Here is a 42,699-nt window from a genome sequence, read left to right as displayed (position 1 = left end):
AATATTTGTCTAACTTTAAGGGGTCACTTCAATCGACGTCTGGTTTTATTTTTGCCTTTTACTTTACACCACACTTTTTCAAAGCCAAGGCATTTCTCCATCAATTACTTTCTCATTCATAGTCCGTCGTTATTTCACCACAAACTTTACTCGTGTTCCATCCGGATATGTACTTAGCTGGTTTCCCACCCATGAGCCTGCACCACGATTATCTTTGGGACTAATATATTGGATATCCGCACCCGCTCCGCCTTCCGCACACATCGCCATTGGCCATTCATCCCGATCTTTCCCCTTTTTGACCGGAACACCTTTGAGGGACAAATCCCGATTACCTTCAGCTCCACTGCGATCAATGGTGCATACATCCGAATGTCCTGCCTTGATGGCCTTCTTGATATGATTGGCCGTTTCGGGATAGCGCTCGGCCGGGAATGTGATGGTATGATCTACGCTCCCCTTGCTTCCCCCAAATTGGGACGGTATGTCCAGAGACCATTCTCCCCCAACCCATGCATAGAGAGCTACCATTAACATGGCCACCAGCGTCAATATCTGCTTTTTAAATCGTTGCTTGCCCTTGCTCCTTTTACTTCTGCGTCTTTTACTCATGCTGTTTCTCCCCCATTCAACACTTGCATTATACCAGAACGCCAGTTCGCTAAACAATATAAAAAAACATAAAAAAACAGCCGACACTTCCCGGCTGTTCGTTCTGCATAGACTACCCCACGTTAGGAATCGCCTGTTGTCGAAGTAAAGGCAAGGTTACCTCAAACTTCGTACCTTTCCCCTCGGTACTCTCCACCGAAATTTGACCATCCATCAATTCGAGCAACTCTTTGCAGATGGTGAGTCCAAGTCCGCTGCCGCCAAATTTGCGTGCATGAGAGATGTCTGTCTGCGTGAATGCTTCAAACAATTGATTGATTTTATTATCTGGAATGCCAATGCCGGTGTCATGTACAGTGAATACCAGAATAACGGTATCCCCTCGCCGCTCCTCAACGTCCATCTGTAATTGCACTTCACCTTGTTCCGTGAATTTAATGGCGTTGCTGAGCAGGTTATCCAGCACTTGTCGGAGACGCAGAGGATCACCTGTGAGTACATCAGGAGTAGTCAGATCCGCATGACAGAGCAAGCGAATTTGTTTATTCTGCGCCGCAGGTTCATGCGTTTTAATAATCTGTTGAATCAGCTTCAACGGCTGAAATTCGATTTGCTCCACTCTCATTTTCCCTCTGCCCAGCTTGGCCATATCAAGACTATTGTTGACAATGTTCAGAAGAGCCTCCCCTGACTGACGCGCAAGCTCCAGGTACTCTTTTTGCTCCTCACTGTTGTCACCCATGCCCACAAGTTCGATCATGCCCATAATCCCGTTCAGCGGCGTGCGAAGTTCATGGTTCAGCTTCCCAATGAACTCCAGCTGTCCCCTACTGTTCATTTCTGTCAGCGAAGCTGCCATACGTAACTGCTGCTCAGCATATTTTCGCTCCGAAATATCGTATTGAATCCCTACAAAAAACAAACATTCCCCTGAATCATCGAAAATCGGATCAATATTCAGTTCATTCCAGAATTTCTGTCCATGCTTCGTATAGTTTAGAATCTCTGTCTTGATCGACTGACGCTTCTTCAATGCTTCGCGAATTTTCTGTACGGTTTCCGGATCCGTATCCGGCCCTTGCAGGAACCGGCAATTCTGTCCAATCGACTCTTCCGCACTATATCCGGTTAATTCACTAAAATATTCATTTACATACATTAGCGGAAAATCAGGCAAGGTAGCATCGACTACGGTCACGGAAGATTTAATCTTAGAAATTATAAATTCCCATTGTATAGCGAGTTGATTGTATTTTGTCATGCTTCCTCCTTCATCTCACCAAACTTTGTTGTGTTGAGTTCATGCTCCTAATGCAGCTATCGATAACCCGATGGTATGTGATTATATAAAAACAATATAATTAATTGTAACATAGTTATTCAAGCCATGTGTTCCTTGGGTAATATCTGAATAATACATTCACAAAACTTATCATCTCATCAGGAGGGTCACTCATGAAATTTTTATTAATCGTTATTATTATTATTTTGCTTGTTTTCTTCTTCTCCAGACGTAAGCGTTAATTTTGAGCGGGTCATGTAAAATGAGGAAGGAAGATCGGGTATGAGAACCCTCTTTTTTATATTCATGACACTTTGTATCATTAATTTGTGCTTCCCGAAATTTGGCTGGTACTTGCGTTATGGCTGGATTTCTCGGGGAGAGGCTGAGCCCAGCAGACCGTATATGGCGATGACCAGAATGACCAGTCTGTTGATGCTGCTTATCGCTTTTACGCTCGTTGTGGCTTGAATTATAGAAACCAGAACGGCAGCTATCCCTTGGGACAGCTGCTTTTTGGCTGCTTCAATGACGGGAAAATGACAACTTTGTTTGTGGTGCGTTTGCAACGATACCCGTAATATATAGTTATCGTTGTGGAAAGGACACCTTAGCATGAACATCGCATTTTATCCATATTGGGCTGCCAAAACGCTGCTTTCTCTCATTAATGTTATATATATCATGGTTATCACGACGTTTATTTACGGTCAGACCGGGTCTGTCCTTTACGCTGCGCTGTTTCCATTCATTCAAATGTCAGCTCGTATCGTCGCAGGGTTCACTGCACCACTGCTTGTGAACCGTTTCGCATTCTCCAGGCTGATTATTAGCATTCCTTTAGCCAAAACATTGATGATAACCGGAATCGCCATCGCATTTACCGATCTCACTGCTCACATTCCTCTTCTGCTTGTGGGAATAGCGATCCTCTCGTTCCTGGACGGATGGGAATCTCCATTAATAAACACATTAACTCCACGATTGGTTCAAAGAGAAGATCTGGTGAAGGCGAATAGTTTTCTCTCATTCTCTACTCAGACCGTGACGATCATTGGATATGCGATGACAGGATTCATCGTTATGCACTGGGGGGCTTCACAAACATTCTGGGCGGCTACAAGCTTATCCTGGGCTGTCCTGCTTCTAATGATTACGATCAGTTCACTTACCCGCGATATGCAGGAAAAAGTCGAGAAATCCACTTCCAGATGGGATGTATTAAGGGAAGGTTGGCTTATCCTTTGGAAAAATCGATCGTTGCGCCTGATAACGTTCATGGATCTGGTTGAAGGTCTTGCTGGCTCCATCTGGATCGGTGCTATCACGCTTGCTTTTGTGAAAGAAGCTTTGGGCCAAGAGGAAGGTTGGTGGGGACTTATCAACTCCAGCTATTCTGCCGGCACCATTCTTGGGGGAATTCTGGCCATCGCCTTGGCCACTCGCATACAAAAGCACTTGATCTCCAGTATGGCCATAGGTTCTCTTCTCTTCAGCTTACTGACCATCGCATACGGTTTAAACAGCCTTCCTTGGCTTGCTCTGGTATTGTGTATGCTTATGGGTCCTGCTTATCAGATCCGCGATATTGCTCAGCAGACGGCTTTTCAGACCCGTGTGCCCATCGAATCACTGTCCAAAGTAAACGCAGCACATGGAATTATTCTCTCAGCTTCCATGAGCATATCTACGGTAATCTTCGGTCTGATTGCTGATCAAATGGGGATTCGGCTAGTATATTTGATTGGCGGTGCCTTATTCATCGTATCCTCCCTGTGCTCTTTCCGGTTAAATCGAATTAAAGAGCAAAATGATTGAATCAAAAAAAGACGAGCACATATCTGCTCGTCTCTGCTGCATCCGAACATCATCGGTGCAGCCATTTTATTCTCAATCCAATCGGTAATCTGTCAACGGCTTGCCTTGTTTATAATAAAGGGCGGGTGACAGTATATTGAAGAAAATATGCACATCAGGCAAATCCGCTTCTTCCAAAATAACCTGCATTGAGGAAGCAATCCGATTATGAATCTCCTGATCACGTTGGAACATCAAGATCTCTACTGAAGCCGGAGAAGGAGTAAGGGCTTGTACGTCATGACGTTCTGCCTTCATTCTCTCCCGCGGAATATTGGTAATCAACGCAAATTGCTCCGTGATGCGAGGTACAACTTCCTCCAGCTGAGGTCCTGTGAATCCTTTAAAACGAATAAACGGCATTGCTATCCCTTCAATCTCTATTATTAGTCTCTTATGTGATTTTAAGCACATTGTTTTCGGTTGTCAAATCTCTTTCATCATATCATTTTTTTCTTAGAAACGCAGAAAAGCCCCGCTGAAGTCTCAGCGGAGCATACACGCAACCAGGGTCTCACCTTGTTCTACAGCGGCTTACAGCCAGAAAGATTTAGTGATGATTACGAGCAGGATGAAGAGTACGAGAATTGCGCTTGTGGAAGTCCATCCGCCAAATCCACCAACATTGCCGCCACAACCGTATCCAACTTCACTCATTTGATTGGCCTCCTTTGAATTTCAAGGTATGCCATAACATATGTCGATTCTAACATGAGTGACCGGGCTATACGGCAAGCTAACCGGCCCAATCATTGTGTATTCTGTTAGTTGAATTATGCCGAAGGAATGACTTGGATGTTCACATCATTTTCTGGTATTTCACGATAGAGGTCTGGTGTATTTTGTTTCTCCAGGACAATCAAACGAGTACGTGTATCGTTTCTGGACGCCAAAACCACTTGACCATCCGGGGCAATACAATAAGCGATTGGAATTGAAATTTCACTGTTACGATATGAACCGTCCGCATGGCTGGTCCCCATAACAATGCATTGATTTTGTATCGCCATCTGCCGCGCTTCTTCAACCCACTCTGTATACTGCTCTTCACTGAACATCCCCACACCAATGGAATGCATAATCAAATCCACTCTGCCAATATTCTCGTTGCGAAATCCTTGCAGTACCAGTTCGTCACATAACAATGTGCTTATGGTCCAGTCCTGTTCCTTAATTACCTCAGCAGCGGTATACTTCGCTTTCTCCAATACAGTCTCCCCAGCCTTGTTAATAATGATCGCACGGTCCTTGGGACGTTCATCCAACCTGCGATGACCTGATACAATCATCGTTCCATATACAGCCGCCAGACGGCTAGCCTCTTCCACGTTCTGATTCAGATAGCCTTCAGGAAAGAACAACACATCCGCTTCTGGATGTTGTTTCAATTCCGCTTCCAGCTGCAGCAATTGTTGTTCCAACCTGGGTTGTCCAATAATAATCTTCAACGTTTATCCCCCATTCATGAATAAAAGCCGGTTCATACCTGTATCAGGTACGAAACCGGCTTAAAGGTTGTACAGGCAGGATTCCTGCTCACCGCACTTCGCTTCAAGAGTAATTGTCTTTGGCATATCGTTACGTCTAACAATTACTTTTACAGTTTAAATGATATGTAGTTAGGAATTTCTGTGTTCAATTCTATCATAAATCTCCTGCCCGTCATAACCTCGATCTGTAGCTATATCTTTCGCAAAAAGTACCATATCACCAGTCGCAGCTGAATTTGCGCCCAACGCTCCCACAACCGCCGCAAGTGGATACAGCAAAATGGTCAGAACCTTCTTCATGTACTCATCTCCTCTTCCGTATACAGGGAATTTTTGTGTGATCATCCTAATAATACGATGAAAAGAAGTAAGTTTCAATCTTTATAGACACTCGAAGCTTTCCAACAAATCTATTGCTTCCTCATGATCAGGTTCCAAAGCCAGTACTTTCCGTGTGTAAGCCAGTGTTTCTTCTTCCAGTTCAAGTTCATAACAACACACGGCCAAGTCATACAGCACCGCTGAGTTCTGTTTTCTCGAATCAGTACCTAACGACAGCTCCAGAAATCGCTTGGCGTCCTCATACATATACATCCCATATAACAGCTGACCTACAAGAAACGCCACATCTCCTAGCCGCTCCATTACATAATATGAAGACCACATGATGTGGATTCCAGACTGAATATCAAGTATTTCCTCATCGCTTGCATCCGGTAGAAGGTTCGAAATCCGGTTGGCACTATGAATCAAAAACTCAGCATCATATCCGCCCAGACGCCAGAACGGTATAATCTGCTTCAATTCCATCCGCTCTACCTGATGATCCATCCATTCTTTCATACTGAAGAAATCATCGGGTCCAAAACGTTCAACAAATCGGTGATACGCCAGACGAGTGTTTATGTACCCCAGTGGTTCGTCCACCATCAACATACATCCAACGTTCAGATCTTTATAATGATGTGTTGTGAAACGAGTGTGGGCTCCTTGCTGTTCCAATACATATTGAATGGCATGATAATTTGCCGTTAAAGAAAAACTTCCATGAAGTACAAATTCAGGAGGCTCGGCAAACTTCCAGTTGTCCAGTCGATGGTCACCTTTGTCCGCAGTAATTAACACATATCCTGAATCTGATAACCTATTCAATCGTTCGAGACAGGACAGACCGATTGCCGGGAACATAATGTGCGAATCCTCCAACTCTTCCTTGTACAGAGCGATAAGCCCTTGATACGGATAGTCTTCTGCACTGTACTCAGGTGCACGGCGGTATTCATAACTCAGTATCATGTTTTTCAGCAACTCGGCAGGCTCCGAATGAAGAGCAGATTCTGGAGATTGGAGGAGTATGTCACACTCATATATCTCCCCCTCACCGACATAAATTAATTCCTGTGGAATGCTGTCAAAAAAGTAATTGGCAATCAACAGCAAAGGTTGCTTCAGATCGCCCGGTCGAATAACTGTATCCGCCACTACCAGATTCAACTCGGTGTCCTGTATCGCGTCAAAACGTGCGAAATCCAGTATTCCTTGGTCAATAAAGGATTGCATGGACGGATGCTCTCTCCAGCCCAATACATTATCTTCGACCAGATCGGTCATTACATATCGAAAAGCTGGCAGCTGCACGCCTGCAAAATCTTTCAACTCTGTCAGTTTGAACAGAATTTGGTGCGCCAAGCGGCCTACGCCCGCTCCAAGTTCCAGAATGGTCACTGTCTCGGCCGTCTTTCCTTTGCTGGCGAGATCTTGAAGAAAACCAAAAATCATCTCGGCATACGCCATTGCAATCATGGGGTTACTCGTAATATATTGCGGAACCTGATTCTCGGTCCAAGCGTGCAGCCCTTTCTGTTCATAATATGCCCGCTGCCAGTCCCATACCGGAGCTTCACTGAAGCGGTATCGTTGTCCTTCGTTTTGCATCATTGGTTGAAAACCTGCTTTCCATTCATAATTTCATCGACATTTCGGAATTTCAATTCCATGTTCTCATAGACCGTTCCCTTAATCTCTAACGCATTATATCATAAACGATGACTGATCCAATGAAGTGCTAAACCACACTCCAGTAAAATAGAAAAAACCTGCCTTTCTCAAGGCAGGCAATGCTCGTTAATACATTTATACTCCTTCTATAACGAACTGTTGGCAAGGGCGCTCAACGTTAGTCCGAATATACCGCTCCATCAAAGTTCTCAGGGCCTACACGGATCGTACCCAGCAAGTTAGAGCTGATAAATGCAGTGTACGTCAACTGAGGTGTTATTGGTGGATTGAAATCATCCGCAGAGAACGTAATGACCTGAGGAGCCAGAATGCTCAAGCTGAACGTAGACGTTGCAGAATAGATGACAGGATCCGTTGCTAAGGTTCCTCTGACAATTGTTATCGTTACACCTACGAGGGCTAATGGAAGCTGCACTGATACAGTTCCTTTGAATTGTACCCGTGGGTTTGCACCAGCACCAGCTGTTTGCAGACCAATCTGACCAAACAGTTGAGGAGTATTAATTACGAGGATCGGGATAGCAATGGAGTTCGCCAAACTCGCATTCTGCGATGTTCTTGCATCAAGAAATTGACTCATGAAATCTACCTCCTTCTGTCGGGGATATGATAGTATATGTGAGATTTGAGATATGGCATGGACAGACACTGATATTAAGAAAAAAGGGCATATCAAAAAGACACTGCCCGTATTGCTAAGGCAGTGCCTCCAGAATTTCTTAATCAAAGTTATGTTCGTTTTTCTCCAATCTCTCTTTTAATAATCGAATCTCTTGCTTCAAACCTGAGATTTCCTCCCTTAAACCAGATCTTTTTATTGCCATTGAAAACACAGCATATAAAATCAGACCTACCAAACCAATGAAAATAAATATAGTTAAAATCCCTACAAAACCCACAGCACTAGCACCATTCATAACTTTAAATTGTCACCACCTTTATAACATATATTTTAACAATGATACCATATATTTATTTTATCAGCTTTGTTTGCAATTTCGTTAGCATTCGCCTGCCATAAAAAAGCTCTGCTAGCATTATGCTAACAGAGCTTTCTCACAGTGAATTATTAAGTAATTCCCTCATCACTTTAAAGTAATCTAATCAACTTCCAAAGTAAACGTCCAATTTTCCAGTGGGCGGAGTGGTTGCCATCCAAACTGCAGCCAAATTATCGGGAGCATACGTTGTAGCGGTGATATAATCACCAATTAATACGGTAGGCACCGGTGAATTGCCGTTGGGGTTAAACGAAGTCGTTGTGAGTCGGCGATTCGCAAAGGTAGCTCCTCCGTTAAACGATTCAGCAACAAACACATCTAAAAGAAACCCGTCAATCTGATTGGAATAATAAATAACCCTTACAGTTCCTGTGAATGGCGATACAGTAATGGAGGGAAAGAAATTTTGAGAACCAACAGGGGCTCCAGTAATGCTTACGGGATCTGACCATAGAAGCCCATCCGGTGAGCTGCATAGGAAAATGTCGGTGTATCCATTCCGCGCATCATTCCAGGTTGCATAGACTTTACCACTAAAGGTTCCATTGGATATGTCAGCTCCCAAGCTCAGGTTCGTCTGCACGCGAAAAGCATAATTCGTGACAGGTAAAGGAGATGGGGCAGGGACAACAGAAGCAATCCATGTGGATTGTCGTTCAATTGGCGGCTGGAACGTAGCCCCTCCATCGTAGGAGATGCGAAGCAGTGCGTACGGACTATCCGGCCCTGTAGTAATATATCCTGCATATACCTCACCAGTAAAACCTATAGCTATAGAACTTCTGTCATGGAAACCTCTTGGGCTTGAAATTCGGCTCGGAATCTCCCACGTTGTCCCCTGATCTAATGACCTTTGCAAAAATGTGGACGAAGCCAATGTAGCAAGAGGGGTATACCCCACGTATGCATTCCCCCGATAAGGGCTTCCAGGTGTTCGATCCACTGCTATAAACGGCTCATCATTATGAACGATAAGGCCATATCCCTTGTTCACAAACACGGGAGGAGTCCAGGTCACTCCATCATCCAGGGATGTGTAACTGATGATTGTACCGTCATTATCACCGTTAAATATGTGAACTGTCACTATAAACGTACTCGGAAATGTGTAATCAATGGTTGGTGCTTCAGCGCCTGCATACCCGGCAGGCTGCTGCATAGTTGTTGTTGACCATGTCTGTCCACTGTCAGTAGAACGATAAACGCCGATAAGTGTAGGTCCTGTACTTGTGTCAACAGCAACCGCACACATGATATTCGGAAGTAGCTCGTTGGAAGCAATTGAGGGTTCAAATTGGTTTCCACCGAGTGCTCCTGTGATATTTACAACGGGCAAGTACCTCATCTCCATTCCAAAGATTAAGGAATATTCGTAAACCGGTCAATTAATATCATTTCTGACTGTAAAACACGTTGAATAATATTACCTGTAGAATCAATACCATATGCATGAATAATCGTACTTGTAGCACTAAAGAAATCTGCTTGAACTTCATAAAATGCTGCATCGTTTAGAGCATAAATCAAGGTCCGAGATGCCTGGGGGCCTACTTGAAATAAATCGTGCCCGATTGGAATTCTGGCATTTTGAGTAGTGTCCCATTTAAACACTTCTATCTCTATATTTACAGGAATATCAAGAGAATCATTTAAACAAGTCACAAGAATCTGAGTAGCCACACTTCCACCTGTTGGCGAATTGTAGATCAACCCTGTAGAGTTTGGCAATCGAACTATCCCTCCTCTTTGAACCACAGATTAACTACACTATTTGTACGCCCCTATCATTTAAAGTAGTACGGATTCTTTGTTGAAGGGGAAATACAACAAAAAAGCCTTGATGAAGCAGCATCGAATGATGATGCTCATCACCATCGAACTTTTGCAGGCTTTATTCCAAGGCTCAGTTAATATCAGTTTTGAGTTTATAACAATAGAAAAAAACCCTTGCTACGCAAGGGTTTTGAGAGAATGGGCCCTACAGGACTCGAACCTGTGACCAATCGGTTATGAGCCGACCGCTCTAACCAACTGAGCTAAGGGCCCTGAACAAAAATGTATAACGTTCAGATGATGGCTGTGAATCATCCAGTAAAACTAAATTGCGGGGGCAGGATTTGAACCTGCGGCCTTCGGGTTATGAGCCCGACGAGCTACCGGGCTGCTCCACCCCGCGTCAGTAAGAAATATTAAAACAGCGACTTAATTAATATACATCATCCCTATCCCATATGTCAAGGGGTAATGTTAGGGAATGAAGCGAACGCCATACCGCCCCTTTTTTGAACGATATACTTCCACTTCAGCTGGCTCGTTATGACCGTAAATCCAACCATCCTGCTCCATCCGTTTTGCAAGACACCCTGCCTGAAATTTGGTTGTATACAATTTGCTGAAATATACCCAGTGCATTCCACTCGTCCTTTCTTGAAGTCATCATTTATCCCTGCTTTTGTAGAATACCCCAATTCCATAAAAATAGCCGCCGAAGATATAAATCTCCAGCGGCTGCATCTATGATTTTATTACAAGATCATCTAACTTTTATTGAAATGTGGCTTTAGGGTTCTTTTTCAATTTCTCCAGCATCTCGTTCCCTTTGGCTGCCCATTCACCAAGTGCTTCTTTTGGTGTTTTTTTGTTCGCAAGAACTTGATTGAAGTATTCCATACCCTTGTCACTTACTTGCCACAGGTTCGGCATTTTTTGATACATTTTATCCAAGTTCGTATTGGTCGGAGGTATAGGTTTCAGTGTATAGAACGCCTGGATATTGTAATCCAAGCCATCCTTCGGTTTAATAAAGCTCTTCCGTGAAACCATCTCATAACTGCTGCGTGCTTTGATTTTCGCCCAGTCTTCACTGTTCATATACTTAATCAATTCCCATGCATCATCAGGGTTCTGAGCTGAACTATTAATGGCCATAAGATTGCTCAGATAAATGTTGCCTCCGATTTCAGGAGCCTCCGGATGAACTGGAGGTGTAACAACATCCCAGTCTACCTTCGTAAAGTCTTTCATTTTATCTGCATTTTTATTGGCATCAATCAACTGATTAATGTAGCTGTAATCTCCAATCACCATGGCTGTTTTGCCACTCAGGAACAGATCACCCTGAAGCGGATTATAACGTCCACTCTCATCCTGACTATCCTGCGGTTCGTCTCCTTTAGGGATGACTTTATCTAAGGCAAGCTTGCTTATCGTGCTCCATACTTTCTCCCATTGAGGAGAATCTACAGTCATTTTCTCCGCTTTGTCATCAAAAATTTTCAGCTGCAAAGAGTTATAATACTGGGACATCGTATAGTATGGAGAACCGCCTTGATAGGTACTGAAAGAGAATCCAAATACATGGTCTTTTCCTTCACCTTTGGTAAGGCGTGTACCCAGGTTGAAAATATCATCCCAAGTCATATTATCCGTTGGAGGCTCCACGCCTGCTTTCTCAAACATACCCTTGTTATAGAACAAAGCGGAAGAGGAGAACGTTGGTGTCAAAGCGTAGATGCTCTGATCTCCCAAATCCTTAATTCCTTCGAGAACACTTGGCACAATATCCGTAGTATCAAACTTGTCTTCCTGCATCAGTGGGTCCAGTTGTTTCACCATGTTTTCCTGAATCAACGACTTGACTGTCGCCGTATCCGCCACGATGACATCTACCGGGTTATCCCCTGTCATAATCTTCTTCAAGCTTTCCATCGTATCCGGAATGTCCTTCTGCTCTTCCTGGTTACCATAGCCATACATGCTTCCCTGATCTACCGCAGGTACAACTTCAATCGTTATATTTGGATGTGTCAATTCAAAAGCATCGGTAAACTGCTGACGGAAATAGCTGTCATCCTGGCCACCCCATAACGTCGCTACACGCAATACACGCTGCTCGTTATCCTTGGACTCACTCGCTGTACAACCCGCAAGCAGCGGCAATGCCAGACTAGCTGTAGCCAACACGGCCAGCACTCGTTTTCCCCAAAACCTGTTCTTCATCTCCCAATTCCCCCTCTAAAATTATCTTGGCGGTGTAATGACAATACGTTCACCGTCAAATTCCAATGTGGCACGATTATCAATGGACAGCGCCTCCAGATACTCCTTGGGCACCTGAAGTCGTCCCGCCCGGTCGATAATGACAAAAGCTTCATGAATATCCGGGGCTCCTGCCTCCGATAAGCCATGTTCGTCATCCAGATTCGGATTACGTTTCACAAACTCGGTGCTGGTCAAGCCGTCCCGAATCGCCACGATCCGGTCCACCTTACCAGCAAGGGTTAGATCATGAGTAACAATCACAATCGTGACCCCGAGTTCCTTGTTCATTTTACGAAAAATGCCCATGATGGTATCACATGTCTCTGAATCCACCGAACCTGTCGGCTCATCGGCAAGCAGCAGCTTGGGGCGATTTGATAGCGAGATGGCAATCGCTACCCGCTGCTGCTCCCCACCGGATAATTGATGCAGCTTGTTGTGCATCCGATCCTTCAGTCCAACCCACTCCAGCAGCTGCATGGCATAGGCGCGATCGCGCTTTCCTCCCAAAATCATGGGTGTTTCCACGTTTTCCAGTGCAGTGAGGTATGGCAGCAGGTTACGGCCATTATTTTGCCAAATGAACCCTACGGTATGACGTTTGTACTCCACCAATTGGGCGTCTGTCATTTTCAGCAAATCCCAATCCCCGACAACGGCTGTACCGGCTGTTGGACGATCAAGTCCACCCAGAATGTTGAGCAATGTGGATTTACCACTACCACTGTTACCGATAATGGCCATCATTTCACCTTGATTGACAGTCAGATTGAGACCTTGAAGGGCAACGACTTCCACATCGCTGGATTTAAAAATTTTGACAAGTCCTTCGCATTGGATCACGTTTACCTCTCCTCTCCCATTTTGACTGCCTGGTGAACACGCAGCCTGCGGATTTGCCACAGCAGCATCGTTGCTCCAATGATCAGCATGACCACGGTCACGCCGTATAGTTGCAACATATCTTTCTCTTCAAATACAATTCGGAACGGAGGTACCTGTGCGGACACATTATCTGTCGTTTGCAGGAAGGGCAGGAACAGACGGCTGGATACCTGACCAATGCCAATACCAAGAATGATGGACAGACCCGCCGTGAACACCTGCTCTAACAGCAACATACCGCTCAATTGTGCCCGGGATAATCCCATCGCCCTCAGGACACCAAACTGTACTACACGCCCGGATAGATTGAAGAACCAGTACAGAATGTATCCGATCAGGGAAATAATCACCGAGACAAGGAATCCGAGACTCAGTATGCCGAACACCCCGCCTCTTGACGGATGTTTGCCCTGGGATACCAGCTCTGTACGCACATCGCGCACAGACGATAATTCAATGCCTTCAGCTGCAAGTTTCTCCATCAAAGGAGCAACTTTGGCATCCGGCTCCATCTTCAGCCAGACCTCATATGGAATCAGAGGCACCTGATCATAGATGTAATCCAGATTGGCAATGAAAAACGGCATTTGATCCGGGTACTGGGCAGGCCAGTAAGGTATAATGCCAAAGACCACAAATTCAATCGCCTGGCCCTGTACACCAATGGAGACGAGGTCTCCGGTTTTGAGCTTGAATTTGTCTGCAAATTTGGAAGAGATCAATACGGCCCCTTCATATTTCCCAAGCAAGTCAAGGTACTTATAAGGATGAGCCGGGAACAGATCGTTGCGGAACCACGCCACTTGGGCAAAATCCACATTGTCGATCCCCACCAGCATTCCCTGTCCACCTGATTTGCCAGAGACAATAATGTTGCCTTTCGTTTGCAACACTCTCGCTGCATGTTCGACACCATTCAGGCTGCGGAACACTTCAAAAGGTGGCTCGGAATAGATCATCTTCGTGGGTTGTGAAGTACCACCGCCCCCACCTGATCCACCTCCGCCGCCGTTACCGCCGCCTCCAGAACCACCGCCACCGTTTCCTCCACCCTGTCCACCGCCTGAACCTCCGTTTTGTCCGGAACCCGTTGGCTTAACCTCAGGTGTGCCTTCCCATACCGTCTGCATAATAACATCCGAACCATAGCGATATAACGTACGCTCGGTTGAGTTCAGATCAATGGTACGAGCCGCCGCCGAGTTATACACACCGAGTCCGAGTGTCAATACAAGCAGGATCATCAAAGGATAATAAGAAGATGATGAACGTGAAAGCTGCGTCAGTGTCAGATACAGTGGAACCGGGAGAAACTTGCGCCCGATCAGCTGAATCAACTTCAAAATCCACGGGAACAATCGTAAGAAGAACAGTCCCAGTGCAAAGATCGCGAGTGCCGGTACAAAGAACAGAAACGGCTGTACCTGAAGCTGATCTGTCGTCATTCCGGTCTGGAACGTCAACATTTGCCGTTCATAGAACAAGTAGTATCCATATCCGGCGAGCCCCAACAGCGCGATATCCAGGAACCAGCGCTGCCATACCGGCGCACGATCTGTACGTGCTTGCCGCCGCTTAGCCGATACAATCGTCGCCCGCGCATAGGTTACTGCCGGAATGAGAGAAGCTATAATTGCCACCAACACGGCGATAAGGCCAAGCAGGATGGCTTCTTTCGATATTCCAATCGGAATGGATTTCCGATCCACGAACGACAGGAATCCACTCGCTGAACCGATGCTTTTCGCCATAAACCATCCAAGAAACGGTCCGATGACAAGAGCAATCGCTCCCAGGAATATACCTTCAAGCAGATAAAGAGAGAATATCTGCCGGGCAGAAGCTCCGCGACTGCGCAGAACCGCAATGTCACTTTCCTGCTTCTGTAACGACTGTCTGGCATTCATGGCAATAAAATAAAAGACCATCGCAATCATCGGTGCTGCCAGTGTGAACAGCATGGTCTGCAATTGCAGACTCTGACTGCGGAATTGTTTCAGCAGATCCCCGAAGGTGATGTCCACTTTCGTATCCTTCAACCGCTGATACAGATCGATATCCAGCCTTTCCAGCACAGAGGTCAATCCCGAGAGCTGGCTCGTTTGAATCTCTTTCAGATCAAATGCATAATACCAACGTGAATTCTGAAGAGGTATCCCTTTTTCCTTTAACAGAACATTATTAAATACCGATTCATCCACATATAGTCCGTTCATCATACCGTCAAATCCCTGTACCCAATACGGGCTGCTAGGATCATCGGCTTTGAAAGAACCTATAATCTTCACACGCAACGTAATATCGAGACCGCTGTAAATTGGATATTCCAGAACATCTCCGATATGCAGATCGTTACGATACATGCCCTCTTCGAGCATGACCGCTTCAATCGTATCGTCCTTGACCTGGTTGCCCGGCTTCACTCCCGCAGAATAATTAACCTGTGCATCCAGGCCTGTCATCGTCCCCAGACTCATGCTGCGGACCCGGCTGGCATCCACTTTCGTTGGGTCTTCCGGGTTCACTTCCGTGCTGCGGATGGAACGGGTGTTCACATACGTATGAAAAGGAAATCCAATGTCACGGGGCACATCCTCGCGAATATATCGATCCACCTCTTCCAGACCACGTGTATCTGTCTTCACACCACCAGGTGCCTGGTAACTCATGAGCAACGAGCCGGCTGGCAGTCCCTCACTGTTATCCTGCAGCGTCTGGGCCACGACCCGCTTCAGCGCACCATCGGCATACATCGGAATACTAACGGTGAACGCTACCGCCACAATCAGTCCGATCAGTGTGCTGAACGTCATCCAGCGAGTGTTCCACATTTTGCGGAACAACAGTCGAAGCAATGGCAGCCCCATTAGCGGCCCACTACTTTCTGTCCAACGGTCAGACCTTTCAGAATCTCCACATCCGTGGATGTCTGCTGCCCAACTTCTACGTCCACTTCACGCTTGCTTCCATCACTCTCCACCACTTGCACGTACGTTCTTGAACCGATGGAGCGCAGAGCGGATACTGGAATGACAATCGCGTTCTCTGTTCGCTGCGTGACAATCGAAACCGTTAGAGGTGTACCGCGTTCAACCCCTTTGGGCATTTTCGCCAGCGAGACGATAACATATTGATCCAGGCTTTCTTTCGCTGGAGGCGTTCCGCCTTCCCCCGAACCTCCGCCGTTACCACTTCCACTACCCGATGCTTGGGCAACAGGCATCACTTTAACTTTGCCAGCCACTTTGCCTGCCCCATTAATGTCCACATCCGCCTTCATGCCAGCCGAGAACTTTTCCAAATCTTCCTTGGCAAACGTAGCTGCGACAACCAGGTTGGATGTATCTGCTATGGTCGCAATCGGGTCATAAGCTTTGACAGCCGCGCCCTTCTCCACCTGCACAGCAATGACTGTTCCACCGAATGGAGCGGTCAAAGTGGCTTTACCCAACTGATCCTCCAGATCGGCGAGTTCCTGACGAAGTTCTTCAAAGGCAATCGTGGACTCTTCGAACTCTACCGGGTCCATCTCATCCCGTTTGCGAAGCGTTTCCTTCATTTGCACTTCCGATTTGCGAATCTGCAGGTTTTTGGCCCGGATTTCCTTCTCCACGCTCTCTACATCAAGAACAGCGAGAAGTTGACCTTTTTTCACTTTATCCCCTGGTTTTACATTCAACTCTTTGATATGCATACCGTCCAGCGTAAAATACACCTTTTCTTCCCACTGGCTCATCATCTTGCCGCTTCCGCTTACTTTCTTCTCCAGCGTCTCTGTCCGAACTTCATATTCCGGCTTCTTGGAGATCGTTGGCGGTGTAATTGGCGGAAGTACTTCTTCCTCTGTCTCAGCCGGCAGCAAAGAGCAGCCGGCCATCGTTGCAGCCACTATCGCACTAAGCACAATAAGCGCTGCGCGTTTCCCCCTCTTCGGAGCGGCCCCTTTACTTGATAAATCTGCCGTCCGCCATTTCATAAACATGGTCCGCAACCTCCAAAATCGTAGGATCGTGTGTAGTCATACAGATCGTTACTTGTTCAACTTCAATAATATTGCGAAATACAGCCATAACCTGTGCTCCCATTTTGGAATCGAGTTCAGCTGTCGGCTCATCCGCGAGCAATAATCTCGGTCTGTGGGCTATCGCCTTGGCGATGGCCACCCGCTGCTGCTCTCCCCCGGACATCTCGAATGGACGGTGCTTGACCCGTTTGGTTAGTCCGACCAGATCCAGACAATGACCTACCCGGTCCTTCCATTCCGAACGCGGCACGTCCGCCATGCGCAGCGACAGCTCTACATTTTCCCAAGCAGACAACAAGGGCATAAGCGCATACGCCTGAAAAATAAAACCAATTTCTCTGCGCCGCAAAGCGGTCCGCCGCCGGTCTCCCCAATCCTGAAGAGGCTGGCCGGAGAACAGAATGTCTCCACTGGATGGCTGATCCAGCCCACCCAGCATATTGAGCAGCGTCGTTTTCCCTGAGCCCGACCGCCCTTTCAACATCACCAGCTGTTGCGGGTTCACTTCCATATCGATGCCTTTGAGCACATGAATAATACGGCTACCCGTCTGGAAACTGCGATGAACATTGCGAACCTCCAGCACAGGTCCTTCATATGGAGGCAACAGATCCTTCTTGGAGGGCTTGGACTTCACTTCAGGTTCAGCTGCTGCAACCGCAACTTCCTCTTGGCTTGTTTCATTGGTTATGTCGTGCGGGTCGATGGATGTATTCTGCGGTTCACTTATGTATGCCGATTCCTCCTGCCCGACTGGTTCCTGCTGCTCCGTGAGTCCGACCGCACTGTCCTCGCCTGACTGGCTCTTGGCAGGTCTGATTTTGGAAAATAAATTCTTCATGCCAGCAATCACGCTCATCCTTTCTTCATATCCCGTTCACTTCATCAAGACACTAAAAATAGAAATCTATTCCATACTACACTGCATTATAAACGACGGATCACAACTAAAAGTTACAAGCTTTTTACAACGTTCCAGTGAAAAAGTTAATATTTTGATGAACAAACGAAAAAAGCACCCCAAAGTGCGGGATGCCTCTTGAATATTCAATGTATTTGCCTCTATGGCGGCAATCATTACAATTTTGATACCGTTCACAATCAAACTGTTCAGTCGGGTGTGAATGATATTATTTACCAAATGAAGAAGGATCTTCACGCCAGGATTTGAGCAGTTCAAAATCACTCTCCTGGATATTACCCTCAGCCAAAGCCACATCCATCAGAGCTGTGTAATTGGACAAGGTTTGCAGCGGAATTCCCGCTTCTTCAAAAGCTTTAATTCCTTTGTCGAGCTGATAGCTGAAAATCGCCAGTACAGCCAATGGAGTCGCCCCGGCTACACGTACTGCTTCAGCGGCTTTGATTGAACTGCCACCTGTCGAGATCAGGTCTTCAATGACAACAACCTTCTGCCCCTCAGTGATCAGTCCTTCAATCAGGTTCTCTTTGCCATGTCCTTTGGCTTTATCACGAATGTATGCCATCGGCAGATTCAGCTTTTGCGCCACCCAGGCAGCATGCGGGATACCCGCGGTTGCTGTACCTGCGATGACTTCTGCATCGGGATATTGATCACGAATGATCGCAGCAAAGGCTTCAGCAATGTCGTTACGAATCTCGGGATAAGACATCGTTAGACGGTTATCACAATAGATTGGTGATTTGATGCCGGATGTCCAGGTAAATGGCTGCTGCGGACGCAGCGCCACCGCTTTAATTTTCAACAGTTGGGAAGCAATATGGTTAGGAATCTCAGTAAGTTCGATCATGCGTTCAACATCTCCTTCAAAATGGTTTCTGCCGCTTCACGTGGATTGGGAGCGCCCGTAATTGGTCTGCCTACAACAATGTAATGGCTGCCTCTGGCAATGGCTTCACCTGGCGTCAGGACACGAGTCTGGTCTCCGAGGCCACTTCCCGCTGGGCGGATGCCTGGTGTGACCGTGTGAAAATCACTGCCACAGGCTGCGCGGATCGCCGGTACTTCCAACGGGGAAGCAACGACGCCATCAAGACCTGCCTCATGGGCCAGTCCTGCATAACGGACTACTGCTGCCTCAACGCTTCCCTGGATGCCAATCTCAGCATTCATCGTTTCCTGGCTGGTACTGGTCAGCTGGGTAACCGCAATAATCTCAGGTCTGCGAAGAGAAGGATCAGCAGCTAGAGCCGCCTCAGCACCTTCACGGGCAGCACGCATCATGCTTGTACCTCCAGCTGCATGCACATTGAACATATCCACTCCCAGACGGGTGATGCTTTCAGCACCCCCACGAACCGTGTTTGGAATATCATGCATCTTCACGTCAAGGAATACCGAGTACCCCTTCGACTTCAGCTTGCGAATGAAGTCCGGGCCAGCGGCGTAGAACAGCTGCATGCCCACCTTCAGATAACAGGGAATGCCTTCTAAGGCTTGTACTAATTCCTGAGCCTGCTCCGCTGCGGGATAATCGAGTGCCACCATCAGACGGCCAGCCATTTCGTTGAAATTCGGGTGATTCATATTCCAGCGCTCCTTCCAAAAGCTTGATTTTTCCGTTTTTTGCCCGATATAAAGGACATCCCGCCAGCCCGAAGGCTGACTGATGTCCTTGATCAGTGACAAATCGTCTTATTTATTTTACAAGAGCTGGCATAGCCTCAGAGGAGAAGTTGATCGTTTGCAGCATGATCAACAGGGCACGGATCGTATCCAGTGAAGTCATACATACAATCCCGTTCTCTACCGCCTCACGACGAATACGGAATCCGTCACGCTGCGGGGTTTTGCCTTTGGTCAGCGTATTGAACACAAAGTTTGCTTCGCCGCTGCGGATCATATCGAGAATGTTCGGCGAACCTTCACTTAATTTGTTCACCGTCGTCACCGGAATGTTCGCTGCTTCAAGCGCAGCTGCCGTACCTCCGGTAGCCATGATTTTGTATCCCAGTCTATAGAAACCTTCAAGCAGTGGAACAGCTTCCTCTTTGTCTTTGTCCGCTACCGTTACCACGATTGCTCCGGTGGCCGGGATCTTCATGCCTGCACCGATGAGACCTTTGAACAACGCTTTAGCGTAATTCGGGTCACGACCCATAACCTCACCTGTGGATTTCATCTCAGGTCCAAGCGTTGGTTCCACACGACGCAGCTTCGCGAAGGAGAAGACCGGAACTTTTACGGAAACATGATCCGATTCAGGCCATAGACCGTCGACATATCCGAGGTCTTTCAGCTTCACGCCCAGAATGGCTTGTGTTGCCAGGTTCGCCATCGGAATGTTGGTTACTTTGCTCAGGAAAGGTACTGTACGGGATGAACGCGGGTTCACCTCGATGATGTACACTTGACCCTTATGGATAACAAACTGGATGTTAACCAAACCGATCGTTTTCAGTTCTTTTGCAATCTTGATTGTAATCTCTACAATTTTCTCTTTGAGATCCTGGGACAGGTGCTGTGGCGGATAAACCGCGATGGAGTCACCGGAGTGAACCCCTGCGCGCTCGATATGCTCCATGATACCCGGAATTAATACCGTTTCACCATCACAGATCGCGTCAACCTCAACCTCTTTACCCATCATGTAACGGTCGATCAGGACCGGATGCTCCGGATTGATTTTAACCGCCTGTTCCATATATGTCAGCAATTCTGCATCGGAGTATACAATCTCCATCGCACGACCGCCGAGTACATAGGAAGGGCGAACCAGTACCGGGTAACCCAGACTTTGAGCCGTTTCAACCGCATCATCTACCGAAATGACTGTTTTTCCTTTTGGTTGTGCAATTTCCAGACGGGAGAGCAAACGCTCGAACTTCTTGCGATCCTCTGCCTCATCAATGTTTTCCAGATCTGTTCCGAGAATCGTTACACCAGCGGCACGTAGTGGTGCTGCCAGGTTGATTGCTGTTTGACCACCAAACTGTACGATAACACCTACCGGCTGTTCCTGTTCGATAACGTTCATTACATCTTCGAAGAACAGGGGTTCAAAGTACAAGCGATCCGATGTATTAAAGTCCGTAGACACCGTCTCCGGGTTGTTATTGATGATAACTGCTTCATAGCCTGCTTTTTGCAGAGCCCATACCGCGTGTACTGTGGAGTAGTCAAACTCAATCCCTTGACCGATCCGGATTGGACCAGAACCAAGTACGACTACTTTTTTCTTATCTGAAGGAATGACTTCATTCTCAGTTTCGTAAGTAGAGTAGTAATATGGCGTTGTTGCTTCAAACTCAGCTGCACATGTATCTACCATTTTGTAGACTGGGCGAAGGTTTTCCTCTTCACGACGTGCTCTGATTTCAGCTTCTTTCGTCAGCGTACCTCCTGGTTGACCTTCAGCCCGCAGCTCAGCAATGGCACGGTCTGTGAAGCCAAGACGCTTCGCTTGATACAAGGTTTCGGAGGACAATTCGGATTCCTCACGAATGCGATCTTCGAAGCGGATCAGCCCTTCGAGTTTATCCAGGAACCACCAGTCAATCTTCGTCAGATCTTGAAGCTGTTGCAATGTATACCCTCTGCGGAATGCTTCAGCGATCAGGAAGATACGCTCATCGTCGGCTTTGACCAGACGCTCGTTCAGCGTTGCTTCATCCAGGGTTTCGGCATCTTTCAGATACAGACGGTGTACGCCGATTTCCAGGGAACGAACAGCTTTATGAATTGACTCTTCGAATGTACGGCCAATCGCCATAACTTCGCCTGTCGCTTTCATCTGTGTACCCAGTTTGCGGTTCGCTGAGATAAACTTGTCAAACGGCCAGCGTGGGATTTTGCTCACGATATAGTCCAGTGTTGGCTCAAAGCATGCATATGTTTGGCCTGTTACCGGGTTCACGATTTCGTCCAGTGTGTAACCCATGGCAATTTTGGCAGCCATCTTAGCAATTGGATAGCCCGTTGCTTTGGAAGCTAGTGCCGAAGAGCGGCTTACCCGTGGGTTAACTTCGATAACATAGTACTGGAAGCTGTGCGGATCAAGCGCAAACTGTACGTTACATCCACCTTCGATGTTGAGGGCACGGATGATTTTCAGGGAAGCTGAGCGCAGCATTTGATATTCACGGTCAGACAGCGTCTGGCTTGGCGCCACAACGATACTGTCACCTGTATGAACACCTACCGGGTCAAAGTTTTCCATGTTGCAGACTACGATACAATTATCGTTCTTGTCACGCATAACCTCATACTCGACTTCTTTCATGCCAGCAATGCTTTTCTCCACCAGACATTGCCCGATCGGGCTGTAACGAATTCCTGCTGCTACGGTTTCACGCAGTTCTTCTTCGTTCGAACAGATCCCGCCGCCTGTTCCGCCAAGCGTGTAGGCTGGACGGACGATGATTGGATAACCAATCTCATTCGCAAAATCAAGTGATTCCTCAAGTGTTGTTACGATTACACTTTCGGGTACAGGCTGTTCCAGTTCACGCATTAGATCACGGAACAAATCACGGTCTTCCGCTTTCTCAATGGATGTGAGCTGTGTTCCGAGTAGTTTGACATTCTCACGCTCAAGGACGCCAGCACGTGCCAGTTCCACAGCCATGTTCAGACCCGTTTGACCGCCAAGGGTTGGCAGCAAACCGTCTGGACGTTCCTGACGAATGATTTGCGTTACAAAATCCAGTGTAATCGGTTCAATGTACACTTTATCAGCCATGTTGGTATCCGTCATAATCGTAGCCGGGTTGCTGTTGATGAGTACAACTTCCACGCCTTCTTCTTTCAGTGCCTGGCATGCTTGTGTACCGGCATAGTCGAACTCGGCCGCTTGACCGATGACGATTGGACCTGAACCAATCACCAGGATTTTTTTGAGATCTTTGTTAATCGGCATGTTATTGTGCTCCTTTCACTGCGGCTGCCAATACGGCTTGACGCGGCTGTTGCGGGTGAGTAATCTTGTGCTCCCGAATCATCTCGATGAAGCGGTCAAACAGATAGCTGTTATCATATGGCCCTGGCGCTGCTTCCGGGTGATACTGAACGGAAAACGCCGGGAATGTTTTATGTTTCAGACCTTCAATGGTCTTATCATTATTGTTGATATGTGTCACTTCAAGCTCCGTATTTTTCACGGATTCTTCGTTTACGGTGTAACCGTGGTTCTGGGATGTGATGAAGCAACGTCCGCTCTCCAGTTCTTTAACCGGGTGGTTTCCGCCGCGGTGTCCAAACTTGAGTTTCTCTGTATCGGCTCCTGCCGCAAGTGCGAACAGTTGGTGCCCCAGGCAGATTCCGAAGATCGGATATTCGCCGAGCAGTTCACTGATCATTTTAACCGCGTGAGGAACGTCTTTCGGATCCCCAGGGCCGTTGGACAGCTGGATGCCATCCGGGTTCATGCGGCGGATTTCGTCCGCTGTTACATCATGCGGAACGACGACAACGTCACAGTTACGTTTGCTGAGTTCACGCAAAATCCCTGTTTTGGCACCGTAGTCAACCAATACAATGCGTTCACCCGTTCCCGGGCTGTTGTAAACATGTTGAGTAGAAGTCATAGGAACCTGGTTACGCAGCTCAGCGATGCTGGTGTCTCCCATCATCTCCAGCAACTCTTCCACAGGTTTCGATCCTGTTGTGAGAATTCCTTTCATTGTGCCGTGGTGACGAATCCGGCGAGTCAGCATCCGTGTATCAATCTCGCTGATTCCTACGATGCCATACTCTTTAAGCAAATCGTCTACGCTGTATTCCGCACGCCAGTTACTTGGTGTCGGCTCATGACGACGTACCACAAAACCATGTACGAATGGACGAATCGACTCGAAGTCGTCACGCGTAATGCCGTAGTTACCAATCAGTGGGTACGTCATGGTTACGATTTGACCGCAATAAGAAGGATCCGAAAGCACCTCTTGATAGCCTGTAATTCCCGTATTAAAAACGACCTCACCTGTTGTTTCACCTTCAGCACCGAATGCTTTCCCGGTGAACAGTGTGCCGTCTTCCAACAATAATCTTGCCTGTGCCTGCATCCCATTTCACTCCTCTGTGTTTATCAACGTTGAATACTTTGAGTTGAACATGGGGGACGTTACGTTTGGTGCGGCTCCGTGGGCAGAAAACCCTTTGATCGCTGTTATCCCCGGATTACTTTGATCCCATTCTTCAAATGGAGTAATCCGGTGATAAAGGCGAACGCTTTGCTTCTTCGGGTTCTTTCTGCCCACTCCACAGTTACGTTAGTGTCCATGTTCAAAAGCATTATTCAACTTTTCTTTGTTTCGTATGTTTGACTCTCGGCATGGTCTGCCTTGAGTTAGTTGTAAAGATGTTATGGTGTATAGGTTGTAGATTTAGAGTTATAAAGCCTTGTTGTTTTAAAAGAATTAAAGAGGAAAAGCTTATTGATTTATTGATCTAATAAGTTACTGATTTACTGTTGTACCGTGTTATTCCACACGCTTTTGCCGTCCACCCATGTCTGTACCGGCCATCCTTTTAGCTTCCAGCCTGTGAATGGTGTGTTTCTTCCTTTGGTTGCGAACGTTGCAGGATCAACCGCTTTTTCCTCGTTCAGGTCAATCATCGTGATATCCGCTGGTGCTCCCTCTTCCAGCTTGCCAGTATCCAGTCGGAATACCCGTGCCGGATCTGCTGTCATGCGTTTCACGAGGAAGTCCAGGCTCCAAAGCCCTGTTTCCACAAACTTCGTGTACAACAGCGGGAAAGCCGTCTCGAATCCAACGATACCGAACGGTGCCAGCTCCATACCTTTTGCTTTCTCTTCTTCGCTATGCGGCGCGTGATCGGTAACGATCATATCCAGTGTTCCGTCCAGCAAACCTTCGATACAAGCTTGCACGTCGCGTGGTGAGCGTAGGGGCGGGTTCATCTTCCAGTTGGCATCCATACCTGGGATATCCTCATCCGACAATACCAGATGGTGCGGACATACCTCAGCAGTTACTTTAATACCGATGGACTTCGCCAGGCGAATCAAGCGAACCGACTGCTCCGTACTTACGTGGCAGACGTGGTAGTGAACTCCCGTTGCTTCTGCAAGCAGGATATCACGGCCTACGTGGATGGCCTCGGATTCATTAGGGATACCTTTGATACCATGACGCTTCGAAAACTCGCCTTCTGTCACATATCCGCCAACTACCAATGAGTCGTCTTCGCAGTGAGCGATGACTGGCATATCCATACTTGCTGCGAGGCTCATAGCATCTTTCATCATTTGAGCGTTTTGTACGCCCACCCCATCATCCGTGAATCCAATCGCACCCGCTTCTTTCAATGCGGCGAAATCCGTAAGTTCACGTCCAAGCTCGTTCTTCGTAATAGCTGCATAAGGCAGTACTTTAACCAGGTCGGCTTCTTTGGCTTTATCCAAAACCAACTTAACGACATCTGCGCTGTCGGTTACCGGTCTTGTGTTTGGCATACATGCAATCGTTGTAAAACCACCTTGTGCTGCCGAACGGGCACCCGTCTCGATCGTCTCTTTATGCTCGAATCCAGGTTCACGCAGATGCACGTGCATATCAATCAAACCGGGAATGACCAGTTTGCCTGAAGCATCGGTTACGCTATGCGCTGATTGCTCTGCTTTCAGTATCGCTTCGTCTTCCACTCCAACGATCTTTTGAATTTTTCCTTCATCTATAATGATCGTTTTCCGTTCAAGTTCCCCTTGATGATTCAAGATGTTCGCGTTCTTTATAATCTGTAGCATAATTGCCCTCCGCTTCGGTTCTGTCCGACTTGCCAGACAAGCCGGATGATTTTCTTTATCGTGTACCCTCACATTGCTCTATAAGAACTTCCGTCCCGTCAGCCTATGACCCACAGCCAGACCCTGTTACAGTTTCATCGCACGTTCCATGACCGCCATGCGGATTGGAACACCGTTTGCCATCTGCGGGAAGATCCGCGATGCTGCGCTCTCCACTACCGCGTCATCTACCTCGACATTTCGGTTCACAGGAGCAGGGTGCATAATGATTGTGCTTGGTTTCAGGCGTGATGCCCGTTCTTCCGTCAATCCGTAGTGTTCGCGATAATCCTCAGCCGAAGTAATCAGGCCATGTTTATGACGTTCCAGTTGAACTCGGAGCATCATGACTACATCCGCATCGAGTGCTTCTTCCAGACCTACATAAGGCGCGTGTTCTGCGAGCTCCGGTGCCTGCATCGTTTGCGGTGCGCAGAAGCGCACATCCGCACCAAACTTTTGCAGTGCCCACAGATTGGAGCGAGCTACCCGGCTATGCAGGATGTCTCCGATGATCGACACACGCAAACCTTTCAGCTCACCGAAAGCCTTCCGCATCGTGTAGAGATCCAACAACGCCTGGGTAGGGTGCTCGTTATTCCCGTCTCCGGCATTCACCAGTGGAACATTCACTTTCTGAGCCAGTTGTTGCAGAACACCCGAAGGTTTCAACCGAATCACTCCTGCGTCAATGCCCATGGACTCCAGTGTGCGTACCGTATCATAGATGGATTCACCTTTCTCCACGCTTGATGCAGCCGCCGTGAAGTTCAGTACTTGTGCACCCAGACGTTTTTCTGCCATCTCAAATGAGAAGCGAGTACGCGTGCTGTTCTCGAAGAACATGTTGGCTACGAAGTGGGATTCCAGTACAGGAACCAGTTTCTCCTTCTGCGCTTCCCAGTGTGCTGCTCTGTTCAGAATGGAGTCGATCTCATCGCGGCTAAGGTTCTTAAGGCCAAGCAAGCTCCGGTCCTTCAATGCTGGTTGTGTAATCATCATGCCTGTCCCCCCCGGTTCTGAATGATCTTGACTTCGTCCTGTCCGTCCGTTTCTATCAGTGCAACCTCGATCTCCTCTGATTTAGAAGTCGGCACATTCTTGCCGATAAAATCAGGTCGAATCGGAAGTTCCCGGTGTCCGCGATCTGCGAGAACCGCCAGCTGAATGTTCTGTGGTCTTCCACAATCCATCAGGGCATCCATCGCTGCGCGAATCGTACGTCCGGTATAGAGCACATCATCGAACAAAATCACTTTTTTGTTATGAATTGAAAGTGATTCAGGTGTCATCGTCAACAGTTCCTTGCGATTCGCTTTATTCTCTTCCAAGCGATCATCGCGATAAGGGGTCACATCGAGTTCTCCCCAAGGGATCGGTGTACCTTCGATTTCTTCAATCTTGGCGGCGATCCGTTCTGCGAGGTATACACCCCGTGTTCGAATTCCGATAAGTACACAACCCTCAATACCTTTGTTTTTTTCCAAAATCTCATGGGCAATCCGTGTTAATGCGCGGCGGATCGCGGTTTCATCCATAATGACATGTGTCTCTGTGCTCATGCGTTCAGCCTCCTCAGGATTTACCTTTCAGATCATGGCCCCGTGACGAGGAGAACAAAAAAGACTCCTTGCCGTGTTCATTGGCAAGGAGTCTCCGAACTTCAGACCGCTCTGAAGAAAGTTTACTCTCGGGATGCATCGCTTGATTTGCCGCAGCAAAAAACGATGTATCGTTCACGTTACCTTGCCAGTCTCACGGGACTGATTTAAAGGTGCTATTCATGTCGTTCATATTGCAGGACCTCACAGGGTTCTGTACTCAATATGTCCGTTTGTCTTCATGAATTATGACAGAAAGACAACCCTCTGTCAACACCTCAACATCACAGGCGAAATTCCTCTACTGTATTCCCTTAGAATCAGCAGTTCGGCTGAAAAACATCCAAACACATCACATTTCATTCGTTATTCATAATTATACAATAATTCTGTATATTTATCCATAGGCAATTGCGGAGAATCTTACAGCCAAAATAATCCTCTGACTATACTCAACGTTGAGACAGAGCCCTATTCTTTGGAACATGCAATGAGTTTCGTCATAACTATCTTAATTTCTGAAGGCATTTTTAATATGATCCATCTCTTCTAATTTTAGAGTTCAACGTCCAGAAACACGGAATACATGAAGGCTCTGCATTAGTACCCAGCGAAATGGGTAAAGTTTATAAACATGAAACAATTCATAGATGCTTCAATAAAGCCGATATACATAAGGATTTACAAATACGCGACATAGAAATAAGATAAGACCTACATTTATTTACATTTAGGAGGAAGTTATGCGTCACATTTGGCAAGTTTACAAAACAGACTGGTTGCATATTTTGAAGGTTCCCACAGGTATTTTTCTAATTGTGGCTATTATTTTACTACCCGGGGTGTATGACTGGGTCAACGTGAAGTCCGTATGGGACCCATACAGCAACACCCAAGGGATCAAAATTGCGGTGACAACCGAGGACAAGGGTGCAACTGTTGCAGGAACTAATATCAATATTGGAGACGAACTGGTGTCCAGCCTGAAACAGAACGAAAAGCTGGGATGGACTTTTGTGGGCCAGGCTGAGGCTGATCGTGGTGTGCAAACAGGAGAGTATTATGCAAGCCTGCTCATTCCTGGGGACTTTTCAACCAAAATTACAGGTATCGTTGACGGGAAGCTGGAGCGCCCAGAGGTAATCTATACCGTTAATGAGAAGGTTAATGCCATCGCTCCAAAAATCACGGGTTCCGGTGTATCTGCGATAACAACACAAATCAATGAAAATTTCACTGAAGCCGTCAGTCAGGCTGTTCTAACCAAATTGAAGGAAGCCGGAGTTGAGATCAATGCCCAGCTTCCAACTTTGCGCAAGATGGAGAATGGCATATTCACGCTGGAGAAAAATCTTCCGGATATACAAGCTGCAGGTCAAAAGGTACTGGAAGTAGAAAAAGCCATGCCTGGTATCGTAAAAGATGCTCAAAAGATCGTCGAGATCGAAAAAAAACTGCCTGAAATCAATGAAGCCGCAAAGTATGTGCTCAAGGTGCAGGAGTATTGGCCACAAATTAATGATGCAGCATCCGAGGTTTTGGCTATTCAGGGGCGTATTCCCGATATTCAAAAAGCCGTAGAACGTATTCAAGAAGTGGATGCAAACTTTGGTCAGGTATCAGGTGTCATCCAAACGGCCCTGGATAAAACCGACAAGGCTCTGTCTATCGTAACGGCCGCAGAGCAAGATCTGGATAAAGTATCCCAAATCGCTGGTAACGGGATTGAGCTGGCCGAAGGCTTAAATCACTTTGTGGATTCCAGTGAGGAAGCATTTCAGGCTATAGGCCCGGCGATTCGGCAAAACCTGCTGCTGGTGCAGCAAATCTCAAACGCTGCATCAGACGTATTTGGGCAATTGCAGAATACAGATCTTAATAACCTGCCGACAGCAGAAGATCTGGACCGGATCGCTGCCCGTTTGGGGATTGCAGTAAGACTCGTCGACAGTATGGCAGAACTACTGGGCAAAATCGACAACTTACTTCCAAACCATCCACTTGCTAATAAAATTACGCAGCTGAACACCATTTCAGATAAACTTCAGCTGCAAATCCGCCTGACAGGGATTATCAGTGATGCTCTGCGTCGTAATACAACTCCGCCCGCAGACGTCATCGCCCAGTTAAATGCTCTCTCCAAGGACATTAGCAGCGGCATTGGCAATATCATGAACACCTACGAGAGCGAAATATCGCCGGCTCTTGCGGCTGGTGCGGATAAGCTGAGGTCTATCCTTTCCACTTCAGCAGATACACTACAGGGAGCAAGAGATCGAATTCCGGATATCGCGGACATTCTTGCGTCAGCCAAAGAAGGGATTACGTTTGGGCAGACTGAATTGACAAAAATCCAGAGCGAACTGCCTCAAATACAATCTAAGATTCATGAGATATCGGAGACACTCGCGAATAAAAGTGAAGGCTTCATCCAAGCTTTGAACACAGTATCTTCATTAATTCGAAACGATCTGCCCAAGCTGGGGACCAAGCTGAATGAAGCGGCTAATTTTGTTCGGAACGATCTGCCCAATGCCGAGAAACAGATAGGCAAGGCATCCGATTTTGTACAGAACCAGCTTCCGGAGGTCGAACAAGGAGTACATCGTGTTGCCACGCTTGTACGTGATGATTTGCCAGCATTGGAAAGTGCCATTAGCAAGGCAGCAGACAAACTTAGAGAAGTCGAAGGTAATAACCAGTTTGCCGAGCTCGCCAAGATTTTGCGCGGCGACATTGAAGAAGAGAGTGCTTTCCTAGCAAGTCCGGTGAAAATCAAGGAACAACAGCTTTACCCGATTCCGAATTACGGATCAGCCATGTCACCATTTTATGGCGTGCTGTCCTTGTGGGTCGGCTCAACGCTACTGATTTCCCTGCTTCGTGCCGAAGCTGAGAATCCAGAAGGCAAGTTCCGGGGATACGAGTTGTATCTTGGACGTCTTGCCACTTTTCTGACTATTGGATTACTTCAAGCGATCTGTGTCAGCCTGGGAGATATATTAATCCTCGGCACCTATGTCGCAGATAAAGTGTGGTTTGTCTTGTTTGCCATGCTGGTGAGTGCCGTATTTGTTACCATAACGTACACCCTGCTGTCCGTTTTTGGGAATATCGGAAAAGGGATCGCGATCATCTTCATGGTGTTTCAGTTCTCCAGCTCAGGCGGTACGTTTCCAATCAGCATGACATCGCCCTTTTTCCAGGCATTGAATCCGTTCATGCCCTTCACGTATGCGATTAGTCTACTGCGTGAGTCGGTCGGCGGCATCTTGTGGTCGACTGCCATCAAGGACATTCTGTGGTTGTGCATGTTCATCGCGCTGAGTCTCATCGTTGCTCTCGCTTTGAAACGTCCACTCAGCAGTCTCACCAAACGTTCAGCCGAGAATGCCAAGAAGACCAAAATCATTGCTTAAAATCGTCCGTGAGACCCTCTGCGTAATCAACGCAGTGGGTCTTTTGTTTATCCCAACATGCACATATCGAATGAATCATACCAAACAAGACAAGGCCATTGGATTTAAAGTCCAATGGCCTTGTCTCATTATAAAGATAATTAAAATCTCTGATTATTTCACTGTACGTTCCTGTTCCAACTGATCATAGGACTGCTTAATGGTTGTTAAAGTTTCTACATGACGGTAGATGTTGTTCCCTGCGGTGACGAGAATACATATCATGATCAAGCCTATTAGCACTTTTTTACCCAGCCCCGGACGAAGACCGATGACGAAGCCCCCACCGAGGAGGAAAAACGCAAACAGATAGTGTCCTGCGTACAGGTACATATCGTATTGAAATACCGCCAGCCCGAAACCAACAACGATATGAAGTAAAAAGGCAAACAGAATGTATGGCACAAGAGTCCACACTTCCCATTCACGGATGCCTTTGAAAAACCCAGTGAGCGCCAGCAACAGGATAAATATACCCGTAAGCTGAACATAGATCGGATTGGAACGGGGCAAATCTGTTACAAACGCGACCATACCCGGGTCCAGCAAATGCACTTTCGGTGACAGTATCGGATTAATCGTTAGCAAACTTAGAGCTTTCCAATGAGCTGCGAACTGGAATGGAGTGGCATAGCTTGTTCCCCCATTTTGAATGCCAAGCAGCCAGTTACTGACCCAACTGCGACCGCCAAACGCGATGTATTGGATTCCTGTCAATACTACGATGAAGGCAACGGCCAGTGCCATAATCCCGATATACTTTTTCCAACCAGACTTGTTACGCCACGTACGCAAATTGAAAAACATGGCGGCCGCAAATGGTACAATGTTGGTCGACGTCAGTCCGAAATTGATGGATGCCAGCAGCGCATTAGGGATGTAACGGACATCTTTGCGTTCCCGGGTGTACTGCATATACAGCACAGAGAACAGGATAACAAACTGTACGTACGGATACGAATCCGGAATCAACGCGGTAAACATCAGATAGGAGCTGAAACCGAACAATAAAGCGAAAAGTAACGGTGTGGTGATTTGTTTATCTTTTTGATTCAAAAACAGAAATACCAGCACAACCGAACCCGCATTCACAAGGGACTGCAGGACAAGAAAGAACCAATTCCCGCCCAGCAATTGAGCACCTGCTTCAAGCGTGACCGCTAGAAATGAAATTAACGGATGAATAACCGAAGAACTGTTGCTTCCGTAATACATGGAAGGATCGAAGTTAAATAAATTAAGTGGAAACTGCGTCGTACTAAATGGCGTGTATGACCCAAGTAGCTCTGCGTGATTCCCAATGTACGTCACGTAAGGTCCATTCATGAGAGCGTAAAAAAGAGCAAAACCCGCAAACAGGCCAAATGCCGTCCAATTGGTCCTGCGATTATAAAATATGTAGTCCAAAAATTTCATGCATTCACATCCAGTTTCATTATTCTAGAAAACCAATAAACACAACCCGCCCATAATACAAGTGACACCGATCCAGCGCAAAGGACCCACTGCTTCCTTAAAGGCAAACCGCGCTATAATGAGCGTCCACACATACGTTAACGCATTGGCTGGCAGCACAACCGTTAAGGGAAGAAATTTCAACAATACAATGTTCAGCAGCGCACCTGTACCATAGAATCCTAGCCCCATTAAAACATGCAGCTTTTTGCGGCTGGTAGCGTAGGCTTTCAAACCCGCTCCCCCCATCGCTCCACACAGGGTCATTGCAATTAATACAGCAATCATCCAGCTATCGATCAACACTGGTCAACGTCACCCCAATTCCAAGCAGCACAACAGCGGCCAACTTCTGCACCGTAATTTCTTCTCCTAGCAAAAAGTATCCATAGATCAGCGCAAACACATAGCTTGCACACATCAAAGGATAGGCCACAGACAGCTTTTCCAAAGCAAAAGCCTTGATCATCAAAATGGCGCCCAGCCCATAACAGAGAAAGCCGATGCCCAGATAGATCCACTCGGTCAGCCCCCACTTCCAGAACAATTGGCCCGTCGCTGTAAGAAAAGCGGAGACCAGCATCAACAGCTTGCCTGTATGGCGCCCTTTTATCTCCCCCACGACAATGCCTCCATCTCTGGCACATGCTTGTTAATAAAGTATCGCTGACTCACCAACTGCATCACTGGAAGATCGGATAAGGAGTCGGAGTAGGAGCAGGATTGATCATAATCAATCACCATCTTTTTCTCATCCAGATAGGCCTGAATTCGACGAACCTTCTCATCCCCTTTGCAATTGCTGCCATCAATCCTACAGGTATAGCCATTCGAGTGACGAACCAGATCGGTACCAATGACATGATCCACCCAAGGAAAGTTTTTAAAATATTTCATATAGGCATGCGGAGATGCGGTCACCAGCAATACATGATAGCCTGCTTCCTTACGATGCTGCATCTCTACACTTGCCTCCGCAAAAATGGCAGTACGCAATCGTGTATCAAAAAAATGCTCCAGATCATTTTCGGACATGCGTTCAATGCTTTTGAAATAGGAACGTTTGACACGCTCAACCGTCATCAGACCTGCCTTGAACAGCGCGGTATGAAATGCAATTACAGGCAATCTCCATACCTGCCATGGGTAACGGCGAACGCCGTAATGTACAAACTGAAACATGGAATCTCTGCGTATAATCGTTTTATCAATATCAAAGATGGCGATTTTCGTGCTTTTCACCCAGATCCCCTCTACCTTCCAGACTCAAACTTTTATTCAAAAATAGCAAAAATCGAAATAACACTTATGACATACAAAATGACCGTGATCAAGATGGGCTTGTCCTCAAATAGAACTCGATCTGGGGAACCACCTTGGTTCTTCATATGAATCAGATACAGATAGCGGAACATGCCGTATATAACCAAAGGAATCGTCCACATTAAATGAATGGTACGATCGGATGTGAACGTAAAGAGCGAATAGCTAATAATGGTCGCCGTTGTGACAATGGTATTGAACTGATCCAATAACGTTATCGAGTAGTTATCCAATACTTTACGGTGTGAACCAGTATTTCCCTCAAGCAGGGTGAGTTCATTCCTCCGTTTGCCGATAGCCAGGAACAGGGACAGCAGCATCGTACAGATGAGGAACCACGGCGTAAATGGCACATGGATCAGGACACCGCCTGCAATCGCACGAAGCACAAATCCAGCCGCAATGGTCATCATATCCAAAATAACGAGATGTTTGAGTACAAATGAGTACGACACATTCAATAGGAAATAAACAATACATAATACTCCGAATAATGGGTTCATCACGAAGGCTGTCCCGACGGAAAGAATTAATAACAGAATTCCGAACAACAAGGCGTGAGCCGGGTTGACCTGTCCAGAAGCAAGGGGACGGAACATCTTCACTGGATGCTGACGATCTCTGTCGCGATCTACATAATCGTTTAAAATATAAACGCAGCCTGCAACAAGGCTAAATAAAATAAAACCTAGCAAAGTCGATAGAATGGTCTCCGTCCGAATCTCCTCAAAAGAAAAAAGTAGCGCGGCAAACAACAGCAAATTTTTGGTCCATTGTTTTGGTCTCAATAGTTTAAGCAAGCCTGAAACGGTATTGCCTGTCCCTGCAGCAGGTGTGGACACGGTATTGGTACGAGATGATAACAATTTCCATAACTCCCTTCAAAAGCAACTTCTGACTATAATAAATAACGTAAAGATCTAATCATATGTTGCTTGTATAATTTTGTAAAGGTATTACAGGGAGAAATTATATTTTTTTGCATAAAAAAAGAGACCGTTTCCGGTCTCTTCTTTCTTTACTTTACATCATTATGATTATGTGAATTAATTAAAATTCGAATTGCACGTCGCTCAGGCGGCGTTTAATTTCAGCGATAACACGTTTCTCTTCTTCTTCCCCTTTAGCTTCAAAGGTAACGGAGAAACGAACAAAGTTACCTGCATCATCCCAAGGCACCGAAGAGATCAGTTTCTCACGGATCAGGAACTGGGAGAAGTCTTCGCCTGATTCAAAGCGGCGGCCTCCGACAATACCTTTTGGAGCTTCAACATAAAGGAAGAAGGAACCTTTAGGTTTCTCAGCCTGGAAGCCCAGCTCGTTCAGTGCAGCTACCAGCAGGTCGTGACGACGGGAATATTTCTCGGCGATTTTTTCCGTGATTTCCGGGTGGTTCAATCCATAAGCAGCAGCCTTTTGGATCGCGATGAACTGACCAGAGTCATTGTTGTCTTTCACGTCGCTGAATGCTTTGACAACAAGCGGGTTACCTGCAACAAAACCAATTCTCCAGCCTGTCATGTTGTAGGACTTGGACAGGGAGTGTAATTCCACGCCCACATCCTTCGCACCAGGTACAGACAGGAAGCTGAACGGTTTTTTGCCGTCATAAGTCAATGCTGCGTATGGAGCATCATGTACAACGACTACGCTGTATTTTTTCGCCCATTCAACCACTTCCGTAAAGAACTCCACGGTAGCACTCGCGCCCGTTGGGTTATTCGGGTAGTTCAGATAGAGCAACTTTGCACGTTTCGCGATATCTTCCGGAATAGCCGACAGATCTGGCAGGAAGTTGTTCTCCTTGGTCAATTGAATGTTAAACACTTCACCACCCAGGTATTTGGTGTGTGTACCCATAACCGGATACCCTGGCACCGTCATAATCGTTACATCACCTGGATTGATGAAGCAAGAAGGCATCATCGCCAAAGCTGGCTTGGAACCGATGGAATGCACAATTTCAGTTGATGCATCGATACCTTCAACATTAAATACATTTTTCAGGTAAGCAGCTGCCGCTTCCTTGAATTCAGGAATACCGTTATCCGCGTATCCACGGTTTTCAGGTTTGGAGGCTTGCTCCGCCAATGCAGCTACGATGCCTGCATCTGCCATCTCGTCTGGTTCACCTACGCCGAGGTCAATCAATTCTACATTGGGAAAATCTTTTTTAGCCGAAGCTTTGGCACGTTTGATTTTCTCGAATTTATAGATGTTGGTGTCTTTACCATAGTTGGAGCCGCCAATACGGTCGGCAAAATTAGTCTGAATGTACGTTTCCTGATATTTATCGATACTCATGATTTTGTTCATCTCCTCATTTGACGCAAATTTCTACACTTTAATATGAAGCATTTGCGCGTTCAAAACCATGGACAAATTATCCGAACATTTGTACTTTCTCGAGCTGTCAGCGGCTACGCAGTGAGGCTAGAACATCTTCCATATCCTGCGGAAGCGGAGCTGTAAATTCAAGGTATTCTCCGGTCGTTGGATGTACAAAACCGAGAATCGCAGCATGCAGGGCTTGTCCCTGCATTTTGATTCCTTTGTTACGACCATACGTCGGATCTCCAACAAGCGGATGACCAATGAACTTCATGTGAACACGAATCTGGTGGGTACGCCCTGTCTCCAATTTCAGTTCCAACAACGTGTAGTCATTGATGCGCTCCGTGACGGTGAAATGCGTAACCGCATGTTTACTGTTACGCTCTGTAACGGTGTACATTTTGCGATCATTGGTATCTCGACCAATGGGTGCATCAATCGTACCCTGATCATGGCTAAGATGCCCATGAACGAGTGCAATATATCGTCTATTCACACTATGCTCTTTGAGCTGAGCAGCCAGCGAGGCGTGAGCACGATCATTTTTGGCAGCCATAATTAGACCTGATGTGTCCTTATCAATCCGATGCACAATACCGGGACGCAGCTCGCCGTTAATGCCTGAGAGATCTTTACAGTGATACATCAGTGCATTAACAAGTGTTCCTGACGTATGCCCTGGTGCTGGATGTACAACAAGGCCACGCTGTTTGTTAATAACGATCAAATCACTATCTTCATACACCACTTCAAGCGGAATATCTTCAGCAATAATCTCCACAGTCGTCGGCTCAGGGATCAGAAGCTCTATCAGATCACCTTCAGATAATTTGGTGTTAGCTTTGACTTTAACTCCGTTCACCGTTACGAATCCGTCTCCGATCCACAATTGAACTTGGGAGCGCGATACGTTATCCATGGATTCTGTAATATATTTGTCAATTCGTTCTTTTTTATGTTCAGCGGCAACCGTCCATTCCATACGATCATTGCCATTCAAGAGTTCATCGTCATGCGTTGACGTATCTCCGTTATTCTGTTCTTCATTTTGCGTTTTACTCATGATGTTCATTCCCTTCGACCTTTGCGGCTGCTTTCTCGCGCCGTCCTTCAAGCAACGTTTCTACAATAATCAGTACCACACCGATACAGATCGCCGAGTCGGCTATGTTGAAAATGGGAAACGTATAGCTACCAAAATTAAGCTGGATAAAATCGACCACTTCTCCGGTCAAAGCCCGATCCAGGAAGTTACCAATGGCTCCCCCAAGCACCAAACTAAGCGCCACGGGCAGCAATTTGTGCGGAGTATCTTTTACCTTTTGCAAATACCAAACCAAAGCCACCACGACAACCAGTGTAACTACAATAAAGAACCAGCGTTGATCCTGCAAAATACCAAAAGCTGCACCTGAGTTACGATGTGATGTGATGACAAAGAAATTGCCAATCACCGGAATTTCATCTCTAAGTTCCATCCGGGTTGCAATTAGGAACTTCGTTCCCTGATCGACTAAAAATACGATAAAAGCGAGGATATAATACACCACGTTTGTTTGTCACTCCGTTCTTGTCTTTTCCAAACGATACCAGGCTTTACGCCAGACTTGTTCATTGTAGCACAGCTGTTTGGAAATCGTCCACGACGCGGTTAGCCCCAGCCCGGATGGCAAAAACGATAACATTTCCCTTCTGTAATTCTGCACGAAATGGTACATCCTACAACAGAGTTAAAATCCGGAGTCCATACGGAACAGAAAGGGGAAAATGATGTCACATTTCACTGCTAAACAACTGCAATCGTTACGTTCCCAACTGATAACCGAAAAGCGTGACATTGAACATAGACTGGAGCAAAACGAACATTATGGTCTTGGTGATTCCATGAAGCTTCAAACAGGTGAATTATCACCGATTGACAACCATCCAGGTGATGTAGCTACCGAGATGTATGAGCGCGAAAAGGATATTTCTCTGCTGGAGCATGATGAATTTCAACTGGAGCGCATCGATTCTGCTCTGCATTCCATCGAAGAAGGCCATTATGGAACTTGCGCCGTGTGTCAGCAACCTATCCCCTATGAACGCATGCAAGCTGTTCCTTACACCAAATACTGCAAAAAACATCAACCGGAAACCGTTGTCTCCGAAAATCGTCCTGTCGAGGAAGAATTCCTCGCTCCTGCCTTTGGCCGCACAAGCCTGGATGAACGTGACGACCAGAACGGCTTCGACGGCGAAGATGCATGGCAGATTGTTGAAAGTTGGGGCACCTCCAATACTCCGGCTATGGCTGAGGGACGCGACATCGACAGTTATGATGTTATGGCGATTGAAGCCACTGACGAAGTGGAGGGCTGCGTTGAGGCATATGAGAGCTTTGTCGCAACCGATATCTACGGCCATGACGTGTCCATCGTACGTAATCGGCAATATCGACAGTACCTAGAGAACCGTGAAGGTGATGGTCTGTTAGAACCAGATGTCGAGTCAGACGACTCATATTAACCCACGGGTAAACTAATAAGTGTTCAATTCCAGCTGTCGCTGCACAATCCGTACAATATCTGCGATGTAATCACCCACGATGGGCAGATTAAGCGCACCAAGCACTTGTAACACGTAAATGATCGTTGCTGCAAAAAAAGTAAAACCGATGGCGATTCCCACGCCCCTTGCGGCGCCGGACAACAGATTAAGTCCGATCAGCTTCCACGGCCGGTTCAGTAATTCCGTATACTGTGCGATTCGTGAACGTTCGAGTTCATTCGCGAGTCGGTTAGTGAGCTTGTGAAGTTCTTCAATCTTGTCCTCCGCATTCTTGGAATGCGTCGTGGATTCTGAATTAGATGGCGATTGGGTATCCTGTTCGTTCATAATTTACTCAGTTCCTTTGATGTATATAGAATGTCTGCACAATAGAAATCATTGCCCATTTGCTGAAAAACCAAACGAGCCAGGATACAGGATTGATCTCCTGCATCTGAGGCTCGTTGGCATGTCTGTCTCTATATACTGTCCTATTTGAAATAGAGTTACTCTGTCCCCGTTAAAGTCTGACAAAGCAATCCTTTCTCCAGGAACGCCTTACGTGAGAATTACTGTATTACCCCTCGATATAAACACCGATGGCTTTGCCTCCGGCTTCAATGCGTTGCATCGAATCATTCGTTCCGAAGGTAACTTCGGTAACGAGCACATTCTCACGCAGCACATGATCAAAAGCCTGAATCGCTTCTTGTAAAGCAGAGTCTACATCCAGCGTCAAACGTACTCTTTTCTCAATCGGCAGATCCAGCTTCTTCCGTGTGTCTTGAACTGCACGAATGACTTCACGGACCCAGCCTTCCTGTTCGAGTTCTGCTGTGATCTCCGTATTGAGAGCTACTGTCAGACCATAGCCGGATGCCGAGGCAAAACCGGATTTGGCTTGTTTCTCCACCAGCAGTTCTTCACCCGTCACTTGCAGCTCTTCGCCTTCAGGAGAAACGATGTTCAGAACATCTTCTGCCACGACTTTACGCGTCTCATCTGCTGACATTCCCTTGAAGAAATTCTGCAGGAACCCTACGTTTTTACCGTATTTTTTACCCGCTACTTTCAGGTTCAATTTCAAAGTGAAATCAACGAAATCCGCATCATCATGCTCGGTACGAATCGTTTTGACATTGATCTCATCCTTGATGATCTCTTCATAACTTGCCAGATCGAAGCCTTTATCCAGAGAAACAATCAGTTCGGACAACGGTTGACGTGTCTTGATTCCTGTTTCGTTACGAACGTTACGGGCAAGTTCCACGATTCGGCGTGCTGTCTCCATATCCTGCTCCAGATTCAAGTCAATCAACGTTTCATTGGCAACCGGATAATCATCCATGTGCACACTCTCACCAGTAGTCAGGTTCAGATAGATATCTTCTGCAAGCATTGGTGTGAATGGAGCCACCAGCTTGGCTGTAGTCACCAGCACTTCGGTAAGGGTACGGTAAGCGTCCAGTTTGTCTTCTGTCAATCCGCTGCCCCAGAAACGGTCACGGGAACGACGAATGTACCAGTTACTGAGTTCATCTACAAACGCTTCAATGGCTTTGGAAGAGTTCAGATAGTCATTAACAGCCAGCGCTTTTTCTACAACGAGAATCAGGCTGTTCAGTCTTGACAAAATCCAGCGGTCCAGGTTGTGTGATGACAATTTAAACGGATGCTCCTGTGGATCAAATCCATCAATTGTAGCATACAGCGTCAGGAATGCATGGGTGTTGACCAGCGTATCCACCATTTTGGATTTCGCTTCGCCCACGATGCCTTTGGAGAAACGTTTGCTGTTCCACGGTGCGCTGTCAGACAGCAAAGCCCAGCGGAATGCATCTGTACCGTATTCTTCGATAACTTCCCAAGGATCGATAACGTTGCCTTTGGATTTGGACATCTTTTGTCCGTTCTCATCGAGAACGTGGCCTGTTGCCATAACTGCTTTGTAAGGTGCTTTGCCTGTCAAAAGTGTAGATACGGCCAGCAAGCTGTAGAACCAGCCACGTGTCTGATCAATTCCTTCACAGATCATATCTGCCGGATATTGCTGTTCGAATATTTCTTTATTTTCAAATGGATAGTGCTGCTGGGCAAACGGCATGGAGCCGCTGTCGAACCAGACATCGATCACTTCCGGTGTACGTTTCATTTCATATTTGCCACAAGAGCTCATGACTTTGACGTCATCTACATACGGCTTATGCAGCTCCAGATTCTCAGGCACGTCGCCAATGGCACGAGCACGCAGTTCAGCGATGCTATGCGGAGCGAATTGTTCACCTGTCTCTTCGCACACCCAGATGTTCAGTGGCGTTCCCCAGTAACGGTCACGGCTGATATTCCAGTCTACGAGATCTTCAAGGAACTTCCCGAAACGCCCGTCACGAACGTGGCCTGGGTACCAGTCTACTTCACTGTTATTGGCGATCAACTGATCCTTGATTGCTGTTGTTTGGATAAACCAGCTGTCCATTGCATAGTACAGAAGTGGTGTATCACAACGCCAACAGAACGGATAGCTATGCTCATATTTTTCTTTGCTGAACAAACGTCCTTTTTCAGACAAGTATCTTACGATATCAATATCGCAATCCTTAACAAAACGTCCGGCAAAATCAGTTACCTGTGGCACAAACTTACCTTCCAGGTCCACCATGTTCACAAAGCTGATGCCATGCTCACGACATACACGATAGTCATCTTCACCATGTGCTGGTGCCATGTGTACAATCCCTGTACCACTTGCATCGGTTACAAAACCTGCACCCAGGATGATATTTGCTTTCTCAGCCTGTACGTAGTTAAACGGAGGATCATACGTTTTGCCAACCAGGTCAGAACCTTTCAGGGCACCGATGATTTCATACTCCCCTTTGGCATCCTTCATGACTTTCTCAACAAGATTAGTCGCCATGATGTACACTTCGTTGTCCTGACGAACACGGGAGTAGTCCATATCCGGGTTCACGGCAAGCGCAACGTGTGAAGGCAATGTCCAAGGGGTCGTTGTCCAGGCAAGCACGAATTCGCCGCTGTCATTCAGCTTGAATTTGGCTGTAGCACTGAGGTCTTTCACGTCTTTATACCCTTGCGCTACCTCATGGGAGCTAAGTGTAGTCTGACAAGACGGACAGTAAGGACTCACGCGGTGACCGCGATACAGCAGACCTTTTTCATGAATCGTCGCCAGAATGTTCCACACACTTTCGATGTAATTGTTGTCGAGTGTGATATACGGATTATTCATGTCTGTCCAGTAGCCGATACCTTCGGTCAGATCGCGCCATTGTTGTTCGTATTCGAACACGCTCGCTTTACATTCGTTAATGAATTTCTCCACACCATAATCTTCGATTTCCCACTTATGGGAGATGCCCAGCTTTTTCTGAACACCAAGTTCTACAGGCAGACCATGTGTATCCCAGCCTGCTTTACGAACGACGCGGTAACCCTTCATCGTGTTGTAACGTCCCACAAAATCCTTGATTACCCGTCCCAATACGTGACCGATATGCGGTTTACCGTTGGCTGTAGGCGGCCCCTCGTAAAATACGAAGTTCGGCTTACCTTCGCGGTTTTCGATGGATCTTTTGAATGTATTCTCGGTTTTCCATTTGTTTAACACACGTAGTTCTCTGGCACGTGCTTTCTCTTTGACGTCAACTCGTTGCATGATAATCTTCCTTTCGAGATATAGTTGTGGACCGTCCACAAAAAGCGTTTCAATCCCCCTAAATCCCCCTTACCAAGGGGGACCCCATAGGCGCTCCGCCCTCTGGACACCAGGAATGGGTTGTCTTTGGCGGGAGCTACGGCGGCGTTGGCGAGGGTGTGTATGTTGGAGTCGGCCCTCATGCGGCTGTCCCCTTCGGGAACGCCGCAGGGCCTTACCGCGAGAAGGGAGTTGCCGGACGCTTCTCTCTTCCGGCGGCTGGCTCTCTCCTTGAGGCGCCTTCGGGCCTCATGTACGTTTACCTTAGCGAACCCCAGTGCCGGACGCTTCGCTCCTCCGGCGGGCTGGCTCTCTCCTTGAGGCACCTTCGGGCCTCATGGGCG

The 42,699-nt window shown here is 46.9% G+C and carries 39 protein-coding genes and 2 tRNA genes; 4 read left to right on the top strand and 37 right to left on the bottom strand.

What is annotated here, in order from left to right; all coding sequences use genetic code 11:
• Positions 1-129: 129 nt before the first annotated feature.
• The gene (locus tag A6049_RS28875) at positions 130-612 is read right to left on the bottom strand and encodes a NucA/NucB deoxyribonuclease domain-containing protein (RefSeq protein ID WP_079696176.1); all 483 of its coding nucleotides are present in this window, start codon (positions 610-612) and stop codon (positions 130-132) included.
• A gap of 112 nt (positions 613-724) precedes the next feature.
• Positions 725-1,873 carry a sensor histidine kinase gene (locus A6049_RS28870; protein ID WP_063567883.1) on the bottom strand — a complete coding sequence of 383 codons (1,149 nt, stop codon included), beginning with the start codon at positions 1,871-1,873 and terminating at the stop codon, positions 725-727.
• A 303-nt stretch (positions 1,874-2,176) separates the two neighbouring features.
• On the opposite strand from A6049_RS28870, the gene A6049_RS28865 reads away from it, so the two are divergent.
• Positions 2,177-2,365 (top strand): DUF6199 family natural product biosynthesis protein, encoded by a 189-nt coding sequence (locus tag A6049_RS28865; RefSeq protein ID WP_053784205.1) that lies wholly within the window; start codon positions 2,177-2,179, stop codon positions 2,363-2,365.
• Positions 2,366-2,509: 144 nt separating this feature from the next.
• Positions 2,510-3,712, top strand: coding sequence for an MFS transporter (locus A6049_RS28860; RefSeq protein ID WP_063567882.1), 1,203 nt, complete (start codon positions 2,510-2,512; stop codon positions 3,710-3,712).
• Between the two features lie 72 nt (positions 3,713-3,784).
• Here the strand turns inward: A6049_RS28860 and A6049_RS28855 are convergent, their stop codons facing one another.
• The 24 genes from A6049_RS28855 to pyrR all read right to left on the bottom strand — a co-directional run bounded on the left by A6049_RS28855 (position 3,785) and on the right by pyrR (position 27,502).
• Positions 3,785-4,114, bottom strand: coding sequence for a DUF1904 family protein (locus A6049_RS28855; RefSeq protein WP_063567881.1), 330 nt, complete (start codon positions 4,112-4,114; stop codon positions 3,785-3,787).
• 171 nt (positions 4,115-4,285) lie between these two features.
• Entirely contained in the window at positions 4,286-4,408 is a 123-nt protein-coding gene (locus tag A6049_RS32830; RefSeq protein ID WP_079696179.1) for a sporulation protein YjcZ, read from the bottom strand.
• 116 nt (positions 4,409-4,524) lie between these two features.
• A complete protein-coding gene (locus A6049_RS28850) occupies positions 4,525-5,199 on the bottom strand; it encodes a hypothetical protein (RefSeq protein ID WP_063567880.1) in 675 nt (224 codons plus the stop codon).
• 171 nt (positions 5,200-5,370) lie between these two features.
• Complete coding sequence (locus A6049_RS33450) at positions 5,371-5,541, bottom strand: hypothetical protein (RefSeq protein WP_157258415.1); 171 nt, start codon at positions 5,539-5,541, stop codon at positions 5,371-5,373.
• 81 nt (positions 5,542-5,622) lie between these two features.
• A complete protein-coding gene (locus A6049_RS28845) occupies positions 5,623-7,179 on the bottom strand; it encodes a hypothetical protein (protein ID WP_063567879.1) in 1,557 nt (518 codons plus the stop codon).
• Between the two features lie 238 nt (positions 7,180-7,417).
• A complete protein-coding gene (locus A6049_RS28840; protein ID WP_063567878.1) occupies positions 7,418-7,840 on the bottom strand; it encodes a hypothetical protein in 423 nt (140 codons plus the stop codon).
• Positions 7,841-7,979: 139 nt separating this feature from the next.
• Positions 7,980-8,177 (bottom strand): hypothetical protein, encoded by a 198-nt coding sequence (locus A6049_RS28835; RefSeq protein ID WP_063567877.1) that lies wholly within the window; start codon positions 8,175-8,177, stop codon positions 7,980-7,982.
• A 187-nt stretch (positions 8,178-8,364) separates the two neighbouring features.
• Positions 8,365-9,597, bottom strand: a complete 1,233-nt coding sequence (locus A6049_RS28830) for a beta propeller repeat protein (RefSeq protein WP_090953422.1) — start codon at positions 9,595-9,597, stop codon at positions 8,365-8,367.
• 23 nt (positions 9,598-9,620) lie between these two features.
• The gene (locus A6049_RS28825) at positions 9,621-9,989 is read right to left on the bottom strand and encodes a hypothetical protein (protein WP_063567875.1); all 369 of its coding nucleotides are present in this window, start codon (positions 9,987-9,989) and stop codon (positions 9,621-9,623) included.
• A 244-nt stretch (positions 9,990-10,233) separates the two neighbouring features.
• A tRNA-Ile gene (locus A6049_RS28820) sits at positions 10,234-10,307 on the bottom strand.
• A 56-nt stretch (positions 10,308-10,363) separates the two neighbouring features.
• Positions 10,364-10,437, bottom strand: a tRNA-Met gene (locus A6049_RS28815).
• Positions 10,438-10,508: 71 nt separating this feature from the next.
• Entirely contained in the window at positions 10,509-10,673 is a 165-nt protein-coding gene (locus A6049_RS33675; protein WP_162842468.1) for a hypothetical protein, read from the bottom strand.
• A gap of 132 nt (positions 10,674-10,805) precedes the next feature.
• Positions 10,806-12,260, bottom strand: a complete 1,455-nt coding sequence (locus A6049_RS28810; RefSeq protein WP_063567874.1) for an ABC transporter substrate-binding protein — start codon at positions 12,258-12,260, stop codon at positions 10,806-10,808.
• Positions 12,261-12,281: 21 nt separating this feature from the next.
• Entirely contained in the window at positions 12,282-13,145 is an 864-nt protein-coding gene (locus tag A6049_RS28805; RefSeq protein WP_063567873.1) for an ABC transporter ATP-binding protein, read from the bottom strand.
• Positions 13,146-13,147: 2 nt separating this feature from the next.
• Positions 13,148-16,054 carry an ABC transporter permease gene (locus tag A6049_RS28800; RefSeq protein WP_063567872.1) on the bottom strand — a complete coding sequence of 969 codons (2,907 nt, stop codon included), beginning with the start codon at positions 16,052-16,054 and terminating at the stop codon, positions 13,148-13,150.
• Positions 16,054-17,169: an efflux RND transporter periplasmic adaptor subunit gene (locus A6049_RS28795; protein ID WP_063567871.1), complete on the bottom strand. Its 1,116-nt coding sequence runs from the start codon at positions 17,167-17,169 to the stop codon at positions 16,054-16,056. The genes A6049_RS28800 and A6049_RS28795 overlap by 1 nt, the downstream gene beginning before the upstream one ends.
• Positions 17,132-18,070 (bottom strand): ABC transporter ATP-binding protein, encoded by a 939-nt coding sequence (locus tag A6049_RS28790; RefSeq protein ID WP_240321573.1) that lies wholly within the window; start codon positions 18,068-18,070, stop codon positions 17,132-17,134. The genes A6049_RS28795 and A6049_RS28790 overlap by 38 nt, the downstream gene beginning before the upstream one ends.
• A 271-nt stretch (positions 18,071-18,341) precedes the next feature.
• Positions 18,342-18,983 (bottom strand): orotate phosphoribosyltransferase, encoded by a 642-nt coding sequence (gene pyrE, locus A6049_RS28785; protein WP_063567870.1) that lies wholly within the window; start codon positions 18,981-18,983, stop codon positions 18,342-18,344.
• Positions 18,980-19,720 (bottom strand): orotidine-5'-phosphate decarboxylase, encoded by a 741-nt coding sequence (pyrF, locus tag A6049_RS28780; protein ID WP_063567869.1) that lies wholly within the window; start codon positions 19,718-19,720, stop codon positions 18,980-18,982. Before pyrF ends, pyrE begins: the two co-directional genes overlap by 4 nt.
• 112 nt (positions 19,721-19,832) lie before the next feature.
• Entirely contained in the window at positions 19,833-23,051 is a 3,219-nt protein-coding gene (gene carB, locus A6049_RS28775; RefSeq protein WP_063567868.1) for a carbamoyl-phosphate synthase large subunit, read from the bottom strand.
• A 1-nt stretch (position 23,052) separates the two neighbouring features.
• Positions 23,053-24,195, bottom strand: coding sequence for a glutamine-hydrolyzing carbamoyl-phosphate synthase small subunit (gene carA, locus A6049_RS28770; RefSeq protein ID WP_063567867.1), 1,143 nt, complete (start codon positions 24,193-24,195; stop codon positions 23,053-23,055).
• A 401-nt stretch (positions 24,196-24,596) separates the two neighbouring features.
• The gene (locus A6049_RS28765; protein ID WP_063567866.1) at positions 24,597-25,901 is read right to left on the bottom strand and encodes a dihydroorotase; all 1,305 of its coding nucleotides are present in this window, start codon (positions 25,899-25,901) and stop codon (positions 24,597-24,599) included.
• A gap of 126 nt (positions 25,902-26,027) precedes the next feature.
• Complete coding sequence (locus A6049_RS28760; protein WP_095206245.1) at positions 26,028-26,939, bottom strand: aspartate carbamoyltransferase catalytic subunit; 912 nt, start codon at positions 26,937-26,939, stop codon at positions 26,028-26,030.
• Positions 26,939-27,502 (bottom strand): bifunctional pyr operon transcriptional regulator/uracil phosphoribosyltransferase PyrR, encoded by a 564-nt coding sequence (gene pyrR / locus A6049_RS28755; RefSeq protein WP_063567864.1) that lies wholly within the window; start codon positions 27,500-27,502, stop codon positions 26,939-26,941. Before pyrR ends, A6049_RS28760 begins: the two co-directional genes overlap by 1 nt.
• A 782-nt stretch (positions 27,503-28,284) precedes the next feature.
• Here pyrR and A6049_RS28750 point away from each other — a divergent pair.
• Positions 28,285-30,960 (top strand): YhgE/Pip domain-containing protein, encoded by a 2,676-nt coding sequence (locus tag A6049_RS28750; RefSeq protein ID WP_063567863.1) that lies wholly within the window; start codon positions 28,285-28,287, stop codon positions 30,958-30,960.
• 153 nt (positions 30,961-31,113) lie between these two features.
• On the opposite strand, the gene A6049_RS28745 is transcribed toward A6049_RS28750, so the two are convergent.
• The 9 genes from A6049_RS28745 to A6049_RS33440 form a co-directional block, all read right to left on the bottom strand.
• Positions 31,114-32,415: a DUF6080 domain-containing protein gene (locus A6049_RS28745; protein ID WP_063567862.1), complete on the bottom strand. Its 1,302-nt coding sequence runs from the start codon at positions 32,413-32,415 to the stop codon at positions 31,114-31,116.
• Between the two features lie 24 nt (positions 32,416-32,439).
• Positions 32,440-32,760: a DMT family transporter gene (locus tag A6049_RS28740; protein WP_231952438.1), complete on the bottom strand. Its 321-nt coding sequence runs from the start codon at positions 32,758-32,760 to the stop codon at positions 32,440-32,442.
• Positions 32,747-33,037: an EamA family transporter gene (locus A6049_RS28735; RefSeq protein WP_090810048.1), complete on the bottom strand. Its 291-nt coding sequence runs from the start codon at positions 33,035-33,037 to the stop codon at positions 32,747-32,749. The genes A6049_RS28740 and A6049_RS28735 overlap by 14 nt, the downstream gene beginning before the upstream one ends.
• Before the next feature lie 26 nt (positions 33,038-33,063).
• Complete coding sequence (locus A6049_RS28730; RefSeq protein ID WP_063567861.1) at positions 33,064-33,696, bottom strand: HAD-IB family hydrolase; 633 nt, start codon at positions 33,694-33,696, stop codon at positions 33,064-33,066.
• Positions 33,697-33,728: 32 nt separating this feature from the next.
• A complete protein-coding gene (locus A6049_RS28725; protein ID WP_371121651.1) occupies positions 33,729-34,643 on the bottom strand; it encodes a decaprenyl-phosphate phosphoribosyltransferase in 915 nt (304 codons plus the stop codon).
• 184 nt (positions 34,644-34,827) lie between these two features.
• Complete coding sequence (locus A6049_RS28720) at positions 34,828-36,081, bottom strand: LL-diaminopimelate aminotransferase (RefSeq protein WP_063567860.1); 1,254 nt, start codon at positions 36,079-36,081, stop codon at positions 34,828-34,830.
• Positions 36,082-36,190: 109 nt separating this feature from the next.
• Positions 36,191-37,174 (bottom strand): RluA family pseudouridine synthase, encoded by a 984-nt coding sequence (locus A6049_RS28715; RefSeq protein WP_090809957.1) that lies wholly within the window; start codon positions 37,172-37,174, stop codon positions 36,191-36,193.
• Complete coding sequence (lspA, locus tag A6049_RS28710; protein ID WP_024628399.1) at positions 37,167-37,661, bottom strand: signal peptidase II; 495 nt, start codon at positions 37,659-37,661, stop codon at positions 37,167-37,169. Before lspA ends, A6049_RS28715 begins: the two co-directional genes overlap by 8 nt.
• A gap of 9 nt (positions 37,662-37,670) precedes the next feature.
• Positions 37,671-37,817 (bottom strand): hypothetical protein, encoded by a 147-nt coding sequence (locus A6049_RS33440; protein ID WP_157258414.1) that lies wholly within the window; start codon positions 37,815-37,817, stop codon positions 37,671-37,673.
• 64 nt (positions 37,818-37,881) lie between these two features.
• Here A6049_RS33440 and A6049_RS28705 point away from each other — a divergent pair, with 64 nt between their 5' ends.
• Positions 37,882-38,619 carry a TraR/DksA C4-type zinc finger protein gene (locus A6049_RS28705; protein WP_063567858.1) on the top strand — a complete coding sequence of 246 codons (738 nt, stop codon included), beginning with the start codon at positions 37,882-37,884 and terminating at the stop codon, positions 38,617-38,619.
• A gap of 12 nt (positions 38,620-38,631) precedes the next feature.
• Here the strand turns inward: A6049_RS28705 and A6049_RS28700 are convergent, their stop codons facing one another.
• Positions 38,632-38,988, bottom strand: a complete 357-nt coding sequence (locus A6049_RS28700; protein WP_063567857.1) for a DUF5665 domain-containing protein — start codon at positions 38,986-38,988, stop codon at positions 38,632-38,634.
• A gap of 229 nt (positions 38,989-39,217) precedes the next feature.
• The gene (gene ileS, locus A6049_RS28695) at positions 39,218-42,316 is read right to left on the bottom strand and encodes an isoleucine--tRNA ligase (protein WP_063567856.1); all 3,099 of its coding nucleotides are present in this window, start codon (positions 42,314-42,316) and stop codon (positions 39,218-39,220) included.
• Between the last annotated feature and the right edge of the window lie 383 nt (positions 42,317-42,699).

Source organism: Paenibacillus sp. O199 (assembly GCF_001636635.1).
Taxonomy (GTDB): Bacteria; Bacillota; Bacilli; order Paenibacillales; family Paenibacillaceae; genus Paenibacillus; species Paenibacillus marchantiae.
This window is presented reverse-complemented; position numbering and strand designations above follow the sequence as displayed.

Coding starts and splice junctions, on each gene's coding strand:
- A6049_RS28715 (WP_090809957.1), bottom strand. CDS start 37,174: ATGAGTAAAACGCAAAATGAAGAACAGAATAACGGAGATACGTCAACG.
- pyrR (WP_063567864.1), bottom strand. CDS start 27,502: ATGAGCACAGAGACACATGTCATTATGGATGAAACCGCGATCCGCCGC.
- pyrE (WP_063567870.1), bottom strand. CDS start 18,983: ATGATCGAACTTACTGAGATTCCTAACCATATTGCTTCCCAACTGTTG.
- A6049_RS28875 (WP_079696176.1), bottom strand. CDS start 612: ATGAGTAAAAGACGCAGAAGTAAAAGGAGCAAGGGCAAGCAACGATTT.
- A6049_RS28860 (WP_063567882.1), top strand. CDS start 2,510: ATGAACATCGCATTTTATCCATATTGGGCTGCCAAAACGCTGCTTTCT.
- A6049_RS28840 (WP_063567878.1), bottom strand. CDS start 7,840: ATGAGTCAATTTCTTGATGCAAGAACATCGCAGAATGCGAGTTTGGCG.
- A6049_RS28835 (WP_063567877.1), bottom strand. CDS start 8,177: ATGAATGGTGCTAGTGCTGTGGGTTTTGTAGGGATTTTAACTATATTT.
- A6049_RS28720 (WP_063567860.1), bottom strand. CDS start 36,081: ATGAGTATCGATAAATATCAGGAAACGTACATTCAGACTAATTTTGCC.
- ileS (WP_063567856.1), bottom strand. CDS start 42,316: ATGCAACGAGTTGACGTCAAAGAGAAAGCACGTGCCAGAGAACTACGT.
- A6049_RS28745 (WP_063567862.1), bottom strand. CDS start 32,415: ATGAAATTTTTGGACTACATATTTTATAATCGCAGGACCAATTGGACG.
- A6049_RS28870 (WP_063567883.1), bottom strand. CDS start 1,873: ATGACAAAATACAATCAACTCGCTATACAATGGGAATTTATAATTTCT.
- carB (WP_063567868.1), bottom strand. CDS start 23,051: ATGCCGATTAACAAAGATCTCAAAAAAATCCTGGTGATTGGTTCAGGT.
- A6049_RS33675 (WP_162842468.1), bottom strand. CDS start 10,673: ATGCACTGGGTATATTTCAGCAAATTGTATACAACCAAATTTCAGGCA.
- A6049_RS28800 (WP_063567872.1), bottom strand. CDS start 16,054: ATGGGGCTGCCATTGCTTCGACTGTTGTTCCGCAAAATGTGGAACACT.
- A6049_RS28810 (WP_063567874.1), bottom strand. CDS start 12,260: ATGAAGAACAGGTTTTGGGGAAAACGAGTGCTGGCCGTGTTGGCTACA.
- A6049_RS33450 (WP_157258415.1), bottom strand. CDS start 5,541: ATGAAGAAGGTTCTGACCATTTTGCTGTATCCACTTGCGGCGGTTGTG.
- A6049_RS28705 (WP_063567858.1), top strand. CDS start 37,882: ATGTCACATTTCACTGCTAAACAACTGCAATCGTTACGTTCCCAACTG.
- carA (WP_063567867.1), bottom strand. CDS start 24,195: ATGCAGGCACAGGCAAGATTATTGTTGGAAGACGGCACACTGTTCACC.
- A6049_RS28790 (WP_240321573.1), bottom strand. CDS start 18,070: ATGAGCGTGATTGCTGGCATGAAGAATTTATTTTCCAAAATCAGACCT.
- A6049_RS28700 (WP_063567857.1), bottom strand. CDS start 38,988: ATGAACGAACAGGATACCCAATCGCCATCTAATTCAGAATCCACGACG.
- A6049_RS28765 (WP_063567866.1), bottom strand. CDS start 25,901: ATGCTACAGATTATAAAGAACGCGAACATCTTGAATCATCAAGGGGAA.
- A6049_RS28795 (WP_063567871.1), bottom strand. CDS start 17,169: ATGTTTATGAAATGGCGGACGGCAGATTTATCAAGTAAAGGGGCCGCT.
- A6049_RS28865 (WP_053784205.1), top strand. CDS start 2,177: ATGAGAACCCTCTTTTTTATATTCATGACACTTTGTATCATTAATTTG.
- pyrF (WP_063567869.1), bottom strand. CDS start 19,720: ATGAATCACCCGAATTTCAACGAAATGGCTGGCCGTCTGATGGTGGCA.
- A6049_RS28845 (WP_063567879.1), bottom strand. CDS start 7,179: ATGATGCAAAACGAAGGACAACGATACCGCTTCAGTGAAGCTCCGGTA.
- A6049_RS32830 (WP_079696179.1), bottom strand. CDS start 4,408: ATGAGTGAAGTTGGATACGGTTGTGGCGGCAATGTTGGTGGATTTGGC.
- A6049_RS28750 (WP_063567863.1), top strand. CDS start 28,285: ATGCGTCACATTTGGCAAGTTTACAAAACAGACTGGTTGCATATTTTG.
- A6049_RS28735 (WP_090810048.1), bottom strand. CDS start 33,037: ATGCTGGTCTCCGCTTTTCTTACAGCGACGGGCCAATTGTTCTGGAAG.
- A6049_RS28855 (WP_063567881.1), bottom strand. CDS start 4,114: ATGCCGTTTATTCGTTTTAAAGGATTCACAGGACCTCAGCTGGAGGAA.
- A6049_RS28760 (WP_095206245.1), bottom strand. CDS start 26,939: ATGATTACACAACCAGCATTGAAGGACCGGAGCTTGCTTGGCCTTAAG.